The 57,671-nt window shown below is 69.0% G+C and carries 43 protein-coding genes (2 of these 43 only partly in view); 22 read left to right on the forward strand and 21 right to left on the reverse strand.

Annotated elements, in window-relative coordinates; genetic code table 11:
- From NBE95_RS18705 to NBE95_RS18715, 3 genes are all read left to right on the forward strand, one after another.
- Window positions 1-566 carry the 3' portion of an ABC transporter ATP-binding protein gene (locus NBE95_RS18705; RefSeq protein ID WP_289895971.1) on the forward strand. The gene continues 136 nt to the left of window position 1, outside the view, so 566 of the gene's 702 nt are visible here — the last part of the coding sequence; its start codon lies off the left edge, out of view; its stop codon occupies window positions 564-566.
- Between the two features lie 4 nt (window positions 567-570).
- Window positions 571-2,511 carry a 3-hydroxyacyl-CoA dehydrogenase NAD-binding domain-containing protein gene (locus tag NBE95_RS18710; protein WP_289895972.1) on the forward strand — a complete coding sequence of 647 codons (1,941 nt, stop codon included), beginning with the start codon at window positions 571-573 and terminating at the stop codon, window positions 2,509-2,511.
- A 76-nt stretch (window positions 2,512-2,587) separates the two neighbouring features.
- The gene (locus tag NBE95_RS18715; RefSeq protein ID WP_289895973.1) at window positions 2,588-3,667 is read left to right on the forward strand and encodes a pyridoxal-phosphate dependent enzyme; all 1,080 of its coding nucleotides are present in this window, start codon (window positions 2,588-2,590) and stop codon (window positions 3,665-3,667) included.
- Window positions 3,668-3,876: 209 nt separating this feature from the next.
- On the opposite strand, the gene NBE95_RS18720 is transcribed toward NBE95_RS18715, so the two are convergent.
- Window positions 3,877-5,244: a dicarboxylate/amino acid:cation symporter gene (locus NBE95_RS18720; RefSeq protein ID WP_289895974.1), complete on the reverse strand. Its 1,368-nt coding sequence runs from the start codon at window positions 5,242-5,244 to the stop codon at window positions 3,877-3,879.
- Between the two features lie 225 nt (window positions 5,245-5,469).
- On the opposite strand from NBE95_RS18720, the gene NBE95_RS18725 reads away from it, so the two are divergent.
- Together NBE95_RS18725 and NBE95_RS18730 are read left to right on the forward strand one after the other, a co-directional pair.
- Window positions 5,470-7,158: an ATP-binding protein gene (locus tag NBE95_RS18725; RefSeq protein WP_289895975.1), complete on the forward strand. Its 1,689-nt coding sequence runs from the start codon at window positions 5,470-5,472 to the stop codon at window positions 7,156-7,158.
- Entirely contained in the window at window positions 7,155-8,492 is a 1,338-nt protein-coding gene (locus NBE95_RS18730; RefSeq protein ID WP_289895976.1) for a sigma-54 dependent transcriptional regulator, read from the forward strand. The genes NBE95_RS18725 and NBE95_RS18730 overlap by 4 nt, the downstream gene beginning before the upstream one ends.
- Before the next feature lie 27 nt (window positions 8,493-8,519).
- Here the strand turns inward: NBE95_RS18730 and NBE95_RS18735 are convergent, their stop codons facing one another.
- The 9 genes from NBE95_RS18735 to NBE95_RS18775 all read right to left on the reverse strand — a co-directional run bounded on the left by NBE95_RS18735 (window position 8,520) and on the right by NBE95_RS18775 (window position 20,033).
- Entirely contained in the window at window positions 8,520-9,131 is a 612-nt protein-coding gene (locus NBE95_RS18735; protein ID WP_289895977.1) for a response regulator, read from the reverse strand.
- Between the two features lie 79 nt (window positions 9,132-9,210).
- Window positions 9,211-11,541, reverse strand: coding sequence for a cache domain-containing protein (locus NBE95_RS18740; protein WP_289895978.1), 2,331 nt, complete (start codon window positions 11,539-11,541; stop codon window positions 9,211-9,213).
- 441 nt (window positions 11,542-11,982) lie between these two features.
- Entirely contained in the window at window positions 11,983-12,744 is a 762-nt protein-coding gene (locus tag NBE95_RS18745; RefSeq protein WP_289895979.1) for an SDR family oxidoreductase, read from the reverse strand.
- Entirely contained in the window at window positions 12,741-13,568 is an 828-nt protein-coding gene (locus NBE95_RS18750) for a DUF296 domain-containing protein (RefSeq protein ID WP_289895980.1), read from the reverse strand. Before NBE95_RS18750 ends, NBE95_RS18745 begins: the two co-directional genes overlap by 4 nt.
- Entirely contained in the window at window positions 13,565-15,166 is a 1,602-nt protein-coding gene (locus tag NBE95_RS18755; RefSeq protein WP_289895981.1) for an acyl-CoA synthetase, read from the reverse strand. The genes NBE95_RS18750 and NBE95_RS18755 overlap by 4 nt, the downstream gene beginning before the upstream one ends.
- Window positions 15,163-16,332: an acetyl-CoA acetyltransferase gene (locus NBE95_RS18760; RefSeq protein WP_289895982.1), complete on the reverse strand. Its 1,170-nt coding sequence runs from the start codon at window positions 16,330-16,332 to the stop codon at window positions 15,163-15,165. The genes NBE95_RS18755 and NBE95_RS18760 overlap by 4 nt, the downstream gene beginning before the upstream one ends.
- The gene (locus tag NBE95_RS18765) at window positions 16,329-17,165 is read right to left on the reverse strand and encodes a helix-turn-helix domain-containing protein (protein WP_289895983.1); all 837 of its coding nucleotides are present in this window, start codon (window positions 17,163-17,165) and stop codon (window positions 16,329-16,331) included. The genes NBE95_RS18760 and NBE95_RS18765 overlap by 4 nt, the downstream gene beginning before the upstream one ends.
- 1 nt (window position 17,166) lies before the next feature.
- Window positions 17,167-18,183, reverse strand: coding sequence for a TRAP transporter substrate-binding protein (locus NBE95_RS18770; protein ID WP_289895984.1), 1,017 nt, complete (start codon window positions 18,181-18,183; stop codon window positions 17,167-17,169).
- A gap of 29 nt (window positions 18,184-18,212) precedes the next feature.
- Window positions 18,213-20,033 (reverse strand): TRAP transporter large permease subunit, encoded by a 1,821-nt coding sequence (locus NBE95_RS18775; RefSeq protein WP_289896529.1) that lies wholly within the window; start codon window positions 20,031-20,033, stop codon window positions 18,213-18,215.
- A 185-nt stretch (window positions 20,034-20,218) separates the two neighbouring features.
- Here NBE95_RS18775 and NBE95_RS18780 point away from each other — a divergent pair, with 185 nt between their 5' ends.
- From NBE95_RS18780 to NBE95_RS18810, 7 genes are read left to right on the forward strand one after another with little or no spacing between them, the layout of a single operon-like run.
- The gene (locus NBE95_RS18780; RefSeq protein WP_289895985.1) at window positions 20,219-20,392 is read left to right on the forward strand and encodes a hypothetical protein; all 174 of its coding nucleotides are present in this window, start codon (window positions 20,219-20,221) and stop codon (window positions 20,390-20,392) included.
- A 44-nt stretch (window positions 20,393-20,436) separates the two neighbouring features.
- Window positions 20,437-21,078 carry an alpha/beta hydrolase gene (locus NBE95_RS18785; protein ID WP_354670373.1) on the forward strand — a complete coding sequence of 214 codons (642 nt, stop codon included), beginning with the start codon at window positions 20,437-20,439 and terminating at the stop codon, window positions 21,076-21,078.
- A complete protein-coding gene (gene napE / locus NBE95_RS18790) occupies window positions 21,059-21,238 on the forward strand; it encodes a periplasmic nitrate reductase, NapE protein (RefSeq protein ID WP_019353070.1) in 180 nt (59 codons plus the stop codon). Before NBE95_RS18785 ends, napE begins: the two co-directional genes overlap by 20 nt.
- Window positions 21,239-21,246: 8 nt before the next feature.
- Window positions 21,247-21,576 carry a chaperone NapD gene (locus NBE95_RS18795; RefSeq protein ID WP_289895986.1) on the forward strand — a complete coding sequence of 110 codons (330 nt, stop codon included), beginning with the start codon at window positions 21,247-21,249 and terminating at the stop codon, window positions 21,574-21,576.
- Complete coding sequence (gene napA / locus NBE95_RS18800) at window positions 21,573-24,068, forward strand: periplasmic nitrate reductase subunit alpha (protein WP_289895987.1); 2,496 nt, start codon at window positions 21,573-21,575, stop codon at window positions 24,066-24,068. The genes NBE95_RS18795 and napA overlap by 4 nt, the downstream gene beginning before the upstream one ends.
- The gene (locus NBE95_RS18805; protein ID WP_289895988.1) at window positions 24,041-24,526 is read left to right on the forward strand and encodes a nitrate reductase cytochrome c-type subunit; all 486 of its coding nucleotides are present in this window, start codon (window positions 24,041-24,043) and stop codon (window positions 24,524-24,526) included. The genes napA and NBE95_RS18805 overlap by 28 nt, the downstream gene beginning before the upstream one ends.
- 1 nt (window position 24,527) lies before the next feature.
- Complete coding sequence (locus NBE95_RS18810; RefSeq protein WP_289896530.1) at window positions 24,528-25,244, forward strand: cytochrome c3 family protein; 717 nt, start codon at window positions 24,528-24,530, stop codon at window positions 25,242-25,244.
- 11 nt (window positions 25,245-25,255) lie between these two features.
- On the opposite strand, the gene NBE95_RS18815 is transcribed toward NBE95_RS18810, so the two are convergent.
- Window positions 25,256-30,559 carry a CHAT domain-containing protein gene (locus tag NBE95_RS18815; RefSeq protein ID WP_289895989.1) on the reverse strand — a complete coding sequence of 1,768 codons (5,304 nt, stop codon included), beginning with the start codon at window positions 30,557-30,559 and terminating at the stop codon, window positions 25,256-25,258.
- The gene (locus NBE95_RS18820; protein ID WP_289895990.1) at window positions 30,556-33,801 is read right to left on the reverse strand and encodes a hypothetical protein; all 3,246 of its coding nucleotides are present in this window, start codon (window positions 33,799-33,801) and stop codon (window positions 30,556-30,558) included. The genes NBE95_RS18815 and NBE95_RS18820 overlap by 4 nt, the downstream gene beginning before the upstream one ends.
- 914 nt (window positions 33,802-34,715) lie before the next feature.
- On the opposite strand from NBE95_RS18820, the gene NBE95_RS18825 reads away from it, so the two are divergent.
- The 5 genes from NBE95_RS18825 (at window position 34,716) to NBE95_RS18845 (ending at window position 40,307) form a co-directional block, all read left to right on the forward strand.
- A complete protein-coding gene (locus tag NBE95_RS18825) occupies window positions 34,716-35,207 on the forward strand; it encodes a spore coat U domain-containing protein (protein ID WP_289895991.1) in 492 nt (163 codons plus the stop codon).
- 14 nt (window positions 35,208-35,221) lie between these two features.
- On the forward strand, window positions 35,222-35,935 hold the full coding sequence (locus NBE95_RS18830) for a fimbria/pilus periplasmic chaperone (protein WP_289895992.1): 714 nt from the start codon (window positions 35,222-35,224) through the stop codon (window positions 35,933-35,935).
- A 55-nt stretch (window positions 35,936-35,990) separates the two neighbouring features.
- Window positions 35,991-38,321: a fimbria/pilus outer membrane usher protein gene (locus tag NBE95_RS18835; protein WP_289895993.1), complete on the forward strand. Its 2,331-nt coding sequence runs from the start codon at window positions 35,991-35,993 to the stop codon at window positions 38,319-38,321.
- Window positions 38,318-39,304, forward strand: a complete 987-nt coding sequence (locus NBE95_RS18840; protein ID WP_289895994.1) for a spore coat protein U domain-containing protein — start codon at window positions 38,318-38,320, stop codon at window positions 39,302-39,304. The genes NBE95_RS18835 and NBE95_RS18840 overlap by 4 nt, the downstream gene beginning before the upstream one ends.
- Before the next feature lie 220 nt (window positions 39,305-39,524).
- Window positions 39,525-40,307, forward strand: coding sequence for a TIM barrel protein (locus NBE95_RS18845; protein WP_289895995.1), 783 nt, complete (start codon window positions 39,525-39,527; stop codon window positions 40,305-40,307).
- 30 nt (window positions 40,308-40,337) lie between these two features.
- On the opposite strand, the gene NBE95_RS18850 is transcribed toward NBE95_RS18845, so the two are convergent.
- The 6 genes from NBE95_RS18850 to NBE95_RS18875 form a co-directional block, all read right to left on the reverse strand.
- Window positions 40,338-41,561: a GTP-binding protein gene (locus NBE95_RS18850; RefSeq protein WP_289895996.1), complete on the reverse strand. Its 1,224-nt coding sequence runs from the start codon at window positions 41,559-41,561 to the stop codon at window positions 40,338-40,340.
- Between the two features lie 191 nt (window positions 41,562-41,752).
- A complete protein-coding gene (locus tag NBE95_RS18855; protein WP_289895997.1) occupies window positions 41,753-42,184 on the reverse strand; it encodes a cytochrome C-552 in 432 nt (143 codons plus the stop codon).
- A gap of 15 nt (window positions 42,185-42,199) precedes the next feature.
- Entirely contained in the window at window positions 42,200-43,483 is a 1,284-nt protein-coding gene (locus tag NBE95_RS18860) for a sulfite oxidase (protein ID WP_289895998.1), read from the reverse strand.
- Window positions 43,484-43,708: 225 nt separating this feature from the next.
- Window positions 43,709-45,490 (reverse strand): sulfoacetaldehyde acetyltransferase, encoded by a 1,782-nt coding sequence (gene xsc / locus NBE95_RS18865; RefSeq protein WP_289895999.1) that lies wholly within the window; start codon window positions 45,488-45,490, stop codon window positions 43,709-43,711.
- A 17-nt stretch (window positions 45,491-45,507) separates the two neighbouring features.
- A complete protein-coding gene (locus NBE95_RS18870; protein WP_289896000.1) occupies window positions 45,508-47,160 on the reverse strand; it encodes a GMC family oxidoreductase N-terminal domain-containing protein in 1,653 nt (550 codons plus the stop codon).
- A gap of 73 nt (window positions 47,161-47,233) precedes the next feature.
- Window positions 47,234-48,541, reverse strand: coding sequence for an MFS transporter (locus NBE95_RS18875; protein WP_289896001.1), 1,308 nt, complete (start codon window positions 48,539-48,541; stop codon window positions 47,234-47,236).
- Window positions 48,542-48,763: 222 nt separating this feature from the next.
- Between NBE95_RS18875 and NBE95_RS18880 the strand changes: the two genes are divergently transcribed.
- Window positions 48,764-49,528 carry an IclR family transcriptional regulator gene (locus tag NBE95_RS18880; RefSeq protein WP_289896002.1) on the forward strand — a complete coding sequence of 255 codons (765 nt, stop codon included), beginning with the start codon at window positions 48,764-48,766 and terminating at the stop codon, window positions 49,526-49,528.
- Window positions 49,529-49,549: 21 nt separating this feature from the next.
- Here the strand turns inward: NBE95_RS18880 and NBE95_RS18885 are convergent, their stop codons facing one another.
- The gene (locus NBE95_RS18885; protein ID WP_289896531.1) at window positions 49,550-50,512 is read right to left on the reverse strand and encodes a substrate-binding domain-containing protein; all 963 of its coding nucleotides are present in this window, start codon (window positions 50,510-50,512) and stop codon (window positions 49,550-49,552) included.
- Between the two features lie 270 nt (window positions 50,513-50,782).
- Here NBE95_RS18885 and NBE95_RS18890 point away from each other — a divergent pair, with 270 nt between their 5' ends.
- From NBE95_RS18890 to chrA, 4 genes are all read left to right on the forward strand, one after another.
- The gene (locus NBE95_RS18890; RefSeq protein WP_289896003.1) at window positions 50,783-52,192 is read left to right on the forward strand and encodes an aldehyde dehydrogenase family protein; all 1,410 of its coding nucleotides are present in this window, start codon (window positions 50,783-50,785) and stop codon (window positions 52,190-52,192) included.
- Window positions 52,189-53,715, forward strand: a complete 1,527-nt coding sequence (locus tag NBE95_RS18895) for an AMP-binding protein (RefSeq protein WP_289896004.1) — start codon at window positions 52,189-52,191, stop codon at window positions 53,713-53,715. Before NBE95_RS18890 ends, NBE95_RS18895 begins: the two co-directional genes overlap by 4 nt.
- Window positions 53,716-53,872: 157 nt before the next feature.
- On the forward strand, window positions 53,873-55,186 hold the full coding sequence (locus tag NBE95_RS18900; RefSeq protein WP_289896005.1) for an MFS transporter: 1,314 nt from the start codon (window positions 53,873-53,875) through the stop codon (window positions 55,184-55,186).
- Between the two features lie 130 nt (window positions 55,187-55,316).
- Entirely contained in the window at window positions 55,317-56,522 is a 1,206-nt protein-coding gene (chrA, locus tag NBE95_RS18905; RefSeq protein ID WP_289896006.1) for a chromate efflux transporter, read from the forward strand.
- 226 nt (window positions 56,523-56,748) lie between these two features.
- Here the strand turns inward: chrA and NBE95_RS18910 are convergent, their stop codons facing one another.
- Window positions 56,749-57,222: a nucleoside deaminase gene (locus NBE95_RS18910; RefSeq protein WP_289896007.1), complete on the reverse strand. Its 474-nt coding sequence runs from the start codon at window positions 57,220-57,222 to the stop codon at window positions 56,749-56,751.
- Window positions 57,223-57,236: 14 nt separating this feature from the next.
- Window positions 57,237-57,671, reverse strand: partial view of an ankyrin repeat domain-containing protein gene (locus tag NBE95_RS18915; protein ID WP_289896008.1) — the 3' portion only. 255 nt of this gene lie beyond the right edge of the window; only the last 435 of its 690 coding nucleotides appear in the window; its start codon lies off the right edge, out of view — the gene reads right to left on this strand; the stop codon is at window positions 57,237-57,239.

Genomic DNA, 57,671 nt, shown 5'->3' on the forward strand with positions numbered 1-57,671 from the left:
GCCTTTCGGGCGTGCAGCCGGTCTCGGCCGGGCAGATCACCTTCCGGGGCGAGCCGCTGGCCGGGGTGCCGGCGCATCGCCGCCCGGCGCGCGGGCTGACGCAATCGCCCGAGGGCCGGCAGATCTTCACCAATCTCACGGTCGAGGAGAACCTGCGCCTCGGCGCCTTCCTCTACAGCGACGAGCGGGTGGAAAAGGACATGCAGGACGCGTTCCAGATGTTCCCGATCCTGCGCGAAAAGCGCAACCTGGCGGCCGGCGGGCTGTCGGGCGGCCAGCAGCAGATGCTGGCCATGGCGCGGGCGCTGATGGGCCGGCCGTCCTGCCTGCTGTTGGACGAGCCGTCGATGGGTCTGGCGCCGATCATCGTGCAGCAGATCTTCGACGTGGTCAGCGGGCTCAAGGCGCTTGGCGTCACCGTGCTGCTGGTCGAACAGAACGCTTTCGGCGCCCTGAAGATCGCCGACCGGGGCTATGTCATGGAAACCGGCCATATCATCATGCAGGGACCGGCGGCGGAACTGATCGCCGATCCGCGCATCCGCGAAGCCTATCTGGGGATCTGAGGAAATGACCGTCACCATCGCCCGCCAAGGGGAAATCGCCATCGTCACCGTGGACAATCCGCCGGTCAACGCGCTGTCCACGGCGCTGCGGCAGGGGCTGTGGGACGCGGTGGGCGCGCTGGACGCCGACGCCTCGGTCGCGGCGGTGGTGCTGGTCTGCGCCGGCCGCACCTTCATCGCCGGGGCCGACGTGACCGAATTCGGCAAGCCGCCGCAGCCGCCGCACCTGCCCGACCTGGTGGACCGCATCGAAGGCGCCGCGAAGCCCTGGGTCGCGGCCATCCACGGCTCGGCGCTTGGCGGCGGGTTCGAGGTGGCGATGGGCTGCCGCTTCCGGGTGGCCGCGCCTGACGCCTCGGTCGGCCTGCCCGAGGTTGGCCTCGGCATCGTTCCCGGCGCCTCGGGCACGGTGCGCACGCCGCGCCTTGCCGGCGCCGCGCTGGCGGTGGAGCTGGTGACCTCGGGCAGGCCGATGCCTGCGCCGAAGGCCTTCGCCGCCGGGCTGGTCGATGCGGTGATCCAGGGCGACCTGCGCGACGGCGCCGCAGCCTTTGCCCGGCAGGCGCTGACGCGGCCCTTGCCGGCGCCGGTCTCGGCCCGCCCGGTTGCCGCGCCCGCAGCGGGTTTCTGGGCCGAGCAGGAGAAGGCCGTCGCCAAGACCGCCAAGGGCGCCGCCGCGCCGTTGCGGGCGCTCGATTGCCTGCGCAAGGCCGTCGAGGCGCCCTTTGCCGAGGCCATGGCCTTCGAGCGCCAGACCTTCCTGGAACTGCGCGGCTCGGACCAGGCGGCGGCGCTGCGCCATGTCTTCTTCGCCGAGCGCGCCGCGCCGCGCCCCGCCGCCCTGCGCGGGGTGGAACCCCTGCCGCTGCGCCGCGCGGCCGTCATCGGCGGCGGCACCATGGGCGCGGGCATCATCGCCGCCCTGTGCGAGGCCGGCCTGCCCGTCACCCTGATCGAGCGCGACGACGCGGCGGTGGCGCGCGGCCTGGCCAATCTGCGCGGCATCTTCGCGGGCGGCGTCAAGCGCGGCAAGCTGACCGAGGCGCAGGCCGAGGCGCTGACGGCCGGCGTCACCGGGACCACGGATTATGCCAGCATCGCCGATGCCGATCTGGTGATCGAAGCGGTGTTCGAGGAAATCGGTGTCAAGCGCGCCGTGTTCGAGCAACTCGCCCGGGTCTGTCGCCCGGATGCGGTGCTGGCGACCAACACCTCCTATCTCGACCCGCGCGTCATCGCCGAGGTGCTGCCCAATCCCGGGCGTTTCATCGGCCTGCATTTCTTCAGCCCGGCCAATGTGATGAAGCTGCTGGAGATCGTGCCCGCGCCGGACACCTCGGACCGCACGCTGGCCACCGGCTTTGCGCTGGCGCGGATGCTGAAAAAGATCCCGGTCCGCGCCGGCATTTGCGAGGGCTTCATCGGCAACCGCATCCTGAAACGCTATCGCGCCGCGGCCGAGGCGTTGGTCCGCCAGGGCGTGCCGATTGCCGAAATCGACGCCGCCATGCGCGGTTACGGCTTCGCCATGGGGCCGTTCGAGGCGCAGGATCTGGGCGGGCTCGACATCGCCTTCCTGCAGCGCGAGGGCGCGCGGGCGGCGGGGCAGGACGTGCCCGAGACGCTGGGCGACATCCTGGTCCGCGCCGGCCGCAAGGGCCAGAAAACCGGCGGCGGCTGGTATGACTATGCGCCGGGCGAGCGCCGGCCGCAGCCCTCGGCGGTGGCGGCCGAACTGCTGGCGGACCAAATCCGGCCCGGCCCGGCGATGAGCCGCGAGGAGATCGCCCAGGCCCTTGTCAGGGAAATGGCCGCCGAGGGCCAGGCAATCCTGAACGAGGGCGTCGCGCAAACCCCCGCCGACATCGACCTGGTCGAGATCCACGGCTACGGCTTCCCGCGCTGGCGTGGCGGGCCGATGTTCGCCACCGGCCGCAAGGGCTGATACCGCGCCGATTCCGGCTTAAAAGCCGGGCGGATTGCGCTACTCTGCCTCCATCAATGCAGATGGAGGCAGACAGATGGCAGAGCAGGGGATCAGGACCACCCGGGGCCGCGGCCGGCTTTACGACAGCATCCTCGACACGGTGGGCGACACGCCGACCATCCGCATCAACCACCTCGGCCCCGAGGGCGTGCGGCTTTACGTCAAGGCCGAGTTCTTCAACCCCGCCGCCTCGGTCAAGGACCGGCTGGCGCTGAACATCATCGAGGCGGCCGAGCGTTCGGGCGCGCTGAAGCCCGGCCAGACCGTGGTCGAGGCGACCAGCGGCAATACCGGCATCGGTCTGGCCATGGTCTGCGCGCAAAAGGGTTATCCGCTGGTCGTCACCATGGCCGAGACCTTCTCGGTCGAGCGGCGGCGGCTGATGCGCATGCTGGGCGCCAGGGTGGTGCTGACGCCCAAGGCCGAAAAGGGCACCGGCATGTACAACAAGGCCGTCGAACTGGCCGAGAAGCACGGCTGGTTCCTGGCCCATCAATTCGAGACCCCCGCCAATGCCGATATTCACGAGGCGACCACAGCGCAGGAGATCCTGGGCGATTTCGCCGGCGAGCGGCTGGATTACGTCGTCACCGGCTATGGCACCGGCGGCACCGCGACCGGCCTTGCCCGCGTGCTGCGCCGCGAGCGTCCCGAGACGAAGATCGTCCTGACCGAACCGGCCAATGCGGCGCTGGTCAGCAGCGGCATCGCGCAGGAGCGCACCGCGGACGGCTCGCCCGCCGTCAGCCACCCGGCCTTCGAGCCGCATCCGATCCAGGGCTGGACGCCGGATTTCATCCCGCTGGTGCTGCAAGAGGCGCTGGACTCGGACGGTTACGACCAGCTGATCCCGGTGCCGGGGGCCGAAGGCATGGCATGGGCACGAAAACTCGCCGCGCGCGAAGGGATCCTGACCGGCATCTCGGGCGGCGCGACCTTCGCCGTCGCGATGCAGATCGCCGAGCGCGCCGAGCCCGGCTCGGTGATCCTGGCCATGCTGCCCGATACCGGCGAGCGCTACCTTTCGACGCCGCTGTTCCAGGAGATCCCCGAAGGCATGGACGAGGAAGAGACCGCGCTGTCGAATTCGACCCCCGGCTACCGGATGGGCTAGCGCAGCCCGTCGCGCAGCTCGGCTTGCAGCGCCTTCGGCCGGGGTAGGCCGGGCATCCCAAAGACCTTGCCCGAAAGAGACGATCCGATGCGCCGCAGATCGCGGCGATAGAGCGGTGACGCCGGCGGGTAAGGCGGCGCTGGGAACGCAACCGGCCGGCCCGCGGGATCTGCGTGCCGGCCGGTCGGTATCTTCTGCCGCGGCGGGGATCAGTCGGCGCTGGCCTCGTTCAGGCGCAGCCCGGCGGGGGCGCCGTGCAGGCCGCGGACCGGGGCGATCTCGGCCCCGTCATCGCCGGCCAGGGCGCGGTCGAACTGCTCGCGGTCCAGCGCGCCTTCCCAGCGGCTGACGACCACGGTGGCGACCGCATTGCCGATGAAGTTGGTGATCGAGCGGCATTCCGACATGAAGCGGTCCACGCCCAGGATCAGCGCCATGCCGGCGACCGGCACCGTGGGCACCACGGACAGGGTCGCGGCCAGGGTGATGAAGCCCGCGCCGGTGACGCCCGCCGCGCCCTTCGAGGACAGCATGGCGACGAGCAGCAGCAGGATCTGCTGTTGCAGCGTCAGATCGGTATTGGTGGCCTGGGCGATGAACAGCGCCGCCAGGGTCATGTAGATATTGGTGCCGTCCAGGTTGAAGCTGTAGCCGGTCGGCACGACCAGCCCCACGACCGAGCGCTTGCAGCCGGCGCGCTCCATCTTCTCCATCAGCGAGGGCAACGCCGATTCCGATGACGAGGTGCCCAGCACCAGCAGGATCTCGGCCTTGAGATAGGAGATCAGCCGGAAGATCGAGAAGCCGTTGAGCATGCAGACCGTGCCCAGGATCACCACGATGAACAGCGCCGAGGTCAGGTAGAAGGTGCCGACCAGCGTCGCCAGGTTCACCACCGAAGCGATGCCGTATTTGCCGATGGTGAAGGCGAAGGCGCCGAAGGCGCCGATGGGCGCGGCCTTCATCAGGATGTCCACCATGCGGAACACGGCATGGCTGATCGCCTCGAACAGCGCCACGACCGGCTTGCCCTTGTCGCCGATCAGGATCAGGCCGATGCCGAACAGGATGGCGACGAACAGCACCTGCAGGATGTTGCCGTCCACGAAAGCCGATGTGATGGTGGACGGGATGATGTCCATGACAAAGCCGGTCAGGCTGGTCTCATGCGCCTTGGCGGCATAGTCGGTGACCTTGCTGGCATCCAGCGTCGCCGGGTCGATGTTCATGCCGGCGCCGGGCCGGATGACATTGGCGGTGATCAGCCCGACGATCAGCGCCAGCGTCGAGAAGGTCAGGAAATAGCCGAAGGCCTTGCCGACGACCGAGCCCACGCCCCTGAGCGTGCCCATGCCGGCCAGCCCGGTGACGATGGTCAGGAATATGACCGGGGCGATGATCATCTTGACCAGCTTGATGAAGGCGTCGCCCAGGGGTTTCAGCGCCTCGCCGGTCTGGGGATAGAAATGGCCGATCAGCGCGCCGGCGACGATGGCGCAAAGGACCTGGAAATAGAGATGTCTGTAGAAGGGGCGCGGACCGTGGGCGGCCGGCGCTGCCGAGGTGTCGATTTGCATAGAGGCCTCCTCCGACCTGCGAATGACGGGTATGTGACAGCCATGATAAGTCGTCGGGTCTTGACGCCCAAAAGCCGGGCGCATGGCGGCAATGCGTTGTAATCATGTCTTTTTGCTGCGATCCGGGCAGGAAAACCGTGCGGTTTCCCACACAGCGAGGGCGTGCTAGTGTGGAAATCCACACAGGCGGGCGCTGATCCCGCAGCCAGAGGAGAACCGGCGGCAATGGTTGATTCGGCGGCGGGTGCGGTCGGTGGAAAATTGGCGGGTGCGCGCCGCGCCGCGCTGGCCGCCGTCATTCTTGTCGCCTGCCTTGGCCTGCTGGCGCTGACCTTCGGGCTGGTGCGCGAAAGCGCGGTCGCAGAGCTGGCCCAGCGGCTGGAGGTGACGGCGCGCACCCGGGTGCAGGCGCTGGAAAGCGTGCTTGCCAAGCAGCGTGCGGTCGCGGCGGTGCTGTCGGACGACACGGTCATGCGCGAGGCGCTGGCCGATCCCAACCCGGCCCATGTCGCCCGCGCCTCGGTCAAGCTGGACCGGCTGCGCGGTCAGACCGACAGCGCGGTTATCTATCTGCTGGACCGCGACGGGGTCGCGATCGCCGCCTCGAACTGGGACGAGGCGGTCAGCTTCGTCGGCTCGGACTACAGTTTCCGCGACTATTTCAGTCAGGCGCTGCTGCGAGGCGAGGCGACGCAATTCGCCCTTGGCACCGTCAGCAAGCGGGCGGGCCTGTACCTGTCGCATAACGTGCTGCTGGGGGGACAGCCGCGCGGCGTGATCGTGGTGAAGGTCGAATTCGACCAGACCGAGCGCAACTGGGCGCAGGCCGGCGAGCGCATCTTCGTGACCGATGCGGCGGGGCAGGTAATCCTGACCAGCCAGCCGGGGCGGCGCTTCGGCGCCTTGCCCGCCGCCGGCGCGGGCGAGGTGGCGGCGGCGCTGCCGGTTCCCGGTGCCGATTGGCGGCTGGTGATCCGCGCGCCCTCGGCCGGGGCCAGTCAGGCGGCGGCCTTCGCCACCGGGACGGTCGGCTTCCTGCTGTCGCTGATGCTGGGTGCCGGCTTCTGGGCGGCGCGCGCCCGCACCCGCGCCGCCCGTCGCGCCGAGGCCGAACGCCGCTACCGCGCCGATCTGGAGCGCGCGGTCGAGGAGCGCACCCGCGACCTGACCGCCGAGATGCGCGAGCGCCGCGCCGCCGAGCAGCGGCTGGTGCAGATGCAGGGCGAGATGGTGCAGGCCAACAAGCTGGCGACCCTGGGCCAGATCACCGCCGGCGTCGCGCATGAGGTGAACACGCCGCTGGCCACCATCCGGCTTCTGGCCGAGAACGGCCAGCAGTTGATCCCGCCGGGGGCGGCGCCCGAGGTGGCGGAAAACCTGGGCCAGATCCTGCGCATGTCCGACCGCATCGCCCAGTTCACCACCGAACTGCGCAGCTTTGCCCGCAAGGCCACCGGCGACCTGGGGCCGATCCCGCTGAAGGAGGCGCTGGACGCGGCGCTGCTGCTGGTCGCCAGCCGCCGCCGGGCCGAGGGCATCCGCATGGTGCTGCCGCAGATCCCCCCGGGCCTTGCCGTGCGCGGCGAGACGGTGCGGCTGGAACAGATCCTGGTCAACCTGATCCAGAACGCGCAGGAGGCGCTGTCCGGCCGCCCGGATGCCGAGCTCCGCATCGCCCTGACCCAGTGCGACGGCACGGTGCGGCTGACCGTCTCGGATAACGGGCCGGGCCTGACGCCGGAAATCGCCGCCACGCTCTTTACCCCCTTTGCCACCAGCAAGCCGCAGGGGCTGGGGCTGGGCCTGGTGATCTCGCAAGAGATCGCGCGGGATTTTGGCGGCAGCCTGACGGCCGAGCCGCCGCAGCCGGGCCGGGGTGCCACCTTCCATCTCGACCTGCCGGGGATGCCATGACCGAAGCTCCGCTCGTCCGCCTTGTCGATGACGATCCCGACCTGCTGGCCGCGCAGGTGCAATCGCTGAAGATCGCGGGGTTCCGGGCCGAGCCGTTCACCGAACCCGCCGAGGCGCTGCGCGGGCTTGGCCCCGACTGGCCGGGCGTGGTGCTGTCCGACGTGCGCATGCCCGGCATGGACGGGTTCCAGGTCTTCGAGCGCATCCATGCGCTGGACCCGGACCTGCCGGTGATCCTGCTGACCGGCCATGGCGACGTGCCGATGGCGGTGGCGGCGCTGAAGCGGGGGGTCTACGACTTCCTGACCAAGCCCATCGGCGGTGGCCCGCTGGCGGCGGCGCTGGCCCGTGCCGTTTCGTCCCGCGCGCTGGTGCTGGAAAACCGCGCGCTGCGGCAGCAGCAGCAGGCCGGCGCCGCGGCCGAGACCCGGTTGATCGGCCAGAGCCCCGTCATGATGCATCTGCGCGAGACCGTGGGCCGGGTGGCCGAGACGGGGGGCGACGTGCTGATCCTCGGCCCCGGCGGCTCGGGCAAGGAGACGGTGGCGCGCGCCATCCACCGCCAAAGCCCGCGCCGCGCCCGCGCCTTCGTGCATGTCGCCTGCGCTGCGCTGGACGAAACCCGCTTCGAGGCCGAGATGCTGGGCGCCGAGTCGCAGGGGCGCAACCCGCGCCTGCCGGGACGGCTGGAAAGCGCGCATCGCGGCACGCTTTACCTTGACGAGATCGACGCGCTCTCTCCGGCGCTGCAGGCGGCGCTGCTGGCGCTGATCGAGGCGCGCGAGATCCGCCCGCCCGGCGCCGCCGCGCCGCGGGCGCTGGATCTGCGGGTGATCGCCTCGAGCAGCGCCGATCTGGCGCGGCTGATGCGCGAGGGGGCGTTCCGCAGCGACCTCTACTATCGGCTGGCGGGCATCACCCTGACCCTGCCGCCGCTGGCCGAACGCCGCGAGGACATCCCCGAGCTGTTCCGGCATTTCCTGATCGAGGCGGCGGCGCGGCTGGACCTGCCGGCGGCGCCGGTCACCGGCACGGTCAAGGCGCGGCTGGCTGGCTATGGCTGGCCCGGCAACCTGCGCGAGCTGCGTCAGTTCGCCGAAAGCCATGCGCTGGGCCTGTCGCCTTTCGATGCGGCCGGAGGAGGAGAGGACGGGCCGGGCCTGGCCGGGCTGGTGGCGGAATACGAGGCCGAGCTGATCCGCGACGCCCTGCGCCTGGCCGAGGGCAACGCCACCCAGGCGATGGCCCGGCTGCGCCTGCCGCGCAAGACCTTCTACGACAAGCTGAACCGGCACGGCATCAGGCCCGCCGATTTCCGCGTCAACGACGGCTAGCGGGCCGGCCCGCCGGTGATACCGGCTTTATTTCCCTGCCAGCGCGATCAGTTCGGCCACCGATCGCGCGTTCAGCTTTTCCAGGATGCGCGCCCGGTGGTGGTCCACCGTCCGCGGGCTGATGCCCAGGGCGGCGGCGATTTCCTTGCTGGAGATTTCCGAGGGCCGCGCCACCATGCGCTCGACGATCTCCATCTCGCGCGCGGTCAGGCGCTCGAACCGGGCGCGATGGTTGCGGTTCTGCTCCTCGTCGGCAAGGCGGGCGCGGGTGATGGCGAAGGCGGTCTCGATGCGTTCCAGCAGGTCGGTCTGGCGGAAGGGTTTTTCCAGGAAATCGACCGCGCCGGCCTTGATCGCCTGCACCGATTCGGGCACGCCGCCGTGCCCGGTGATGAAGATGATCGGGATCGCCATGCCCATGGCGTTCATGTGCTTTTGCAATTCCAGCCCGTTCATGCCGGGCATGCCGTAATCGAGGACCAGGCAACCGGCGCGGCGCGGGTCGTAGCTGTCCAGAAAGGATTGCGCCGAGGCATGGCTCTCGACCGCGTAGCCGCGCCTTTCCAGCGCGCGCGCCAGGGATCTGCGAATATCGTCGTCGTCGTCGATCACGAAGACCGTCAGGGAAACCTCGGACATGGCAGCCTTGCGTTAAGGATCGCAAAGGGTATCGGTCAGTTTTTGCCGGGCTGCAAGCCGGCCGGCATCCGCGACCGTCTCAGCCATGCGCGTGGACCGGCAGCGTGAACAGGAATCGCGAGCCGCGGCCGGGCAGGGTCTCGTGCCAGAGCGTCCCGCCATTCGCCTCGACGATCGAGCGGCAGATGGACAGGCCCAGCCCCATGCCGTCGGACTTGGTGGTCTCGAATTGCGAGAACAGGTTGATCCCCGGCGCGATTCCCGGGCCGGTATCCTCGACGGCGATGCGGACCATGCCGCCGTCGCGCGCGGCGCGCAGGATGACGCGGCGGTCGGCGGCGGGGTCGGGGGCCAATGCCTCGATGGCGTTGCGCAACAGGTTGACGATCACCTGCGCGACCTGGACGCGGTTGCCGCGCACCGGCGGCAGGTCGGGATCCAGCAGGGTCTGCAGGCCCACCCGCGCCTCGGTCGCCTCGGCCTGGACGAGCCGCAGGGTCTGTTCGATCAGCGGTGCCAGATCAAGCGCGGTGCTGCCGCCTTCGTCCTTGCTGATGAAGCCGCGCAGGGCGCGGATGATCTCGCCCGCACGCAACGACTGGCCCTCGATCTCGGCCAGGATGGTGCGCAGGTCGTGCAGCGCCGGCGGCGGTCCGTCCGGCTGCTCGTTCAGGATCAGCAGCGCCGTGTCGGCATTCTGCGCGATGGCGGTCAGCGGCTGGTTCAGCTCATGCGCAAGCCCGGCCGCCATCTGGCTCATGGTCTTGCCGCGCGCCAGATGCGACAGATCCCGGTTCAGCTGGAGGATCTGCGTCTCGGCTCGCTTGTTCTGGGTGATGTCGTCCATGGTCAGCACCGCGTGCAGGGGCTTGCCGTGCTCGTCCCGGATCAGGATCTCGTTCAGGGTGATCCAGATGGTGCTGCCGTCCTTGCGAATGCAGCGGATCTCGCGGTTGACGGCAAAATCGCTGTCATCGGTGTTGAAAATCGCCCCGACGAAGGTCGGGTCGTCGGGATGGAACAGGTCGCGCAGCCGCATCTGCGACAGGTCCCGGGCGCTGTAGCCGGTCATCTCGCAGATCCGCGCGTTCACGCGGATGAAGCGGCCGCTGTCGGGCTGGATCTGCGCCATCCCGCGCGAGGACATGTTGAAGGTTTGGCCGTATTCGCGCTCGGTCTTGCGGCGCGCGACGATCTGCTGAACCAGCGCGTCATTGGCGCGCCCCAGTTCCTTGTAGGTGCGGGGCAGGGGGGCGTCGGGGTCGAGCTCGCCCTGCGAGATCAGCGCCGTGCGCACTGCGAAGGCCCGCACCGGCCGGTGGATGTAATCGGCCAGTGCCAGTCCGATCAACCCGGTCAGTCCGGCGACCAGTACCGCCAGCCAGATGTTCAGTGTGCGGTTTTTCTTCAGCACGCCGGTGAAGTCGTTCTCGGGGGCATAGACGGCGATGGTCCAGGGCAGCTTGTCGCTGATCACCGGCATGATGGTCGAGACATAGGACGCGCCCTGATAGTCGAATTGCGACGGCGTCTCCTGCTGGACCGGCAGGGCGCCGGCCAGCGCCAGCGGCCCGAAGGCGGCGCGGGCGATCGGGTCGCCAAGCTCGCGGATGTCGGCAAAGCGCAGCGTGCCGTCGGCGCTGCGGGTCTTGATCAGGCTGGCATCGGGATGCGCGATCACATCGCCGTTATGGTTGATGATCAGCGCCCGGCCGTGCTGGCCGATGTTCAGCCGCGACAGGAATTCCGAGATCATGCTGATCTCGATATCCACGCCGACGGCGCCGCGTACGCGGCCATTTTCGTGCAGCACCGGCGCCGCCAGGGTGATGCCGGGCTGCTGGGACGAGAAGAAGATGTAGGGATCGGTCCAGATCGTCCGCCGCTCCTTGCAGGCCTTGACATACCAGGGCCGGTCGCGCGGGTCGTAGGTGTCGGTCGGGTCCAGCTGCCGCCCGACTTCCGCAAAAGTCGCATCGCGCCAGATCAGTTCGACCCGGCGCTTGCCGTTCTCGATCGAGATGATCTTGGAACGGTATTCCGCCCGCCCGTCCGGGCTGCGCATGACCATCACGAAGGTGCCGTCCTCGCGCCCGTAATACAGCCCGGCGAATTGCGGCGCCATCTTCAGCTGCTGGAACAGCAGCTGTTCCAGCACCGGCGTGTCGTGGCTGGCGATGACCCGGTTTTGGGCCAGCTGCGCGGCCAGCTCCGCCGCGCCTTGCGCCGGGCTGAGGAAGCCCTTGGAATGTTCGATGGTGTTAATGCCGACATCGCGCAAGAGGTCGCGGGCGTGCCGGATCAGCGCCCGTTCCGACGTGACGTAAGATGAGAAAACCACCAGCAGGATGGCCAGGAATTGCAGCCCGGCCATGCCCACGGCCAGCGAGGCGCCCAGCGATTTCTTCATCAGCGGGGATCTCCGGGCAGGTTCCGGCTCTCGGCGGCGGAGCCGCGGAGGCATCGCGTCATGGTCATGCGGGCGTCTTTCGGATGCGGGTGGAGGCGGGCGCCGGCCCTGGCGGGGTCGTGTTTAGCATTTTGCAAGGCGCGCCGCATCGGTCCGCCGGCATTTCCCGCGCCGGCGTGTCTTTGGCACATACGCAGAATTGCCTAGGCAATGGCGCGGAATTTATTCTTCCGGGTTGGTGTGGAAGAGAGCGGGCATTGGAAGCGCGGCCCCGCCGCCGCTCGGGTCAGGTTCCGGGCGGTATTTCAGGGGCAAATGGATTTCGGTTGCGACTTGTAACGAGTGGGCAGGGTTATTGCCCGACATGACAAAATGGCCGGCACCATGGACATTGCTGCATGGTGCCGGTCAGTTTGTGTCGTTCTTGCGGCAAGGCCGGGTTCAGGCCGGTTCGGTCTCGCGCCGCAGTGCCGGCAGGCCGACGCCGGTGGCGTCGAAGCCGCCGTCCACCGCCAGCGTCTGGCCCGAGACGAAGCTCGCCTTGTCCGAGCACAGGAAGACGATGGCCTCGGCGATCTCGCGCGCCTCGCCGTAGCGGTTCAGGGGAATGGCGTCATAATAGGCCGCGATGATCTCGGGCGCGTGCACGGCCATGGCCAGCTTGGTCTTGACCGGGCCGGGGGCGACGCAATTGACGCGGATGCCCTGTTCGCCCAGTTCGGCGGCGAATTGCTTGGTCAGGTGGATCACCGCCGCCTTGGAGGTGCCATAGGCCACCCGCAGCGTCGAGGCGCGCAGCCCGGAAATCGAGGCGATGTTGACGATGGCGCCCCGGGTCTTGGCCAGTTCCCCGGTCGCGGCCTGCGTGCACAGGAATACGCCGTCGAGATTCGTCGCCATGACCTCGCGCCATTGCTCGAAACTGGTCCGGCCGACCTGCGAGAACAGCGCGACCCCGGCATTGTTCACCAGCGCATCGACCCGGCCGAAGCGCTCGACCACCTTGCGGATCACCCCGTCGACGGCCTGCGGGTCCGAAATGTCGGCCTCGATGGGCAGGACGTTTTCCAGGGGATCGCAGGCGCGGTGCAGTTCCTCGGTATCGCGGTCCACCACGGCCACGGCCCAGCCCTGTTCCAGGAAGATCTCGGTGGCGGCCAGGCCGATGCCGCGGCATCCGCCGGTGATGATGGCGGTTTTCATGGTGTCTCCTCTTTCGGTTCGATGATCAGTTCCAGCGTCACGCCCACGGGATTGGCGCCCCGTTCCAGCGTGCCGCGCGCGATATGGCCGTGGATGTCCACGACCTCGATCGGGACATGCGCCGCGCCCTGGGCCAGCCGTGCGCCGTCGAAGCGCAGCTCGGTGGCCAGGCAATCCATGCGATGCCCCTCGGCGAAGCGGATATGGTCGATGCTGCCCACGCCATGCAGGCGGGCGTCGCGGATGCCGTGGCGCGCGGCCAGCGTCTCGATGGCTGTGATCACATCCTCGCCGGGCAGGATGCGGGCGAAAAGCCCGGGACCGTCGCCGCCGCCCTGCGGGGTGAACAGGGTGAAGGCGGTCTCCGCGTCGGGCAGCGCCTCGAACCATGTCCCGGCCGCGCCGAGCCCCGAGACCACCACCTCCTCGGCGACGGTCGAGTCGAAGGGCAGCAGGTGGCCCATCCTCCTGGCGCGCCCGTCCGACCAGATGCCGTGGCAGTGCAGGAAGGGCGCGCCCTCTTTCCAGCCCACGGTGGCCGTGGCGCTTTCGATGGTCCAGCGGCCGGCCGGCGCATGGGTGTGGGAATACCAGGCCGCGTGCAGCCCGTCGGTGGACAGCGCCGGCAGCACATAGCGCATCGGCCCGCAAACAAGGCCCGCCAGCGAGAGCACGCCGCCCTTGCAGCCGTGATCGGCGAACAGCTCGCCCACCGCCTGCATGACCGTCTGGCCGGCGCGCAGTCGGCCGCGGATGGGCCGCAGCGTGGCGCGGCGGGCCTGCGCACGTTCGGCCGTTCGGGGGCCGGGATGGACCATGCTCATGCCGGGGCCTGCTCCAGCAAGCCGCGGGCGTCCAGTTCCTCGCGGATCATCTTCTTGGTGATCTTGCCATAGGCCGATTTCGGCAGGCCGTCCCAGAACAGGAAGCGCCTGGGCAGCTTGTAGCGCGACAGTTTCGGCATCAGGAACGCCGCCAGTTCCTCCTCGGTCACCGGGGTGCTGGCGACGCAGATCGCCCAGCCGACCTCGCCCCACAGCAGATCGGGCACGCCCAGCACCGCGACTTCGGAAATGGCGGGATGGGTCAGGATCTTTTCCTCGATCTCGCGCGGGTAGACGTTCGAGCCGCCCGAGATGAACATGTCGCTTTCGCGCCCGGTGATGTAGAGGAACCCCGCCTCGTCCATGTGGCCCAGGTCGCCGGTGCGGAACCAGCCGTGGCGGAAGGCCTTCGCATTGGCCTGCGGGTTCCGGTAGTAGCCGGCGAAGACGGCGGGGCCGATCACGCAGATCTCGCCGGTCTGGCCGGCCGGCAATTCGCGGCCCTGGTCGTCCTGGATCTGGATCTCGATGCCGGTGCGGGCATGGCCGCAGGTGCCGATGCGGACGGCCGGGCCGTCCTCGGCCTCGTGCAGATGTGCGGGCAGCACGGTGATGTTGCCCGTGCATTCGCCCAGGCCGAAATATTGCACCAGCACCTTGCCGAGGGTGCGCAGCGCCTTCTGCTGATCCACCCGATACATCGGCGCGCCGGCATAGATCACATAGCGCAGCGACGAGGTGTCGGCCGTCTCGGTCGCCGGATGCTCGACCAGCAGCTTCAGGATGGTCGGTACGGTGAACATGGTGGACACCCGCCAGTCCCGCACCAGATCCCAGACCTGCGCCACGTCGAAACGCTCGGTCGGCAGCAGCACGGTTTTCACCCCGCGCGCCACCTGGGTCAACTGGTGCACGCCCGCGCCATGCGACAAGGGCGCGATGACCAGCGAGGCGTCGTCTCCGGTCAGGCCCGGCATCAGGTCGGCCAGGTGGTTCGTCACCACGAAGGCCATCTGACCATGGGTCAGCACGCTTGCCTTGGGCCGGCCCGTGGTTCCCGAGGTGAAGAAGAACCAGCAGGGATCGTCGCGGTCCACCGCCGCCACCTGCGGGCGGCTTCCCATGTGCTCGGCGGTGATCGCCTGCACCGAGGCGCCGAAACCGGCCTGCCCGAAGACCAGCGTCGTGACGCCGCAGGCGGCGGCATGATCGGGAAAGGCGGCATTGCAGAACATCAGCGTCGCGCCCGAGGATTCGGTCAGCCAGGCCACTTCCTCGGGCGTCTGGCGAAAGTTCGCGGGCACCCAGACGCCGCCCGCGCGCCAGGTGGCGAACATGGCCTGCATCATCTCCATGCAGTTCTGCGACTGGCACATCACCCGGTCGCCCTTTTGCAACCCAAAGCGGGTCTGAAGCGCGTGGGCCAGGGCGTCGGCGCGGGCCTCGAACTCGGCCCAGCTCCAGCGCGCCTCGCCCATGACCAGCGCGATGCCGTCGGGGTCGCGCCGGGCGGCCTGGGTCAGGAAGGTGGCAAGGTTCATCACCCGGGTCGAGACCGGGATCACGCCGCCGGCCGGGTCGATGGCGGGTCCGGTCATTTCACGCGCTCCAGGATCGAGCAATAGCTGGCGACCGCGGCGCCGCCCATGTTGAAGACGCCGCCCAGGCTGGCGCCGGGCACCTGCATGGCGCCCGCGTCGCCGGCCAGCTGCATCGCCACCATGACATGCTGCGAGACGCCGGTGGCGCCGATCGGATGACCCCGGGACTTCAGCCCGCCCGACGGGTTCACCGGCAGCGCGCCGTCGAACCGGGTCACGCCGTCGCGGATGACGCGCCAGCCCTGGCCGCGCGGGGCCAGGCCCATGGCCTCGTATTCGATCATCTCGGCGGTGGTGAAGCAGTCATGCGTCTCGACCAGCGACAGGTCCGTGACGCCGAGCCCCGCCTGATCCAGCGCCGACGCCCAGGCCCGGTGCGGGCCGTCGAAGGCGATGGGATCGCGCCGCGACAGCGCCAGCAGGTCGCCGGCCTGGGCGCGGGCGCGGAAGCGGATGGCGCGCTGCAGATCGGCCGCCACCTCGGGCGCGGCCAGCACCAAGGCCGCCGCCCCGTCCGAGACCAGCGAGCAATCCGTGCGCCTGAGCGGCCCGGCGACGCGCGGGTTCTTGTCCGAGATGGTGTTGCAGAAGCCGACGTCGAAGGGCCTCTGCATATGCGCATAGGGGTTGCGCATGCCGTTTTCGTGGTTCTTGGCGGCGATCATCGCCAGTTCCTCGGACCGGTCGCCGTGGCGCTGGAAATAGCTTTCGGTGATGCGGCTGAAGACGCCGGCGAAGCCGCCGGGGATCTCGCCCTCCTCGGGGACATAGCTCGCGGACAGCAGGATGTCGCCGACCTGGTCGCCCGGGGTCGCGCTCATCTTTTCGGCGCCGATCACCAACGCCACCTTGCCGCGTCCCGAGGCGATGAAATCGGCCGCCGCATAGAGCGCGGCCGAGCCGGTGGCGCAGGCGTTTTCCGTGCGCATGAACGGCACGCCCGCCAGGTCCGGCGTGCCCATGGCGACCAGCGCGCCCTGGAAATCCTGGCGCGAGAAGCCGTTGTTGTAGACGCCGACGAAGATGCCGTCGACGGCATCGGCGCCAAGGCCGGCGTGGTCCAGCGCCGGCCGCGCCACCTCGGCCATCAGGGCCATTGTGTCGGGCGCCTCGGACCTGCCGAATTTCGTATGCGCCCAGCCGACGATCAGCGGATCGGTCATGCGATGTTCCTTTTCTGTTGCGTCTCAAGCGCCGCGAGCCGGGATTCGACCAGCCGCGCCTCGCGGTGCAGGGCGGCGGCCAATTCGGTCCGGCGTGCCTCGCCCATGCGGTTCTCGATGGCGGCGATGGAAAGCGCGCCGGCCGGGCGGCCGTCGCGCCACAGGATGGCGACGCCCAGGCCCCAGGATCCCGGCACCACCCGGCCGGGATTCAGCGCCTCGCCCGTCGCGCGGGCGCGGGCCAGGTCGTCGGCCAGCGCGGGGGCCAGGCCGGGAGCCAGAAGCTCGATCAGCGGCGCGGCCTTCTGCAAAAGCGCGTCGGCCTCGGGCACCGGCAGGGCGGCAAGCAGCGCCAACGCCCCGGCACCGACGCCCGCGGGCTTGCGGTCGCCGCGCATCAGCGCATGGGTGCGGATCGGGAAATCGCCCTCGATCCGTTCCAGGCACAGCGTATGGTCGCCCTGCGGCACGGTCAGCAGCACGGTGTCGCCGGTCTCGTGCGCCAGCCGCAGCATGGATTCGCGCGCGTGATGCAGGATGCCGTGGCGCTCGGCGGCGAATGTGCCCAGCAGATAGGCCTCGGGGCCCAGGTGATAGCGCCGGGTCCGGCGATCCTGTTCGACCATGCGCGCCGCCGCCAGGGCCAGCAGCAGCCGCCGCACCGTGGGCCTTGTCAGCCCGGCGGCGCCGGCCAGTTCCGTCAGCCCCAGCCCGGCGCTGCCGCCCCTGCCGACCAGCGACAGAAGCGACAGCGCCCGCGCCACCGCCTGCGCGCCGCCGCCGGCGGGCTCGGGGACGGGGGCGGCGGGGGATGGGGCCGGCGCCTGGGTCATGTCAGACCAGCTTCCGGCCGATGGCGGTTTCCAGGATCTCCCAGGCCTCGTCGCCATAGGTCTTTTTCCACTCGGCATAGAAGCCCGCCTCGCGCAGCTTGTCCGCGAAGGGCTGCGGGTCCACGTCGTTGAACACGAAGCCCTGGCCCTCCAGGTCGCCGCGCAGCGAGGTGTTCAGCGCCATCACGTCGGCGCGCTGCTTCTCGGCGCCGGCGTTGAAATGCTTGGCGACGATCTGCTGCGCGTCCTCGGGCAGGGCGCCCCAGGCGCGACGGTTGCCCAGCAGCCAGAACCCGTCCCACATGTGGTTGGTCATCGAGAGATATTTCTGCACCTCCCACAGCTTGGCGACCTTCATGATGGCGAGGGGGTTTTCCTGCCCGTCCACGATGCCGGTCTGCAGCGCGGTGTAGACCTCGGCGAAGTTGATCGAGGCGGGCGCCGCGCCGAAGGCCGAGAACAGCGAGGTCCAGAGCGGGCTGACCGGCACGCGGATCTTGAAGCCCTCGAAATCGGCGGGCGTGGTGATCGGCTTGGTCGAGGAGGTGGTCTGGCGGAAGCCGTTGTCCCAGATCTTTTCCATCACCACCAGGCCGGCGCCCTCGATCTGCGCGCGCTCATAGGCGCCCAGCTCGCCGTCCATCGCCTTCCAGACGGTGTCGTAATCCGGGAAGGCGAATCCCACGCCGTTGATCGAGGCGTTGGGCACCAGCGTCGACAGGATGATCGGCGAAAGCTGGAAGAACTCGACCCCGCCCGAGCGCAGCTGGCCCAGCACGTCGGTATCGGCGCCGAGCTGGTTCGAGGGGAAGATCTGGATGTCCACCGCGCCCGAGGTTTCCTCGAGGATCGCCTTGACCGCCTCGGTCAGCCGGACGTTGCTGGGATGCTCGAGCGGCTGGTTGTTGGCGATCTTGTAGCTGAACTCGGCGGCGCGGGCGGCGCCCGGCCGGATGAAGGGCGCGGCCAGCGCGCCGGCGGCGGCACCCATCAGGACGCTGCGGCGGGTGATTGTCATGTTTTCCTCCTCCCCGAAGGTTGTTGACGTCAAAGCAAGGCGGTCGAGAACCAAGGCACGGCGGCGATGGCCAGCAGGCCGATCAGCAGCGCCGCCAGATAGGGCCAGATGCGGCGCATGACCTGGTCGGCGGGCACATTGGCGATCTTGCAGGCGATGTAGAAGCCGATGCCGATGGGCGGCGCCATCAGGCCGATGTTCATGGCGGTGACGATGACCATGGCGTAATGGATGTCGTGGATGCCGAGGCCGCGGGCGATGGGGAACATGATCGGCGCCAGCAGCACGATGGCCGGCAGCCCCTCCAGCACGCAGCCCAGCACCAGGAAGATCACGATGCTGGCCAGCATGAACACCACCCAGCCGCCCGGCAGGCCGGTGACGAAACCCATCAGGTCGCGGGCAAAGCCGGATTGCGTCAGGGCCCAGGCCATCGCCGAGGCCGCACCCAGGATCAGCAGGATCGCGCCGGACATGGCGGCGGTCTCGACCAGCATGGTGCCCAGCTTGTGCAGCGGGATGCCGCCATAGAGCACGACGCCGATGAGGAAGGCGTAGACCACGGCGATGGCCGAAACCTCGGTCGCGGTGGCGACGCCGCCGCCGACCAGGCTGCGGATCATGAAGGGCAGCACCAGCGCCGGGGCGGCGATCACCCCCGCCTTCAGGATCAGCGCGGGCGTGACGCGGGTGACGCCCGACATGTCCTCCTTGCGGGCCTTCCAGCGCGCCAGGACGGCCAGCACCACCAGCAGCACCATGGCGATGGCGAAGCCCGAGGTGAACAGCCCGGCGATGGACACCCCCGCGACCGAGCCCAGCACGATCAGCACGATCGAGGGCGGCACGGTATCGGCCATGGCCGCGCCGGTCGCCAGCAGCGCCGTCATCTCGGACGGCGAATGGCCGCGCCGGCGCATTTCCGGAAACAGCGCGGGCGCCACCGTCGCCATGTCCGAGACCTTGGAGCCGGAAATCCCCGAGACGAGGAACATCGAGCCCAGCAGCACATAGCTCATCCCCGCCTTGACGTGGCCCAGCAGCGAGGCGAGGAAATTGACGATGGCCTTGCCCATGCCCGTCGCGTCCAGGATGCAGCCCAGAAGCACGAAGACCGGAACCGACAGCAGGATCAGCGAGGACATGCCCTCGTCGATGCGGCCCATCATCACGAAGATCGGCGCATGGCTGGCAAAGGTCAGATAGGCCAGCGTTCCCAGCGCGAAACAGAAGGCGATGGGCACGCCGCCGCAAAGCAGCACCGCGACCAGCAGGCCCAGCCAGATCGGCAGGTTCCAGTTGCCGATGGAGAGCAGCGTCGGCCGCGCGAACCACAGCAGCGCGATCAGGGCGCCGGCCAGGACCACCGTGCCGGCGATGATCCGCCATTCCCGTGTGCGCAGCACCGAAAGCAGCGACAGCGCCGCCATCAGCCCGATACCTGCCGGCAGGGCCGAGGCGCGCCAGGACATCGGCAGGCCCAGGGCCGGCGAGGTCACATAGCTTTCCTCATAGGCGTATTCGACCGCCACCGGCAGCAGCCGCAGCAGCAGCACGCAGACCAGCACCTGGCCCGCCACCTCCACCACGCGGGCCAGCCGTTCGGGCAGCAGCGGCAGGAACACGGTCAGCTTCATGTGTTCGTGGCGGTCCACCGCCAGCGTCGCGCCCAGCATCGCCATCCAGATGAAGCTGATCGAGGCGACCTCGTCGCCCCAGATCAGCGGCTTGCTCAGCACGTAGCGGAAGAACACATTCGCCAGCACCGTGACCATCATCACCACCAGCAGACCGGCGGCGGCGATCTCGACCGGGCGCATCCAGCGCTCGGCGCGCTTCGGTTCGGTCATGGCCTCGATGCCGCCAAGCGCCAGCTCGCCCTCCGGCTGGGTGTCGGTGAGTTGCATTGTCTTCCTCCCTGCGCGGCGGGCTCTCCCTTCCCCTGTCTGCATCCATCATGTGGACAGCTTGACAGCCGCGTCTTAGGGGATTTCTGCGGAACTCATGCCCAATTGCAAGAAATAAATTCCACATCATGCCAATTTTGGCGGTGGGCAAGCCGGCGATGCATATCCATGTTCCATATGGTGGAATAAATGCTGCGCGTTTTGCAGCTGCAACAATCCCATGTTCAGCCCCGGCTGGAATGATTTCCCAGTTCCTGGCCGAATTTGGAACAAAAAACTCGGTTAATATGATGGATATTTGACGAAAGAAGAAAGGCCATGATTCGCACCTTGCTTCTCCCCGGCCTTGACGGGGCACCGGCGCCGCATTGGCAGCATTGGTGGGCGCGGTCCGAATGCCGGCATCGTCGAACAGCCCACGTGGACGCGGCCCTGCCCGGACCGATGGCTGACCGAGATCGCCGGCGCCCTGCTGATGCATCCGGGTTCGGTTCTGGTCGGGCATTCGCTTGGCGCCGTCGCCGCGGGTGAAGCTGTTGCTGCAATGGTCGCAGTTCAGGGTGGGCGGTGTGCTGCTGGTGGCGGGGCAGGCGCTGCGCCGCCAGATCAGTCCGGCAGCCTTTCGGCGGCTGGTCCTGTTCTGCCTGCTGCTGCTTGGAACCTGCTGCTTGGGACTGAAATGCTGCTGTGGCCGCTGCTTCGCCCGGGCCCGGGCGGATCACCGCGCCAGGCGCGAAAGCCCCGCTTGCCCCTCCGGACGGCGGGTGCGGCGTGTTGTCGCATAACAGCAAGTCTATGCAAATACGTGATTATTTCGCTCTCGACGGCCTGTCTTTCAAGTCCGGGCATTTTGCCTGTCCTGCCGCGCTTCTCGGGAACGCCTGAGATTCGTGCAGGAACTTTCTTGACCCCTCACGGTTTTGTGGGAAGATTGAACCAGAGCGTCTACACGCAAGGGTTGCTCGAAAATGGTCGATTCCGCGAATGAAACCGATCACCCCAAGCATCGCAAGCGGGATGAAATCATCGCTTTCCTGATCCTCGCCGTGGTGATCTGGCCGATCCTCTCGGTCGGGATCGTCGGCGGTTACGGCTTCCTGGTGTGGATGTGGCAGATCATCTTCGGCCCCCCCGGACCCATGCATTAGGAACAGCCATGCGCGAGCCAGACAGGAAACCGATCCAGCGACGCGACATTCTGACCGGCAAACTGAAACAGGCAGAGCCGCGTTTTCTCCACATTTCCAGCGCCATCGTCACCGCCCGGCCGGAACGGGCCGATGCCGTCGCCGGCCGCCTTGCCACCCTGCCGGGGACCGAGGTGCATGCGGTCCGGGGTGCCAAGATCGTGCTGGTGCTGGAGGGCGGTTCGGTGGGCGAGATCGGCGGCCGGCTGGCCGAGATTTCGATCATGGAGGACGTGTTCTCGGCCAATCTGGTCTTCGAGCAGGTGTTGGCCGCCGATGAGCAGGAGGCGCCGGCATGAGCATTTCCAGACGCGATCTGCTCAAGGCGCAGGCGGCGGGGGTTGCCGCGCTGGCCGCCAATATCCCGCTGGCGGCGCCGGCCCAGCCGGTGCCCGGCGGCGTCGAATCCCTGCAGATCACCTGGTCCAAGGCGCCCTGCCGGTTTTGCGGCACCGGCTGCGGCGTCATGGTGGGCGTCAAGGAGGGGCGGGTCATCGCCACCCATGGCGACCTGCTGGCCGAGGTGAACCGGGGCCTGAACTGCGTCAAGGGCTATTTCCTGTCCAAGATCATGTATGGCGCGGACCGGCTGACCCAGCCGCTGCTGCGCAAGAAGGACGGGGTCTATGCCAAGGACGGCGAATTCACCCCGGTCAGCTGGGAGGAAGCCTTCGACATCATGGCGGCCCAGGCCAAGCGGGTGCTGGCGGACAAGGGGCCCACGGCGCTTGGCATGTTCGGTTCGGGGCAATGGACCATCTTCGAGGGCTATGCCGCGACCAAGCTGATGCGCGCGGGCTTCCGGTCGAACAATCTGGACCCCAATGCCCGGCATTGCATGGCCTCGGCCGCCTATGGCTTCATGCGCACCTTCGGCATGGACGAGCCGATGGGCTGCTACGATGATTTCGAGGCGGCGGATGCCTTCGTGCTCTGGGGCTCGAACATGGCCGAGATGCATCCCATCCTGTGGACGCGGGTCACCGACCGCCGGCTGGGCCATCCGCATGTCAAGGTGGCGGTGCTGTCGACCTTTACCCATCGCAGCTCGGATCTCGCGGACATTCCCATCGTCTTCAAGCCCGGCACCGACCTGGCGATCCTGAACTACATCGCCAATCACATCATCCAGACCGGCCGGGTGAACCGCGATTTCGTCGATCGCCACACCACTTTCGTCAAGGGCGCGACCGGCATCGGCTACGGGCTGCGCGACGACGATCCGCGCGAGATGGCCGCCCGCACGGCGGAAGATCCGGCGGCGACCACGCCCTCGACATTCGAGGAATTCGCCGAACTGGTCAGCGAATACACGCTGGAGAAAGTGTCCGAACTGACCGGGGTCGAGCCGGGCTTTCTGGAGCAGCTGGCCGAGCTTTACGCCGATCCCGAGCGCAAGGTCATGTCGCTGTGGACCATGGGCTTCAACCAGCATGTGCGCGGGGTCTGGGCCAACCAGATGGTCTATAACATCCACCTGCTGACCGGGAAGATTTCCGAACCGGGCAACAGCCCGTTCTCGCTGACCGGCCAGCCCTCGGCCTGCGGCACGGCGCGCGAGGTGGGCACCTTCGCCCATCGCCTGCCCGCCGACATGACGGTGACCAATCCCGAACACCGCAAGCATGCCGAGGAGATCTGGCGCATCCCCGAAGGCCTGATCCCCGAACAGCCGGGCCTGCATGCGGTGGCGCAGGACCGGGCATTGCATGACGGCAGGCTGAATTTCTACTGGATCCAGGTGAACAACAACCTGCAGGCCTCGCCCAACAACAGCAACGAGGCCTGGCCGGGCTATCGCAACCCGGAAAACTTCATCGTCGTCTCGGACGCCTATCCGACGGTGACGGCGCTGGCCGCCGACCTGATCCTGCCCGCCGCCATGTGGGTCGAGAAGGAGGGCGCCTATGGCAATGCCGAGCGGCGCACCCATGTCTGGCACCAGCTGGTCGAGGCGCCCGGCGAGGCGCGCTCGGACCTGTGGCAGATGATGGAGTTCTCGAAACGCTTCACCACCGACGAGGTCTGGCCCGAGGAAATCCTGGCCGCCAACCCCAATTATCGCGGTCAGAGCCTGTTCGACGTGCTGTTCCGCAATGGCAGCGTCGACAGATTCCCGCTTTCCGACCTGGATCCCGATTACGCCAACCGGGAATCCCAGGAGTTCGGCTTCTACGTCCAGAAGGGCCTGTTCGAGGAATATGCCAGCTTCGGCCGCGGTCATGGCCATGACCTGGCCCCCTATGACACCTATCACCAGGTCCGCGGCCTGCGCTGGCCGGTGGTGGACGGCAAGGAAACCCGCTGGCGCTATCGCGAGGGGCTCGACCCCTATGTCGAGCCGGGCGCGGGCGTGCAGTTCTACGGCAATCCCGACGGCAAGGCCCGCTTCCTCGCCGTGCCCTACGAGCCGCCGGCCGAACCGCCGGACGAGGAATACAACATCTGGCTGGTGACCGGCCGGGTGCTGGAACACTGGCATTCCGGGTCGATGACCATGCGCGTGCCGGAACTGTACCGGGCCTTCCCCGGCGCCCGCTGCTTCATGCATCCCGAGGATGCCCGCGAGATGGGCTTCAACCAGGGGGCCGAGGTGCGCGTCGTCTCGCGCCGGGGCGAGATCCGCACCCGCATCGACACCCGCGGGCGCAACCGGATGCCCCGCGGCGTGGTCTTCGTGCCGTGGTTCGATGCCAGCCAGCTGATCAACAAGGTGACGCTGGACGCCACGGATCCCATTTCCAAGCAGACGGATTTCAAGAAATGCGCGGTCAAGATCCTCTCCGTCTGATCCGGCCCGCCGCCATGGCCGGACTGGCGCTGTTCGCCCTGGTCGGCACCGCCCTGTCGCAGGCCGAGCCGGCGGTGCAGATCGTCCCGCCGCTGACCGGCTGGCCCGACCCGATGGCGGGCGAGGAGATCCCGCCGCTGGGCCGCCCGATCACCGACGACGTGCGCCGGATGCGCAACTATCCCGAACAGCCGCCGGTGATCCCGCATTCCATCGACGGCTACCAGCTGACGGTGAACACCAACCGCTGCATGGATTGCCACAAGCCGCAATTCACCGAGGGCTCGGGCGCGCCGATGATCAGCGTCACGCATTTCCAGGACCGCGACGGGCAGGTGCTGACCGACGTGACGCCGCGGCGCTATTTCTGCACCGCCTGCCATGTCCAGCAGACCGATGTGAAGCCGCTGGTGCCGAACGGCTTCCGCGACGGCTACCAGCATGCCGGGGGCCCGTGACATGGGCTGGATCAAGGCGAGCATCCGCTGGGTCTGGGGCCGGTTCATCTGGTTCTGGCGCGTCATCAGCCGGCCCAGCAGCTTTCTCAGCATCGGCTTCCTGACGCTGGGCGGGTTCATCTGCGGGGTGATCTTCTGGGGCGGCTTCAACACGGCGCTGGAAATCACCAATACCGAGAAATTCTGCACCAGCTGCCACGAGATGCGCGAGAATGTCTTTCAGGAGTTGATGCCGACGGTGCATTTCTCGAACCGCTCGGGCGTCAGGGCCAGCTGCCCCGACTGCCATGTCCCGCATCAATGGACCGACAAGATCGCCCGCAAGATGCAAGCCTCGAAAGAGGTCTGGGGCAAGATCTTCGGCACCATCAGCACGCGCGAGAAATTCCTGGAGAAACGGCTGGAACTGGCCAAGCACGAATGGGCGCGGCTCAAGGCCAATGACTCGCTGGAATGCCGCAACTGCCATGCCGCGGTGGCGATGGACTTCACCAAGCAGACCCGCCGCGCCGCCGAGATCCACGAGCGCTATCTGATCCCGGGCGAAAAGACCTGCATCGACTGCCACAAGGGCATCGCGCATCAGTTGCCCGACATGACCGGCATCGAGCCCGGCTGGCAAGAGCCGCCCGAACTGCGCGGCGACGGGCAGGCGTCGCTGGACGGCGGCGGGGATGAGGCGCTGCGGCGCTATCTCGCCACCGCGGACGCGCATTAGCGTCCGCGGGCTCAGCCCTCCCCGGGCCGGTCCCGCAGCCGTTCCAGCGCCTCGCGCAGCGGTGAGCGCATCGGCAGGGCGGCGAGCGCCAGCGCCACGGCGGGCAGGAGAGAGTCCGGCGCCGCCGAGGGCAGGGCGCCGGGATCGCCGGTGACCACCGCACCGACCAGCGCCAGCAGCGGCTCCGCCCGGTCCTGGATGTCCATTCGCGCCGAAAGCTGCCGGAAATCGCTTTCCAGCGCCTTGGGCGGCTGCGACAGAAGCGCCTGCGCCAGCAGGCGGTGCAGCCGCAGCCTGTCGGTCTCGGCCCGGGCGCCGGGTTGCTGCGCCGTCCCGGCCAAGGCCAGCGCCCGGTCCAGCGCCTGCTCCAGCCGTTTCAGCGCCTCTTGCCGGGTCTTGGCGGCGGGGGCCAGGATGGCGCGCTGCCGGTGCAGGTCGGCCAGCAGGACATGCCGGCGCAGGCTGGCGCCGCAGCTCGCGTTCAGCGTTTCCAGCAGGGCGATGGCGGTGCGCAGCTTGCCGTCGTCGCTGCGGTTCAGCAGCGGCGCCGATTCCTGCAGGGCGGTCAGCGGCAGGGTCGGGATCTCGGCGCTGGCGGCCCGGCCATAGCATTCCGCGGCCAGGTCCAGCTTGCCGCAGGCGGCATAGGCATCGCCCAGGGCGGCCGCCAGGTCCGAGCAACCCTGCCAGCCGTTCTCGCGGATCCGGGCGCTTAGCGCCGACAGTTGTGCGACCACCGCCCCGCTGCCCAGAATGTCCAGCCGCGAGCCATGGGCCCGCACCTCGGCCAGCGCCTCGGCCGGCGAGGCGGGGTCGCTTTGCGGCGCCCCGCGCTCCTGCCTGCCGTCGATCAGGCCGAAGCCGGGATGGCCATAGCATTGATAGGCCCCCCAGGTGTTGTCGAGCGAGCCCATGGCGGCGCTGGCGGCATGGGTGGCGCTGCGCGCCTGCCGGACCGCGGTGCCGAAATCGGCCCCGGCGCAAAGCTCGGTGAACAGACCCTGGGCGAAACGCATGGCCGCATCGTCCTGCACCGCCCAGCCGCAGGCCACCACGGCCGGGCAGCCGCGTTCGATCAGCTCCACGGCAAGGCTGGAGGCGAAGCCCGGCCGATCCTGGCGCAGCGCGCCCGAGAAGGGGCCGTCGGCCGAGATCCGGCCCAGGTGGCAGCAGTTCAGGAACACCAGGTCCGGCGGCTCGGGCAGTTGCGCCAGCAGCGGCGCCTCGAGCACGTCGAGCGGCGGCGCGCCCAGCACGATGCCGGTCATCGGCGGATCCTCCGGGCGCGGCTGCCAGCCGGCGACGCCGTGGCTGGCGACATGCACCACGCTCCAGCTGCGCGAGAACAGCGCCGCGACCACCTGCGCCGGGCTGGCGGCATCGCCGATCAGCCGGGTGACGGTAAAGCCGCTGTCCTCAAGCAGGCTTGCCACCGCCGCGGCCTCCTGCTGGGCGCCGGGCAGCGGGCTCAGCGGGCTGCCGCCGCCGCGCGGATCGCCGATCACCAGCGCCGTGCGCCGGCCGCCGCGCCGCGGCAGCGCCGGGCGGTCGCGCTGCGAGACCAGCTGGCGCAGCACGCCATAGCGCACCGCCGGCGGGTTCAGCAGGCTGGGCCAGGCGCCCTCCTCGTCGGGGCGGCGGTCGTCCAGCATCTCCCAGGGGATCGAGGCGCTTTCGCGGTCCAGGATCAGCCGCAGGTTGCGATCTTCCAGGCTGTGCTGCTTCAGCCGCGCCGGCCAGAGCAGCTCGAACAGCGTGCGGCCCGGCGACAGGCCGGTCTCGTCCGCCGTGCCGGGGTCCGAGGGGATCTGGGTGATATAGTGCCGCACCAGGCGGCGGTTGGTGGCGACGGTTTCCGCCTCGACCCGGGCGCGGCCGTCGACCAGCAGGTAATGCAGGGGGCCGTTGGCCGAAGGCGGTGCGCCCGCCCGGCCCTGCGGGTCGGGCGCGGTGATGGTGACCTCCATCCACGAGGCCGGGTCGGCCTCGGGACCGGTGCGGCGGAAGCCGCCCCTGCCCTGGATCAGCCGCTCGGGATGCCGGAAGCGGTCGCGCATCTTCGGGATGCGGTTGCCGACCGCGTGCCAGGCGGTGACCGCGACCTGCTCCACCGCCTCGATGATCTCGACCTCGGCCAGGCGCGGGGCCTCGCCCGCGGGGTCCTGCTGGCCGGCCAGGATGCGGTTGGCCTGCTCGACCGCGTTGAGCAGCGCCGAGACGCTGTCCGAGACCGAAACCACGCCCGCGCCACTGCCCACCAGCACCGCCGAGACGCCGATCCGCGGTGGCGCATCCGGCGCGCCCGTGGGTGCTGCGGCAGGCAGGTCGCGCAGCGCATCGACATAGGCCAGCAGGCCCGAGCGGATGGTGGCGGTCAGCGCGCCGGTGGTCAGGTCCGACATGACGCCCAGGCCCACGACGATGCCGCCCCGGACGCCGCTGTCGCAGCGATCGCCGGCGCAGCCTTGCAGGTGCACGTCCCAGTTGCCGATCAGGCCGGGATGCAGGCCAAGCGCCTCGCGCCGGGCCAGCCGGCCGTGCAGCTGACGGTCCAGCGCCTGCTCGGCGCCCCGGATCGGATCCCCCAGGTTGTGGCCGACCAGGATCGGATGGCTGGCATGGCTCAGATCGCCATGCACCACCCGCACCCGGACCTCGGCCGGCGCCGCCTCGGCCGGGGCGGGGCTGGGCATGCGGCCGCCCATCGCCATGGCCAGAAGCTGCGGCGCCGCGGGGATCAGCGGCAGTTCCGCCTCGGCCGGGACGGCCTTGCGCGGGATGTCGGGGGCTTCCAGGCCGCGCAGGCCGGTGTCGCGCGTCACCTGCGGCGCGTCGGTCCTGCCGTCCAGCAGCAGGCCGGCGATGACCGGATGCAGGGAGCTGTCCTTGCACAGGTCGCCATGCTGGGACGGCGCGTACCAGGCCGGCACGCCCGGCGGAATGCCCGAGGACCACAGCACGGTGCCGTCGCCGCGCGGCGTGGTGGTCATGTGCAGGACCGGACCGTCCGGGCCGGTGCCGACCGCATAGAGCCGGTCGCAGGTCTGGCCCATGCCGGCCAGATAGAGACAGCGGCCGGCGGGCAGGCCGGCATCGCCCTGCATCAGGCGCCAGAACTCCCGCGCGGCCTTGACCGCCGCCGGATCAAGGCCGCGGTTCCCGGCCAGCGCGGCCCAAGCCGCGGCATCCAGCAGCTCGGGCGGCAGCAGCTGCAGCGCGCCGGGCCAGCGGCGCATGATCGCGGCGATGGCGGCGCGGTCCTCGCCCAGGCTCAGGGCCGCCAGCGCCTTGATGGTGCGGGAATGGCCCAGCAGCGCCAGCGCCATCGCCAGCGAGCCGCCATTGGGCGTGCCGAGCATCAGCAGCCGCGACTCGCCGCTGGCGGCGAAGGCGCGTTGCAGCTGCGGATCGCAAAGCGCCGCGCGCGCCACCAGCCCGCCCATGGAATGGCCGATGAAATGGATCGGCCGAGGTCCGCCCTGGCCCAGGCGCTGCAGCACCACCCGGGCCACGGCCGCGCCGGCGACCTGGATCGGCAGCCGCCAGTCATAGGCCAGCGGCAGCGGCTGATGCGTTCGCGACAGATGGGCGCGCAGCCCGCCGTAATAGGTCTCGATGATGCCGGTCGGGCCGACCGAGGGGCTGTCGATGGCCAGCCGGCCCACGCCGCCCAGGCAGATGCCGGCGGGGTTCAACCAGACCCATCGGCCGTTGGCCGACAGATGGCTGCCGGTGATGCCGGGCAGGATGACCGCCAGCGGCGGGGCCGGCCCGCGCAGCAGGGCGGGGGCCGACAGATCCTCGATCACCGCCAGCGCGGTATGGCCCTCCTGTTCGACCAGGCTGACGCCGCGGCGCGGGTCGGCTTCCTCGGCCCGGCGCAGCCGCTCCTCGGGCGAATCGGCGCGGCTCTGGAAGCGCCGGGGGTCCAGCAGCGCGTCCCGCACCTGCCCGGCGGTGGTGTCGTTGGCGAAATAGTTGAAATGCGTGACCCGCGCACCGCGGTCCAGCAGCACCGGCACCGGGCCGCGCGGAATGCCGCCATCCATCGCGGCGGTGTTGACCACCAGGTCGTGGTCGCCGTCGAAGAAATTGTCGGCGAACCACATCGCCAGCTTGCGCAGCGCGCCGGAGGGCTGGATGTCGCCGGCGATGACCACCAGCGCATCCGTCGCCCCCTCGGCCAGCGTTCGACGGCGGTTCAGCAGCGCCAGCAGCGGCGAATGCTCCGGCGCCATGGCGGCGATGCCCGGCAGCGCTTCGGGGCTGTCGCGCGAGGCGGTGGCGGCGCGGGCGAGCCGGCCCAGATCCTCGACCCGTTCCTCGGCTGCCTCGCCCAGCAGCCGGGCGCTTTGCCGTAAGGCGCAGAAGACCAGGTTCAGCCAGCGGTCGAGCCGCCCGCCGGCCAGGCTGGTGCCGCGCGCCGGGCAGGCGACGCGCACGAAGCGGCCGATCTTCACGCCGCGGTCGACCAGCGTCTTGCCCAGCGATTCCAGCCGCGCCCGGGCCTCGGCCGGGCAGGCGGCCAGGTCGGTCTGATCGAAGACCGAGCCGTCGTGGCGCCGGGCGATCTGCCCCAGCGCCAGCAACTCGCCCACCAGCCCGCCGCGGCTGTGGCTGACCAGATGCAGTTCGATCCCTTCGGGCAGCAGGTCCAGCAACGCCTGGGCGTTCTGCACCGGATCCTCGGTCAGGCTGCGATGATCATGGGCGATGATCCGGCCCTGATAGGCCCTGTGCAGCCCCTGCCAGATCGCCGGCTGGCGGGCGACGAGCTTGCCGAAGCTGCCCAGGGTGGACGAGGCGGTGCCATGCAGGAACAGCAGCCAGGGCTTGTCCTGCTGCCCGGCGAAATCGACCGGCTCCAGCCGGCCCTCGGGCGTCCAGCGATGCAGGCCCAGATCCGGGTTTGCATCCTCGATCTGCCGGGCCACCTCGACCGCGGGGGCCGAAACGTCCAGCACGGCCACGCGGTCGATCGCCCAGGTCAGCGCGTCGCGCGTTCCCGGCGGATCGTCTGGGCCGGGCGGCAGCACAAGATCGCGCAGGATCAGCACCTGCTCGCCCGTCGCGGCCGAGCGGCCCAGCACGCCGCCGGCGCCCAGCCGTTCGGCCGCCTCGTCGCCGCGGATCCACAGCAGGTCGCCGTCCTCGGTCTCGATCTCCAGCAATTGCTGCGGGGCCAGGTCCAGCTCGACCGGCTGCGCCTCGGTGCGGGTCACGGCCAGCCGCACGTTCTGCTGCACCGTGGTGCCGGGGCTGGCTGGCGCCGTGGCGGCGGCAGGCATGTGCCTGCCCTGGACCTGGATCTTCATCGCCCTTCTCCGCCGCTGGATGGCTGCTCGTTCTCGCCGGCGATCATCCCGGCCTCGTCCACCACCGCGTTCAGCAGGAACAGATAGGCCAGCGCCGGGGACATCTCGCGGCCCTTGAAGCTGCTGGAAAAGCGGCTGTTCATGTCCGCCCGATGCGAGAAGATCTCGTAGATGCGCCGCTGGACGAACTGGATCAGCGCCGGCCGGCGCATCGAGATCGGGAAGGCGTAGGGCTCATAGGACAGGTATTCGGCGCCGTCGGGCCTTTCGACCAGGCAGGGACCATGCGCGGCGTTCCAGTTCTGCAGCCGGTCGAGGATCAGCTCGCGGTCGCCCATGTAGATGCGACGCTGATTGCTGGGGCCGGCGCAGAACCATTCGATCAGCTCGGCATGGCTGGACAGCGGACAGAAATGATAGTCGGGCCAGGGCATCTGCTCGATGGGCTTGCGCTTGCCGGTCTTTTCCGGGGTCTCGGGCCTGGCCGCGCAGGCCGTATCCTGCAGGTCCAGGAAAGCGCGGGCGCAGGCGGCGTTGCGGTCCTTGCCATCGGCGAGCTTCAGGCAGCGCGCGACCTGCGAATCCATCTGCTTGGCATCGACCTCGACCTTGTCCCGCACCGCGGAAAGCAGCCTGGCGGTGCCGGGGTCGAGCGACTGGATCTCGGCCTCGCGCCTGGCCTCGTCCAGCCGCTGCGCCGCAAGGTCCAGCGCCGCCAGTGCCGCGAGCAGCCGCGGACTGGTGGCGAAGACCTTGGGCGCCGTGGGATCGTCGCCCGCGCGCCGCAACTCCTCGTGCGCGGTGGCCGCGCTCCAGCGCAGCTTGCAGCGTTGGTAGAGCAGCGGGCGCTGAAAGGGCAGCAGCGCGTTGAAGCGGTCGATCTCGCAGGTCTTGAAGGCCACGTCGCGGGCGGTGCTGTTGCCGATATAACCGATCAGCACGTCATGGCGCGGCGCACGCGCCACCTGATCCAGATAGGACACGCCCGAGGCGAAGACGATCGGCGAGAACACGCTGTTCAGCGTGCGCTCGGGGTCCGAGAAGCGCATGGTCACCGTGTCGCAAAGCAGGTCGATCCGCTGCGCCGCGTCCGCAGTCGGGCTCAGCCCGTCGAAGCGGTTCGCTGCGGTGACAGGACGGACCACCAGGTCGTAGCGGGCGCTGCCGGCGAAGATGTCAAAGCAGAGATCGGCCAGGAAGCCCCGGTAGGAGCCGGGCCGGTCCGGCTCGGCCCCCGGCAGGGCATAGGAAAACGGCGGCGCGTCGATGCGCACCCCAAGCACCACGGTTTCGCGCCCGTCCAGCAGGATGCTTCCATCCGGCGCCAGCGTCTGGGCCTTGCCCGCCATCGGCATCAGCAGCAGCGCCAGCACCGTGGCGGTGGCGCCATGCGCCGGCCAGCGCGGCCGGGTCCGGCGCACGCGCTGCGGCAGCTCGCCGAATACCCCGGCCGACAGGAAGGCCAGCACCGCCAGAACCAGATGCCCGGTCAGATCGAAGCGTTTCGCGCAATTGGCCGAGGCGAGCATGCCGAGACCCGGACAATCCTCGGCCAGGGTCGGATTCCAGTATTTCAGATGCTCCATCGACAGCAGCGCCACGCCGATCGCGCAGGCGACGCCATACCACAGGCGCATCGCCTGGCTTTTGCGCAGGTCGGCCGACAGCAGCGCCATGGGAATCAGCACCAGCAGGATGATCGCCTGGCTGGGATAATAGATGACAAAGGGCGCCACGCTGCCAACATAGAGGCTGAAGAAATAGGCCGAGGTCGGGGCGACGAAGAAGGCTCGCAACGCCGCCACCGCGGCCAGCGCGATCACCGAAACCGTCACCCCCAGGCACAGGCAGCCGAAGATCTGCGCCGCATAGCCCGAGCGGCGCTGCGATTTCGCCGAACCCGCCCAGTCGCCATTGTCCCACAGATATTGCCGCAGCGAGAAGGCCGCCAGCAGCGGCAGCCAGGTCAGCGCGGCGATGCGCAGCGTCTCGACCAGCGCGGTGGCCAGCACGCCATAGACGTTGCTGGTTTCGACGAAGGCGCCGATGGGCTCCAGGATGCCGCGCCAGGCTGCTGCGGCATAGAACAGGAAGACCGCGATCAGCGCCAGGAACAGCCCGGCCTCGGGGCCGGTGCCGGCGGTGTCGGGCCGTTCGGTGCGGGTCAGCAGGTCGTGCAGCGCCGGGTCGATGCGCGCCGGCGTCTCGGCCCCGGCTGCGGCCGGTTCGGCGGCATGCTCGGCCGCATCGGCGCTGTCGGCGGGGCTGTCCGGGTCGCGCTCCAGAAAAATCGCCAGGATCCCCACCAGATCGAAGCGCAGCGCCTCGGCCCGGGTGGCGCCGGCGGCCAGGAATTCGGCGAAGCGGGCGCGGCGGGCGCGAAGGTCCTTGTCGAGCGGCTCGGGCGGTTCCTCGAACATGCGACCATGGATCTCGTCCAGCAGCGCCACGGCGTCGGCGACATATTTCCGTTCCATCTCGCGGACTAAGGCCGATACCTCGTGCCCGGGCCAGTTGCCGCGGGCCGATTTGGCCCAGAATACCAGGATCTCCAACTGCGCCAGCAGCAGGACCATCTCGTCATGGCGGGACTGGCGCTGGGTGTCGGGCTGGTTGGTCCAGGCATGGCGGGCCAGCGTGGCCGACCAACGGTCGCGATAGATCTGCAGCCGCCGCGACAGCGCATCGGACGGCCGGTCCGTCGAGCAGGCGGCGTCCAGCGACACGATCAGGTTGCGCATGGTCTGTTCCAGACGCACCGGGATGCCGACGGCGCGATAGGCGCGGTTGCGCAGCCAGCCCTCGGTCACCTTGACCGGCGGCAGCATCTCGGCCAGCCCGGCGAAGGCGAAGGCCAGCATCAGCGGCCATTGCAGGCTGTCGAACTGCAGCTTGTCCAGGTCCATCTGGATGCCGGCCACCGGGATCATCTGCGTGGATTGCAGGATCAGCCGGCCGAAGAAGGTCAGCGAGACGTAAAGCAGCAGGATGGCGCCGGCATAGATGAAATAGGCCCGGATCAGCGCGCCATGGCCGCCGATGTCGCTGGGGCTGAGATCCGAAAGCGCACGCGAGACGGATCGGACATCCGAGCGGACCTGAAAGCGTTTCCAGGCGAAGACGGCGATGAAGATGCAGCCGAAGGCGAAGGCATAAAGAAAGCCCGGCGCGAATTTGATGCCCATCATCGGGATCTGGGCCAGCGCATCGGGACGCAAACCGTTATACGTCCACAGTGACAAGGGAACCCCGGCGGGCCATGGGTTTTCCATGAGGCCTCCGATACCGTTGAATATGGATCAGGCCCGGCGCCGTGGGCCGGGGCCCAGGCTGCGGGTCAGCAGCGCTGCAGGTTGGGATCGCAGGGTCCGGCTTCGGCCGAGGTGATGGTCAGGGCGGGACCCGCGGCAAAGGCCAGGCACAGGCAAAGGACAAGGAACCGCATGTCGAATCTCCATTCGCACCAGTTGAAATTAGCACGGATCATGCAATCCGGTAAGGAATTGTCGGATCAAGGCGTTAAATCCGCGTGAATTTTATTCCCGGGAATTGCGGCCGGGCATATTCTGTGGAGCGGCGGGAATCTCTCCAAGATCTTGTTTGTGACAAACCGGCGGAAGGAATATCGGCGGCAGTTAATCCGCCGCAGGCGGTCTGGAATACCTGTTTCGATGCCTTCCGGCACGGGCTGGAAAACCCCGGGTCCGGGCTTCGGGATGGCCGGACGCCACGGTCGGCAAGAACAGAGCGCGCCGATGGATGCTTATGGTCCCCTGCCTGTGTTCGTCAGCCCGATCCTCGGGCTGGGCGTCGCCCGCGTGCCGGCCGGGCTGTCGCGGCGCATCCAATCGCGCAGATAGGCAGCCTGCAGCGACCGGGGGGGGGTGGACAGGCCAGGCGCGCGGGCCGACATCCGACCGCCTTCCCTTTTGACCAATTCAGTCAGAGGATGGCCCCCCGCCGGCAAGGCCGGCGCGTTCGGCGGCTCCCGGCGGGGATCCTTGGAAATCGCGCGTATGGCTCGGCGATCCCCGTTGACGGCATGATTGTTTGTTAATAATGATTAACAACTTTAAGTTTTACCGTTTCCCAGTGCATATGTCCAAATCCCCCTGATCCACGCCGCACTGGTCGGCGACAGCCGGACGAACAACACATGATCCAAGCGACCCTTCGCCCAGCACTGGCGGGATGTATCATCCTGATGCCATTGGTGGTTTCCGCCCAGACCGCCACCGACAGCTTCAATGTCCGCATCACGATCGCCGAGGAATGCCAGATCATCTCGACCGAGACGCTGGATTTCGGCAATGCCGGCGTGCTGACCAGCGATGTCGATGCCAGCGCCACATTGCAGGTCGCCTGCACCAATTCCACCCCCTATGACATCGGCCTGGACCAAGGCAGCGGGGCAGGGGCGACCACCACCACCCGGCTGATGAGCGCGGGCGCCGACACCATCGGCTATCAACTGTTCCGCGACAGCGGCCGCACCGCCAACTGGGGCGATACCGTCGGCACCGACACCCTGGCCGCGACCGGCACCGGGGCGGCGGAATCCTTCACGGTCTATGGCCGGGTGATCGCCCAGACCACCCCGGCACCGGGAACCTATACCGATACCGTGACCGTGACCGTCACCTACTAAGCGGGATACCCATGATGTTCGACTTGCTTCGCCGCGGCCTTCTGGCCGCTTCGATGGCGCTTGCGCTGTCGGGTCTTGCCGCGGCCGAAGGGCTGCGGGTCTCGCCGGTCCTGCTCGAGGTGCCCGCCCCCGGCGCGGCCGCCACCCTGACCCTGCGCAACGAGGGGCGCGAGACGATCACCGTGCAGGCCCGCGCCTTCCGCTGGACGCAAGCCGGCGGGCAGGAGCAGTTGCGCCGCAGCGGCGAGGTGGTGGTCAGCCCGCCCGCGACCCGGCTGCCGCCCGGCGCCACCCAGACCATCCGCGTGGTGCGCACCGCCAAATCTGCGGTCAGGGGCGAGGAAGCCTGGCGCGTTGTCCTCAACGAGGTGCCTGATCAAGGCCGTAGGCGCAGCGGCGCCGTCGCCTTTGCCACCGAATTGCGCATCCCGGTCTTCTTCATCGGTGGCGGTGCCCGCAATCCCGATGTCGCCTGGGCGCTGCGCAGCAGCCGCGGCGCCACCTTTCTGGTGGCGCAGAACCGCGGCGACACCCGGCTGCGGCTGGCCGATTTGCGGCTCAGCGGTGCCAGCGGCGCCTCGGTTTCGCGGCCCGGGCTGATGGGCTATGTGCTGGGCGGCTCGACCATGCAATGGCCGGTGGCGCCGGCCGGCCGGCTGGGCGGCGGCGCCCGGCTGACGGCGGCGACCAACCTCGGGACGCTGGATGCCCAGGTTCCGGCGCGCTAGCCGGGGCAGGGCATACCCGCCGATCCGAAACCTGCTTGCCCTGGCGCTTCTCGTCGTGCTTGCCGGCCCGCTTTACGCGCAGCAGGCGCCGCCGGCCGGACGCGAGCTGTATCTGGAGGTCTTCGTCAACGGCCGGCCGATGAACCTGATCACCCGTTTCACCGACCTGGGCGGCGGGGTGCTGTCCGCCGATGCCGGCGAGCTGCGCAACAGCGGCATCCTGCCCGACGGAACCGCCACCCGAGGCGAAGTGCGGCTGGACAGCATCCCCGGCCTTGGCTGGCGGCTGATCGAACCCGAGCAGACCATCCGCTTCATTGTGCCCGACGCGTTGCTGGCGCCGCATGTGTTAAGCGCCGCGGCCGATGCCGAACCCCTGCCGGCGGCGGCGGAGGAGGAGGACGCTGCCCCCGCCGTCGATCATGGCTATGGGCTGGTGCTGAATTACGGGCTGGCCTTCGACAGCTGGCAGGGCCAGGCGGGCGGCTGGGATCATGACGTCTCGGGCAGTTTCGACGCCCGGCTGTTCATGCCGCTGGGCACGCTGACCCATGGTTTCGTCACGGCCGAGGACGAGCACGGCGCGCTGCGCCATCGTCGGCTCGACAGCTATTGGCGCAGTGCCTTTCCCGGCCGCGCCGTGCAGGTGCAACTGGGCGACATCGCCACCCGCGGCCCCGGCTGGTCGCGGCCGGTGCGGTTGGGCGGGTTGATGGTCGAACGCAATTTCGGCCTGCGTCCCGACCTGGTCACCCTGCCGCTGCCGGGATTCGAGGGCAGCGCCGCGCTGCCCTCGACCGTCGAGGTCTTTGCCGAGTCGATCCGCACCTATGCCGCCGATGTCCCCGCCGGCCCGTTCCGCATCGACGACCTGCCGCTCTCGGGCGGCTCGGGCATGGCGCGGGTGGTGGTGCGCGATGTCACCGGGCGCGAGACGCAGCTCGACCTGCCCTTCCTGGTTTCCGGCGAGCTGCTGCGCCGGGGCATGGCGGATTTCGCGCTGGCGGCCGGGCGGCCGCGGCTGGGCATCGGCTCGGACAGCGACCGCTATGCCGGGGGGACGTTCGGCGTGGCGACGCTGCGCTACGGGCTGACCGACGGGCTGACGCTGCTGGCCCATGCCGAGGGCGGCGAGGCTCTGGCCATGGCCGGGCTGGGCGTCACCTTCCGCATCGCGCATCTGGGCACCGCCAGCCTGAGCCTGGCCCATAGCCGCGCCGAGCGGGGCCAGGGGTACCTGCTCGACCTTTCGACCCAGCTGAGTCTGGGGCGCGCGCAGCTTTCGGGCCGCATCACCCGCACCGGCGGCCTGTTCACCGATATCGCGGCGCTGACCGCCGATCCCGATCTGGTCGAGCCCGGCCTGGCCGAGTTTCCCCGGCATGCGGCGCAACTGGCGCTTTCCCTGCCGCTCGCGGAGCGGGGCAGCGCCGCCAGCCTGTTCCTGTCCGACCTGCGCCATGCGGATGCGCGGGACGAGGCCAGCATCGGCATCTCCTACAACCGGCAGGTTCTGGGCGATGCCAGCCTGACCCTGACCGCACTGGCGCAGCGCGGCCCGCAAGAGGACCGGGTGATCGGCGCACAGCTGCACATGCCGCTGGGCGGGCGGCGCGATGCCGGGATAATGGTCGAACGTCGCCGCGAGGGCTGGCGCCAATACGCCACCGCCAGCGGGCGCAGCAAGCACCGCGTGCCGGGCTGGAGCTGGCGCCTGCAGGCCGACCGGGGCGAGCGGCTTGCCCTGCAGGGCAGCGCCGCGCGCGAAGGCCGACTGGGGCGCGCGGAAGTCGCCGCCCGCGTTTCGCGGGGCAATCGCGGCCTGGGGCTGCGGCTGGACGGCTCGGTGGTTGCGGCCGGCGGCGGCGTCTTCCTGTCGCGGCGCATCGACGACGCCTTCGCCGTGGTCGATGCCGGCGCGCCGGGGGTCGAGGTCAGCGCCGAGAACCGCCCCGTCGGCCGCACCGGCCGCTCGGGCAAGATCCTGGTGCCCGACCTGCGCGCCTACGAGGCGAACAGCGTCTCGATCGGACCGGCCGGCCTGCCGCTGGATGCCGCGGTGGGGGTGACGAAACAGACCGTGCGTCCCGCCCATCACGCCGGCGCCCGCGTGGATTTCGCCGTCGAGGCCAGCGCACGCGAGGCGCTGGTCGCACTGGTCGGCGCCGATGGCGCCCCGCTGCAGGTCGGCGGCAAGGTGGTGGTGAACGGCACCGACGACGGCGCATTGCTGGTCGGCTTCGACGGCGAGGTCTTCGCGCTGAACCTGCGCGACCGCAACCAGATCCTGGTTTCCTATCCCGACGGCCGCGGCTGCGCGGCGCAGTTCGACTATGCCGACCAGCCCGGAACCCTGACCGAAATCCGAGGAGTGCCCTGCCTGTGACCGCCTTGCGACTGGCGCCCCTGTTGCGCCCGGCCATCATCGCCCTGTCGCTGCTGCTGGCCTCGGCCGGGCTGGCGCGGGCGCAGAGCTGCAGTTTTACCGCCAGCGACATGGTGCTGGGTCCGGTCGACGTGCTGGGCGGCAGCCCGACCGACGCGGTGGGCAATATCGCCATCAGCTGCTCGGCCTTCCTGGGGCTTCTGTCCTCGATCGACATGCGCATCCACCTGGGCGAGGGGATGGGCGGGCTTGGCGGCGGTTTGCGGCGGATGACCAGCGCCGGCACGTCGACCGGGCTCGGGTTCGAGCTGTATCAGGATGCCGCCCGCAGCGTGGTCTTCGGCGGCAGCTATGGCAGCCATGGCGGCCAGAGCCTGCGGCTGGCCGGGGCCAGCATCCTGACCCTGCTGACCGGCTCGGGCATGAACGTGCCCGTCTATGCCCGGGTGCCTACCGGGCAGAACACGGTCGTGCCGGGCAACTATGCCTCGGCCTTCTCGCGCAATCCCCTGGACGTGCGGGTGGATTACCGGACCTGCAACATCCTGCTGCTCTGCGTTGACCGGACGGCCACCTTCAGCTTCACCGTGCGGGGGCAGGTGGTGCCGGATTGCCGGGTCGAGGCGGATGATCTGGATTTCGGCACGGTCGGCCTGCTGGACCAGCCGGTCGATGCCAGCAGCCAGATCCGCGTCACCTGCACCGCGGGGTCCAGCTACGACCTGGGCCTGGGCTACGGGCTGCATGGCGGCGGCGTGAACGACCGCCACATGCAGGATCTGGCGGGCAACCGGATCGGCTATCAGCTTTACCGCGACAGCGGCCGGACGCTGGGCTGGGGGCAGCCCGCTGACGGGCTGGCGACGACCGCCGCGGGTTCGGGCGCGATGCAGAGCTTTACCGTCCATGGCCGGGTTCCGGCCCAGCCCACGCCGCCACCCGGCGCCTATGCCGATACGGTGGTGGTGACCGTGACCTATTGAGCGCCGCCCGCTCGGCCTCGGCCTCGGCCTTGTCGAGGCGTGCCGTGCTATCGTTGCGAAAGCCGTGACTGGTGTCCGTCGCCCCGCATTTGCCGGTGCCCGGGATCGGGTCGTTCTGCGCGGTGGCCGTCTTGGTCGCGGGCGCGGTCCCGGATGCGCGGGCGGTTGACACCGGCCCGGGTCGGTGACTTGGTGCCGGCACGAGGGTGCGGGGGGATGCATGACGCGGTTTTCGGCCAATCTGGGCTTTCTCTGGGCTGACCTGCCCTTGCCGCAGGCGATCCGCGCCGCCCATCGCGCCGGCTTCCATGCCGTCGAATGTCATTGGCCCTACGCGGTGCCGCCCGAGCAAACCGCTGCCGCGCTGGCCGAGACCGGCTTGGCCATGCTGGGCCTGAACACCGCCCGCGGCCGGCCGGGCGAGAACGGCCTGGCCGCGCTGCCGGGACGCGAGGCCGAGGCTCGGGCCGGGATCGAGCAGGCGCTGGACTATGCCCGCGCCATCGGCTGCCCGGCGGTGCATGTCATGGCCGGTTTCGCCGAGGGCGACGCGGCCGGGCGCGTCTTTCGCGCCAATCTCGACCATGCCTGCCGGTTGGCGCGGCCGCATGGCATCGCCATCCTGATCGAACCGCTGAACCGCCACGACGCGCCGGGCTATTTCCTGACCGGCTCGGATCAGGCGGCGCGGATCATCAAGGCGGCCGGGCATGACAATCTGCGGCTGATGTTCGATTGCTACCACCTGCAGATCATGGAGGGCGGCATCTCGCGCCGGCTGCGCCAGCACCGCGAGATCCTCGGCCATGTCCAGATCGCCGCGGTTCCCGACCGCGGCGCGCCCGATCATGGCGAGCTGGACTACCGCCATGTCTACGGCGTGCTTCAGGATCTGGGCTGGACGCGGCCGCTGGGCGCCGAATACCGCCCCGGCCGCCCCACCGACGAGACCTTGGGCTGGCTGGCGGCGTTTCGTGGCCCCGCCGCTCGGGAAACGTCCTGAGCCCTTGCGCCGCCGGGCCTCGGGCCGGTTTCAGGCCACGCGCTGCCCGGTCCATTGCGGGAAGGGATCGGGCAAGTCCTGCCAGTCCTGCGGGGTGAAGCCCGCCGCCATGACCAGCGCATCGTCCAGTGCCCGGCTGATCGCCTCGCGGTCCATGCCGGTGCCGATGAAGACCAGTTCCTGCCGGCGGTCGCCCCAGGGCTCGACCCAGTTGCGGCGCATCTCGGCCAGCGCCTCGGGATGGCTGGGCCAGCGCTCCTGCGGGACATTGGCCCACCAGCCGCCCAGCGGCCGGACGCTGGACAGGGCCCCGGCCAGCGAAAACTCTGCCGCCCAGCCGGGGCGCGAGGCGATCCAGAAATGCCCCTTGGCGCGGATCACCCCCGGCAGTTCGCCGGTCAGAACCTCATGGATCCGCTGCGGATGGAACGGCCGGCGGGCACGATAGACAAAGGACGAGATGCCGTATTCCTCGGTTTCCGGCACATGCTCGGCGAAGCCGTAAAGCTCTTTCGCCCACATCGGATGCATATGGGCGCGGTCGAAGTCGAACAATCCGGTGTCGAAGATCGCATCCGGCTCGACGTGACCGAAATCCGTCTCGATCAGCCTTGCATCCGGGTTCAGCGCCCGGACGATCTTGCGGGCCTGGTCCAGCCGGGCCGGCCCCGCGGCGCTGGCCTTGTTCAGCACCACCACATCGGCGAATTCCATCTGCTCGGTCAGCAGGTCCACCAACCGGCGCTCATCCGCCTCGCCCAGGGATTCGCCACGCTCGGCGATGAAGTCGTGGCTCGAGAAGTCGCGGGTCAGGTTCACCGCGTCGACCACGGTGACCATGGTGTCGAGCCGGGCGATATCCGAGAGGCTGTCGCCGTTCGCATCGCGGAAATCGAAGGTGGCGGCGACCGGCAGCGGCTCGGCGATGCCGGTGGATTCGATCAGCAGGTGGTCGAAGCGCCGCAGCTGCGCCAGCCGGCGCACCTCGGCCAGCAGGTCGTCGCGCAAGGTGCAGCAGATGCAGCCATTGGTCATCTCGACGAGCTTTTCCTCGGCCCGCGACAGTTCGGTGCCTTCGCGGACCAGATCGGCGTCGATGTTCACTTCGGACATGTCGTTGACGATGACGGCGACCCGGCGGCCCTGGCGATTGTTCAGGACATGGTTCAGGAGCGTGGTCTTGCCCGCGCCGAGAAAGCCAGACAGGACGGTGACGGGCAGGCGCGGATCGTCGGCAAGGCGGCTGGCGGACATGGGTATCCTCGATATGAAATGTTATTACATTACATATCTAAACCCCGCGCACCCCGGATTGCAAGCCCGCAGCGGGCGCCGCTTGCGGGACAGCCCGATCGGCCGGGCGGTCGATGACACCGCCCGGCGCCGGCCGAAAAGCCGGCCAAGGCGGCGCCCTTTTTGCGGGCGCCCCCCGTTGCGGCGGCGGCCTATCTCTCTGACGAGAAGTTCGTCTTGAGATAGGTGAGGATCAGCGCCTTGGTTTCCGGCTCGGGTTCGACCATGCCTTGCGCCTCGACCATCCAGGTCCACAGTTCGTCCCAGCGATGGTCAGTGACCCGCTGCTGCTTGATGATCTCGGTCGAATGGCAGGCGACGCATTGGTAATAGGTGTCCTCGGCGCCCTCGCCATCGGGCAGGCCGCCGAATTCCTCGTTCCCCGCCCGCGCCGCGCCGGCATCGACCTTGGCACGGATCGCCGTCGTCGGGTCAAGCGGGTTCGAGCCGGCGGGCCGGCCCGCCAGCGCCTGCATCGGGTCGAGCCTCGCCTCGGCCGCGGCCAGGCCGGCCCCCAGCAGCAGCACCGCCAGGCCGGCGGCAGACGCCAGGCCGGCGGCAGACTTCGTGACGATATCGAACATCGCGTCCTCCCCGGCTCAGGCGACCGCGACCAGCGCGATGCGGTGCTGGATGTTGTTGCCATAGCCGCGCGGGTTCCAGACCGGCGACAGCGGTGGCTGGCCGATGCCGTCCTGGTCGGTGGCCCGCGCCCAGACCTCGTAATAGCCATGCTGCGGCAGGGTCAGGTTCGCGCGCCAGCGCTGCCAGGCGAAGCGGTTCGGCGCCGGTTCCAGCGCGGCCTCCTGCCAGGTCTGGCCGAAATCCAGCGAGACATGCACCGCAGCCACGTCGCCCTTGCCGCACCAGGCATGGCCGCGGACCTCGATCGCCTCGCCGGCCTTCACCTCGGTGCCGGTTTCGGGGAAGGTGACGATGGATTTCACCGGCATCTCGGTCAGCACCACCATGTCCTCCTCGGGCACCTCGGTGCCGGGCGCGACCGGATAGGCCGGGATGCGATAGGAATCGCCGGTCATCTTGGCACCGTCATGCTCCTTGTCGCGGATCCAGATGCGGTTGAGGTATTTCTGCGAGGCCGAGGCCGGATAGCCCGGCACGATCAGCCGCAGCGGGAAACCGTGCAGCGCGGACAGAGGTTCCCCGTTCATCGCCCAAGCGATGATCGCATCCTCCTCCAGCGCCTTTTCGATCGGCACCCCGCGCGAGATCACCTCTTTCTCCTCGTCGCCGCTCAGATGCACGTCGTTGCTGTAATGCCCGGTATAGACGGCGCTGTCCTTGACGCCCGCCGCCTTCAACACCTCGGCCAGCCGCACGCCGGTCCATTCCGGACAGCCGACCGCGCCGACGGTCCACTGGTTGCCCGAGGTGCCGGGCTGGAAGAAGGCCCGGCCGTTGCCGCCGCATTCGATCACCAGCCGCCGGGTGACGGTCTCGAAGCGGGATTTCAACTCGTCGATGGTCAGGGTCAGCGGGGTCTCGACCTCGCCGTCCACGGTCAGCGTCCAGCCCTCGGCGTCCTGGTCCAGCGCCGTTTGCGGAACCAGGCCGTTCATGCGCACGAACAGCCGTTCATAGGGGGTGATGTCGTCGTCCAGCAGATGCGCCGGGGTTTCGGCATTCAGCGGCCGGTCGCCCAGCACCACCAGCCCCTGCTTGCCTGCCATCAGGTCGAGCCCGGTGTCCTGGGCCAACGCCGCCGGCACGAAGCCCGCGGGCAGATTGCGTTCGAACGGCACGGCCATGCCCAGTATTGTCCCCAGCGCCGTCAGGCCGGTGGTCCTGAGAAAGCCGCGCCGCGACCCGTCGATGGCACCCGCGTCGCGGACCGGTTCGGTGTTTCCAGATTGTTCGGACATGGTTCTTTCTCCGTGGCTGGGCAGGCGCCGGGTGTCGGGACGCTGCCGGCTGCTTCTGGTTGCGGGACCGCTCGCGCCGCGAGGGTCCGGGTTGAACGATAGCCTGCGCGGCATCGAAAAGCACGCGGTCAAGGGCGGGCCGTTTCGGATTGCCGAGGGGTTTTGTTCCCCTCGGCGTATTATCCGAAGGCGGCGGGCCGGGCTGCGGTCGGCCCGCCGCTTCCGTCAGGCGGCGCCCTTTTGCGGACGCATGTCGGCCGGGTCGATCCCCGCCACCACCACCGGCTTCTTCATCGCGTCGCGGCGGAAGGGCTCGCCCAGCTCCTGGTTCAAGAGCACCTCGATGAAGGTGGTCTCGCGCTTCTGCATCTGCCGCTCGACCGGCTCGTGCAGCGCCGCCGTCAGCTCCTCCTGCGACTTCACCTGCACGCCGTTCAAGCCGCAGGCCCGGGCGATGCCGGCATAGGAGGTGTCGCGGTCTAGCTCGGTGCCGACGAAGTTGTTGGCATACCACAGCGTCGTGTTGCGCTTTTCCGCGCCCCACTGGTAGTTGCGGAAGATCACCATGGTGATCGCCGGCCAGTCCTCGCGCCCGCAGGCGGTCATCTCGTTCATCGAGATGCCGAAGGCGCCGTCGCCGGCAAAGCCGATCACCGGCACGTCCGGATTGCCGACCTTGGCGCCCAGGATCGCCGGGAAGCCGTAGCCGCAGGGGCCGAACAGGCCCGGCGCCAGGTATTTCCGCCCCGCCTCGAAGCTCGGATAGGCGTTGCCGATGGCGCAGTTGTTGCCGATGTCCGAGCTGACGATGGCCTCTTTCGGCACCGCCTGCATGATCGCCCGCCAGGCCTGGCGCGGCGACATCAGACCGGCGTCGCGGACCCGCGCCTGCTGGTTCCATTCGGTGCCGGGATCGTCATCCTCGTGGTCGAGGCTCGACAGCTCCTGCGCCCAGCGGGACTTGGTCTGCGCCACCAGGTCGCGGCGCTCGGCCCGGCCGGCATCGCCCGCCGTGGCGGCGAGCTGCGCCAGGATGCCGCGCGCCACCTTGGCCGCGTCGCCCTGGATGCCCACCGTGACCTTCTTGGTCAGGCCGATGCGGTCGGCGTTGATGTCGACCTGGATGATCTTGGCCTGCTTCGGCCAGTAGTCGATGCCGTAGCCCGGCAGGGTCGAGAACGGGTTCAGCCGCGTCCCCAGCGCCAGCACCACATCGGCCTTGGCGATCAGCTCCATCGCCGCCTTCGAGCCGTTGTAGCCCAGGGGCCCCACCGCCAGCGGATGGCTGCCCGGGAAGCTGTCGTTGTGCTGGTAGTTCGAGGCCACCGGCGCATCCAGCCGCTCGGCCAGCTTGGCCAGTTCCGGGATCGCGCCCGACAGCACCACCCCGGCGCCCGACAGGATCACCGGGAACTGCGCCTCCGACAGCAGCCGCGCCGCCTCGGCCACCGCATCCTCGCCGCCCGAGGGCCGCTCGAAGGCCACCACCTGCGGCAGCTCGACGTCGATCACCTGGGTCCAGAAGTCGCGCGGGATGTTGATCTGCGCCGGGGCCGAGTTGCGCCAGGCCTGCATGATCACCCGGTTCAGGACCTCGGGGATGCGCGAGGCGTCGCGCACCTCCTCCTGGTAGCAGACGCAATCGGCGAACAGCCGCATCTGCTCCATCTCCTGGAAGCCGCCCTGGCCGATGGTGCGGTTCGCCGCCTGCGGCGTCACCAGCAGCAGCGGCGTGTGGTTCCAGTAGGCGGTCTTCACCGGCGTCACGAACCCGGTCACCCCGGGGCCGTTCTGCGCGATCGCCATCGACATCTTGCCGGTCGAGCGCGTGAACCCGTCCGCCATAAGCCCGGCATTCGTCTCATGCGCGCAGTCCCAGAACGTGATCCCCGCCTTCGGGAACAGATCCGAAACCGGCATCATCGCAGAACCGATGATCCCGAAAGCATGCTCGATACCGTGCAGTTGCAAAACCTTAACAAAGGCTTCCTCGGTGGTCATTCTCATGGCTGTTTCCTCGTCCTTCAGGCAGCTTTGTCGATACCGGCGCGGGGTCCCGGGCCGGCTTCGGCGCGACGGTCCTCAAGGACCATGCGCGCCAGCTTGGCGCCGATCATCATCGCGGGCGCATTGGTGTTGCCCGAGACGATCTCGGGCATGATCGAGCAATCGGCCACCCGCAGGCCGCGGATGCCGCGCACCCGCAGCCGCGGGTCCACCACGGCGCGCTCGTCCGCGCCCATGCGGCAGGTGCCGGTCGGGTGGTAGATCGTGGTCGAGTTCATCCGCGCCCAGGCCAGCACCTCGTCATGGCCCTGCACATCGGCGGTCGGGCGGAACTCCTCGGAGATGGCGGATTTTAGCGGTTCGGTGCGCGCCAGCCGGCGGGCGATCTCGACGCCGGCGACCAGCGTGTCGCGGTCGGTCTGGGTGGCAAGGTAGTTCGGCTCGATCAGCGGTGCGACCCGCGGATCGGCCGAGCGCAGCGTGATGGTGCCGCGGCTTTCCGGCCGCAACTGGCAGACCGATTGCGTGAAGGCCGAGAAGGGATGCACCCCCTCGCCGGGGCTGTCGGCGGACCAGGGCTGGATGTGGAACTGGATGTCGGGCGTCGCCAGCCCCGGCCGGCTGCGCAGGAAGCCGAAGACCAGGCTGGCCGCCATGGTCATCGGCCCGCTGCGGAACAGCGCGTATTCCAGCCCGATCCGCGCCTTGTTGACCAGACTGCGCACCTCGTCGTTCAGCGTCGCCTCGCGGCATTTGAACACCAGCCGGGCCTGCAGATGGTCTTGCAGGTTGTGGCCGACCTCGGGCGCGTCATGGGCGACCGCGATGCCGTGGCTGCGCAGGTGCCCGGCGTCGCCCACGCCCGAAAGCATCAGGATCTGCGGCGATCCGATGGCGCCGGCGCAAAGGATCACCTCGCGCGCGGCGCGGATCACCTGCCGGCTGCCGTCGGGGCGCCGGATCTCGACCCCGGTGGCGCGGCCGTCCTCGATCACCACGCGGTGCACCTGGGCGTTGGTGACCACCTGCAGGTTCTGCCGGTGGCGGATCGGCTTCAGGAAGGCCACCGCCGCGGAACAGCGCCGGCCCTTGTTCACCGTCAGCTGGAAATGGCCGACGCCGTCCTGCACCGGGCCGTTGTAATCGGGATTGTAGGGGATGCCGTTGGCCTTGGCGGCCTCGATCCACAATTCGCAGATCCGGCGGCGCAGGCGCGGGTCCGAGACCTGCAGGGGGCCATGCGTGCCGCGCCCCTCGCCCTCGCCGCGCTGGAAGGTCTCGAGTTCCTCGAAGATCGGCCCGACCTCGCGCCAGGACCAGCCCTCGTTGCCCATCTGTGTCCAGCGGTCGTAATCCTCGCGCTGGCCGCGCACGTAGAGCAGTCCGTTCAGCGACGAGGAACCGCCCAGCACCTTGCCGCGCGGCCAGTGCAGCGCGCGGCCGTTCAGGCCGGGATCAGGCTCGGTCTCGTAGCACCAGTCGAAGTCCGGATTGTGCATGGTGCGGAAATAACCGACCGGGATATGGATCCAGGGGCTCGAGTCGCGGTTGCCGGCTTCCAGCAGGGTGACGCGGATCGCGGGATCGGCGGAAAGCCGGTTCGCGACCACGCAGCCGGCCGATCCGGCGCCGACGATGACGTAATCCGCGAGGTCTGATGCTTGGCTCATGTTGGCATCCTTTGCGGGCTTGCGCCCATGGTTCGGAAAGGGTGGGCCGGGCGGGGCTGCCGCCCGGCAAGGCTCAGCGACGCTCGCGGCGGCCGATCAGCACGGCGCAGACGAACGAGATCAGCGCGGCGAAGACCACATAGGCGCAAAGCCAGAACGGGTCGTTGTCGTTCGCGGCCATCAGCGCCGTCGCGATCATCGGCGTGATCCCCGAGGCGAAGATGCCCGAGAACTGATAGACGAAGGACACGCCGGTATAGCGCACGCTGGGGTCGAAAAGGTCGGCGAACAGCGCCGCCTCGGGGCCGTAGCACATCGGGTAGACGATGCCGAAAGGCAGCGCGATGCCCAGGATCACCAGCAGCGGATCGCCGGTGGACATCAGCGCGAAGGCCGGGAAGACGCTCAGCGCCAGCAGCAGCGAGCCGATGGCATAGGTGCGCGGCCGCCCCACCCGGTCCGACAGCCGGCCGAAGAACGGGATGCAGACCACCATGACGACGGCCGCGCCGCAGACCGTCCACAGCGCGAAGGTCCGCTCCAGCCCGACGTATTTCGTCAGGTAGAGGATCGAGAACACCGCGAAGACGTTGAAGAACACGCCGTCGATATAGCGCGCGCCCATGCCCAGCATGACATTGCCCGGATAGCGCTTGAGCATGTCGACGAAGGGCAGGCCCTGGTCGCGGGCCCGCGATTCCTCTTTGGCCTTCTTGAACTCCGGGCTTTCGCCGATGTTGCTGCGGATCCAGGTGCCCAGCACGACCAGGATGATCGAGGCGACGAAGGCCGCGCGCCAGCCCCAGGCCATGAACGCCTCGTCCGGCATCATGGTCAGCAGCGCCATCACGCCCGAGGCCATGAACAGCCCCAGCGACAGGCCGATCTGCGGGATCGAGGCGTAGAAGCCGCGCTTGTTCTCGGGCGCGAATTCATAGGCCATCAGCACGGCCCCGCCCCATTCGCCGCCGATGCCGATGCCCTGCGCCACCCGCAGCACCAAAAGCAGGATCGGCGCCAGGATGCCGATCTGGTCATAGGTCGGCAAAAGGCCGATCAGCACGGTTGCGCCGCCCATCAGCAGCAGGGTGATGACCAGCATGGTCTTGCGGCCGATGCGGTCGCCGAAATGGCCGAAGATCAGACCGCCGAGCGGCCGGGCGACGAAACCGACGGCGAAGGTCGCATAGGCGAGCAGCACCGAGATCGTCGGGTCGTCCGCCGGAAAATACAGCTTGTTGAAGACGATACCGGCGACGACGCCGTAAAGAAAGAAATCGTACCATTCGATGGTCGATCCCACGAGGCTTGCGAAGACGACCTTTTTGACATCGTGCTCCCGGTCGCCAAATGCGTTGGCGCCAGCGGTTATGACCGCCATGACATCCTCCCTGATGCTGCGACGTTGTTCGATTGTTCAGCTGTTCCCCGGCAAATCCTCCTTTTGCCGGCGAGCCGACGTTGCCTCAGGCGGCCGAGTCATGTCAAAGCATTTTTGGTAGTTGTGCTCTCATTTTTATAAAAGCATGTTTTGCTCCTGGTGGTTGGAGCGGCACCGGCAACCATGTAGAGTTGGGCCGAGAAACGACGGAAACTGCCGATCATGACGAGTATTCAGGACAAGTCTTCCTTGCCGCCGAGCTTTCGGAATCTGCAGATTCTCGAGGTTCTTGCCAGCGAGGGCCGGCCCCTGACCGCGACCGAGATCAACGCCTCGCTGAACCTGCCGGTGCCGACCATCCACCGGCTGGTCGGCAATCTCGAGGCCGAGGGCTTCCTGACCCGCGACATCGACGGGCGCAGCTATCAGCCGGGACCGAAGCTGCGGCAGATGATGCAGGGCATCGTCCGTTTCTGGCACCAGAACCTGCCGCAGCGCGACGTGTTGATTCGGCTGAACCAGCGCCTGGGCGAGACCTGCAACCTGTCGATCCCCGACGGCGATGCGATGCTCTACATCGACCGGGTCGAGACGCATTGGCCGCTGCGCATCCAGCTTCACGTCGGCTCGCGCGTGCCGCTGCACGCCACGGCGGCGGGCAAGCTGTGCCTGTCGCAGATCAACGACGGCAAGCTGGAACGCTATCTGAAACGCGCCGAGCTGCGGGCCTATACGGCGCAGACGCTCACCGATCCCGAACGGTTGCGCGAGGCGCTGCACCAGATCCGCGAGCAGGGCTATTCCTCCGATTCCGAGGAATTCGTGCCCGGCATGATCGCCCTGGCCGTGCCGGTCCTGGATCGTTCGGGGCAACTGGTCGCCACGGTGTCCTTCCACGCCCCGGTGCAGCGGCTGACCCTGGCCGAGGGGTTGAAGCACCTGCCCGACCTGCGCGCGGCGGCCGAGGAACTGACAGAGCTGATGTGACCCGGCCCCGCCTCTGGCGCGTCAGCGCCGGATCATTTCGGCGGCGATGCCGGTGCTGGTGCGCATGATCAGTTCCAGTTCGACGCGGCTGCGGATCATGAAATCGGCATCCGGCTGCCCGATCGCCGCAACGATGGCCTGCCCGGCCGAGATGCCGATCTGTCGCGCCGGGATCCGCACCGTGGTCAGCGCCGGCTCCATCTGCGCCGAGCCGGCGAAATCGCCGATGCCGATCACCGACAGGTTGGCGGGAATCGCGATCCCCAGCCGCGCCGCGGCATAGATCGCCCCCTGCGCGATCACGTCATTGGCGCAAAGCAGGGCGCTCGGCCGGTCCTCGCCGGCCAGCAGCTCCAGGCAGGCGGCCTTGGCCTGGGCGATGCTGTAGGGCACCTCGACCTGCCAGCGGTCCTGCAAGGCGATCCCGGCGGCGCGGAACACCGCCGTCGCCGCCGCCTTGCGGTCCCGCGCCCGGTCATTGTCGAAGGTGACGGGAAAGACCATGCCGATGCGGCGATGCCCCAGGGCCACCAGATGCTCGGCTGCCAGCCGCCCCGCCTCGCGGTTGTCGACGCCGATGCAGGGCAGCGTCGAATCCGCCAGGTAGTTCCACAGCGCCAGCAGCGGCACGCGCTGTTCCGCGATCAGCCGGAAGGTGCCGGCGCTGTGGTCCAGCCCGACCACCGCCAGCGCATCGACGCGATGCTCCAAGAGCTTGCGGACCAGCCGGTATTCGCCGTCCAGGTCGTAGCCATGCGAGGCCAGCAGCAGGGTGAAGCCCTGCGCGCTGACCGTGTCGTTGAAGGCCTGCACCACCTCGGCGAAGATGGTGTTGGCGACGGTCGGCACCACCAGCCCGATGGTGGCGCTGCGCTTGCCATGCATGGCCTGCGCGGCGCGGTTGCGGATATAGCCGGATTTCTCGACCGCCAGTTCGACCTTCTTGCGGGTCGCCGGATGCACCAGGTCGGGGTGATTCATCACCCGCGACACCGTGGCCGGTGAAACGCCTGCAAGCTTGGCAACGAAAACAATATCGGGCTTAATCATCGGACTTTCCAGATATAATCTAATCAATCATGAGAGTTCATGAAAACATTTGCAAGACTGTTTTCATCGCCTAAGGTCGAAGATCACGGCAAGAGGAGGCCGTGCCAGACCAACATTGCAGACATGGTGAGACCCGGCTTCCCGGGCCGCTGATCCATTCACCTTCCCGGCGGCAGCCTGCCGGGAACCGGAGCAAGTACAGGTATGAACATCTCGAATGACATTCTCTCGGTCGACGCGGCGATGGCGCGGGCGCGCGGCGCGCAGGCCGGATACGAGGCGGGGGGCAGCCAGCGCCGCTATGACCGCGCAGCCCTTGCCGCCGGCTGGGCCATCATGCAGCCCGAGCGCAACCGGCAACTGGCCGAGCTGGCGGTCCGCAGCACCGGGCTTGGCAATGTCGCCGACAAGATCGTCAAGAACCACCGCAAGACCCTGGGCCTCTTGCGCGACATCCGCGGCGTGACCACGCATGGCATCCTGTCCGACGACCCCGAGACCGGCATCACCGAGATCGCCCGGCCCATCGGCGTGATCGGCGCGGTGGTGCCCTCGACCAACCCGGCGGCGACGCCCGCGAACAACATCATCAACGCGCTGAAATGCGGCAATGCCATCCTGCTGTCGCCCTCGCCCAAGGGCGTGGCCTGTTGCGAGATGCTGCTGGGCTTCATCCATGCCGAATTCGACCGCATCGGCCAGGATCGCGACCTGGTGCAGATGCTGCCCGGCCAGGGCAGCAAGGCCAAGACCCAGCGCCTGCTGGAGACCGCCGACCTGGTGGTGGTGACCGGCAGCCAGGACAACGTGCGCCGCGCCTATGAAAGCGGCACCCCCGCCATCGGCGTCGGCGCCGGCAATGTCGCGGTGATCGTGGACGAGACCGCCGACCTGGCGGCGGCGGCCGGCAAGATCGCCGCTTCGAAGACCTTCGACAACGCCACCTCCTGCTCGTCGGAAAACGCGCTGATCGTGGTCGATGCGGTCTATGACGCCTTCCTGGCCGCGCTGGCGGCCGAGGGCGGCGCGGTGCTGCCGCCGTCCGAGGCGCCGGGCATCATCGCCCGGCTCTGGCAGGACGGGCACATGAACCGCGAGATCATCGCCCAGGATGCCGAGGTGATGATCGACAAGCTGGGGCTGGCCGGCAAGGTGCCGCCCGGCACCCGGCTGATCGCGGTCGAGACCGAGGGCATCGGCCCCGACCATCCGCTGTCGGGCGAAAAGCTCAGCCGCATCGCCGCGCTCTACCGCGCCCGCGATTTCGGCCATGCGGCGGAACTGGCGCGGCGCATCCTGCTGCATCAGGGCGCGGGCCATTCGGTCGGGCTGCATTCGCGGGACGCGGATCGCCCGCTGGCGCTGGGGCGCGCGTTGCCGGTCTGCCGGGTCATCGTCAACCAGGCGCATTGCTTTGCCACCGGCGGCGCCTTCGACAACGGCCTGCCCTTCTCGCTGTCGATGGGCTGTGGCAGCTGGGGCGGCAATTCCATCGACGCCAACCTGAACTGGCGGCATTTCATGCAGCGCACCCGTGTCGTGCGCCCGATCCCGGCGCGCGAGCCGGCGCTGGACGAGATCTTCGGCGACTACTGGCAGGAGGTCGGGCAATGAGGCTGGACCCGCACCACCCGCCGCAAGGCACCGTCCGCGACTGGCTCGACATCCGCGCCGCCGAGCGGGGCGATACCATCAGCCACATCTTCCCCGGCGACGGCGGCGCGCTGACCTGGCGCGAGTTGCAGGGCGAGGCCGCCCGCATCGCCGGGCACCTGGCCGGGCTGGGCCTGTCCTGCGGCGACAGCGTGGCGCTGATGATGCCCAATGGCCGCAATGCGGTGCTGGGCCTGTTCGGCACGCTTTACGGCGGCTTTCGCGCCACGATGATCAACCTGGTCGCCGGGGCCGAGGCCGTCGGCTATGCGCTGTCGCATTCCGGCGCCCGGGCGCTGCTGCTGGATCCCGGCCAGCGCGGTCTGCTCGACAGCGCGCTGGCCGCCCATCCCGCCGAACCCATGGTCATCGAAGCCGGGGACGGCTTCCGCTGGCCCGCCGGCTGCGAACCGGCGGTGCCGCATCCGCATGGCGCCGGGCACGACGCGCTGCTGATGTATACCTCGGGCACCACCGGCCGGCCCAAGGGCGTGTTGCACAGCCATGCCAGCCTGCTGGCCGGCGGCTGGACCACCGCGCTGGCGCATGAGCTGTGCCCCGAGGACCGGGCGATCTGCGTGCTGCCGATCTATCACATCAACGGGCTTTGCGTGACCATCCTGGCGCCGCTGCTGTCGGGCGGCTCGGTGGTGGTCTGCGAGCGCTTCTCGGCCAGCCAGTTCTGGAGCAGTTGCGAGCGGCACGGGGCCAGCTGGTTCTCGGTCGTGCCGACGATCATCTCGCATTTGCTGCATGGCGAGGGCGACCCGTCGCCCGAGGCCCGGGCGCGGCTGCGCTTCGGCCGCTCGGCCTCGGCGGCGCTGGCGCCCGAGGTGCAGACGGGCTTCGAGCGCCGCTTCGGCATTCCCATCGTCGAGACCATGGGCCTGACCGAGACGGCGGCGCAGATCCTGTCGAACCCGCTGCCGCCGGGTCCGCGCAAGATCGGCTCGCCCGGCCGGGCGGTGGGCAACCAGGTGGCGATCCTGTCGCCCGAGCTGCGCCCGCTGCCGCCCGGAGCCGAGGGCGAGATCGCCGTGTACGGCGCCAATGTCATGCGCGGCTATCTGGGCGACCCGGCCGCGACTGCCGCGGCGCTGACCGCGGACGGCTGGCTGCGCACCGGCGACCTGGGCCGCATGGACGACGAGGGTTATGTCTTCGTCACCGGCCGCCTGAAGGAGCTGATCATCAAGGGCGGCGAGAACATCGCCCCGCGCGAGATCGACGAGGCGCTTTACACCCATCCCGACGTGATCGAGGCCGCGGCGTTCGCCCGCAAATGCGCCCGCTACGGCGAGCGGGTCGAGGCGGCCGTCACCCTGCGCCCCGGCTCGGCGCTGCAGCCGCCCGAGCTGATCTCGATCTGCGAGGAGCGGCTGGGGAAGTTCAAGTCGCCCGAAGTGATTCACCTGATGGCCGAGCTGCCCAAGGGCCCCTCGGGCAAGATCCAGCGCCTGAAGCTGGCGCAACTGACGCAATAGCGCCCAAGCGGCAGGAAGGAGGCTCCATTTCCCAAGAACCCGGCCCGGCGTCAAAAGCCCGAAGACCCGTCGGAGGAGGGCGGGGCTTCAACAGGGGACCGCGCGACGGGCCGCAAACGGACGTGCCAACACATCCAGCATAATCCAGGGAGGAGACATGCTAAGGCTTACCCGATTCAGGACGACGGACCGCGTTCTGTTCGTCATCTGCCTGATGTATCTGGTCACCTATATCGACCGGGTGAACATCAGCACCGCCGCCCCCGCCATGCAGGCCGAACTGGGCCTGACGAATTTCGAGCTGGGGCTGGCGTTTTCCGCTTTCGCCTATCCCTATGCGCTGTTCCAGATCCTCGGCGGCCGCCTGGGCGACCGGCTGGGGCCGCACAAGACGCTGATCATCTGCGGCACCGTCTGGTCGGCCGCGACGGTGATGATCGGCTTCGTCGAGGGCGCGGTCTCGCTGATCATCGCGCGCGTGCTTCTGGGCATGGGCGAGGGCTCGGCCTTTCCGACCGCCACCCGGGCGCTGTCGAACTGGATGCCGGCCGAGAAGCGCGGCTTCGCGCAGGGCATCACCCATGCCTTCGCCCGCTTCGGCAACGCGCTGACCCCGCCGCTGATCGCCTTTCTGGTCATCGCGCTGTCCTGGCGGCATGCCTTCATCATCGTCGGCGTGATCAGCTTCCTGTGGGTGGCGCTGTGGTGGTGGTATTTCCGCGACGATCCCCGCGATCACAAGGGCATCACCCCCGAGGAACTGGAGACCCTGCCCGACCAGCGGATCGTGGGCGAGCGCAAGACCCTGCCCTGGGGCCGGCTTCTGCGGCGCATGCTGCCGGTGACGATCACCGATTTCTGCTATGGCTGGACGCTGTGGCTGTTCCTGAACTGGATCCCGTCCTATTTCCTGCACCAGCATGAGCTGGACCTGAAGAAATCCGCCATCTTCGCGGCCGGCGTCTTCCTGGCCGGGGTGGTGGGCGACCTGGCGGGCGGCTGGCTCAGCGACGGCATCCTGCGCCGCACCGGCAATGTGGCGCTGGCACGGATCAGCGTCATCATCCTGGGCTTCCTGGGCGCCTTCGCCTGCATGCTGCCGGTGATGTTCTCGACCGATCTGGTGACGGTGGCGATCAGCCTCAGCGCGGCCTTCTTCTTTGCCGAGCTGATCGTGGCGCCGATCTGGGCCACGCCGATGGACATCGCGCCGCAATATTCCGGCACCGCCAGCGGCTTCATGAACTTCGGCTTCGGGCTGGCCGGGATGATCTCGCCCATCGTCTTCGGGCTGATCATCGACCTGACCGGGCGCTGGGATCTGCCCTTCGCGGCCTCGCTGGTCCTGCTGCTGGTGGGCGCGGCCTGCGCGCTGCTGATCCGCCCCGACCGCCCGTTCCGCGACGATCCCGCCGATGACGACGAGGATCTGGACTGCGACCCGCAACTGGCCGGAGCGGTGTCGAAATGACGACGGCGCCCGCCCATCCGGGCGGGCGCCTTCTCGCCTCGCCGCCTCGCCGCCTGCGCTCTGGAGCCCGCGCGCGGTTCGCGTATGCTGGCCGCCAAGAACGGGACGGTGCGATGCGGGGGCAGGACGAATGGAGAGAGCCATGGCGAGGCAGGGGCAGGGCACCCCCGGCGAGGTCTTCGCCGCCTTTCTGAAACTGGGCCTGACCTCGTTCGGCGGGCCCATCGCGCATCTGGGGTTCTTCCGCGACGAGCTGGTGATCCGGCGGAAATGGCTCTCCGATCCCGCCTATGCCGATCTGGTGGCGCTGTGCCAGTTCCTGCCCGGCCCGGCCTCCAGCCAGGCGGGCTTCGCGCTGGGGCTGATGCGGGCCGGCTGGCTTGGGGCGCTGGCCGCCTTTGCCGGCTTCACGCTGCCCTCTGCCCTGATCATGGTGGTTTTCGCCATGACCGCCGCCTCGCTCTCGGGTCCGGTGGCCGAGGGGGCGCTGCACGGGCTGAAGCTCGTCGCGGTCGCCATCGTGGCGCAGGCGGTCTGGGGCATGGCCCGGACGCTCTGCCCGGACCCGGCCCGGGCCGGTATCGCGGTAGGCGCCGTCGCCGTGCTGGCCTTTCTTCCCGGCAGTTTCGGCATGGTCGGCGCCATCGCGCTTGGCGCCCTGGCCGGGCTGGCGCTGTGCCGCGGCGCGGCGCCGCCGGCGGGCGGGCATGTGCCGATGCCGGTCGGCTATGGCGCGGCCGCGGCCGGGCTGGCCGCCTTCGCGGCGCTACTGCTTGTGCTGCCGCTGGTCGCCGGCGCTTCCGGCATCTTGGCGGTGTTCGACGGCTTCTATCGCGCCGGGGCGCTGGTCTTCGGCGGCGGCCATGTCGTTCTGCCGCTGCTGCAGGCCGAGGTGGCCGCCGCCGGACGGGTTTCGGCGGATGCCTTTCTGGCCGGCTATGGCGCGGCGCAGGCGGTGCCGGGGCCGCTTTTCACCTTCGCCGCCTATCTGGGCGCGGTGCCCGAGACCGGTCCGAACGGCCTGGCCGGGGGCGCCATCGCCCTGGTCGCGGTGTTCCTGCCCGGTTTCCTGATCCTGATCGCGGTCCTGCCCTTCTGGGACCGCTTCCGGGCGATGGCCGCGGTGCAATCGCTGATGCGCGGCGCCAATGCGGCGGTGGTCGGCATCCTGGGCGCCGCGCTTTATTCGCCGGTCTTCACCGGCGCGGTGGGCGACATGCGGGACTTCTGCCTGGCGCTGCTGTGTTTCGTGGCGCTGGTCGCATGGAAGGCGCCGCCCTGGCTGGCGGTGCTGCTGGCGGCGGCGGGCGGGATCGGGCTTGGCCTTGCCGGCTGAACCGGCGGCTGAACCGGCGGCGGAGCGGGGCGGCAGGCTGGGCCGCCCCTACCCCCACCACAGGAGATGGCGCACCATGTCCGACAACCACAGCGAGAATCAACCCGTGCGATCCTGTCCGTCCGCCAGGTTGCGGGATTTCGCCGACCCGTCCCGAAAGTGCAGAAGAATCCAGCGCTTGGCCGTGGACAAGCCGCAACCGGCACCCGGATCAGGCGGTCTTTGATCAGGTCCGGGCGTCGCGTGCCTGGGCCCATTCCTCGTACAGGCTGCGGCCCGAGTCCGGCTTGACCGGCACATGGCTGATCGTCATCGACTGCTCGGCGAAGGGCCGGCGCAGATCGGCATAGATCTCGGCCGTGGACAGGGTGAAGGGGGCGCCATCCTCGTTGGAATAGGCATAGGCCACCGTCGCGACCCCGGCCAGCCGCATGGCCGCCAGGCACATCGGGCAGGGATGGCCGCTGGCATAGACCGCGCTGCCCTGCAGCGCCTCGGGCCCCGCGGCGCGGGCGGCGGCGCGCAGGGCCAGCAGCTCGGCATGGTCGGTCGCGTCATGGCTCAGATGCATCTCGTTCACGGCGGTGGCGATCACCGCGCCGCCGCTGACCACCACCGCGCCGAAAGGCCGGCCGCCTTCGGCGATATTGGCTTTTGCCAACGCGATTGCCTGGCGCAGGTAATGTGTTGCATCATGCATCGAAGTCTCCTTCTTCATCGGGCGCCGGCGGCGGTGAGGATGCGCTGGATGTCGCGATAGCCGGCCCGGCGCGCATGGTGAAGGGGCGTCACGCCCTCGCCATCGGCCAGATTGACATTCGCCCCGGCCCGGATCAGCAGTTCGACGATCTGCCGGTGCCGGAAACCACCGTCGCCCAGAATGATTGCCTCCAGAAGTGCCGTCCAGCCCAGGTCGTTGACGTGATCGACGGCGACGCCGGCCTCGATCAGCGTCCGCACCGTCTCGACATGGCCGCGCTCCGCCGCTGGGATCAGGGCGGTGCCGCCGAAACGGTTGAGACTGCGCAGGTCGGCGCCATGCTGCAGCGTCAGCTTCAGGATCTCCAGATGCCCGCGCGCCCCGGCATAGAGATAGGGGCTGTCGGCGATCCGGTCCCGGGCATTCACGTCCGCGCCCGCCGCGATCAG

The sequence above is a fragment of the Paracoccus sp. TOH genome (genome assembly GCF_030388245.1).
GTDB classification, from domain to species: Bacteria; Pseudomonadota; Alphaproteobacteria; order Rhodobacterales; family Rhodobacteraceae; genus Paracoccus; species Paracoccus simplex.

Coding starts and splice junctions, on each gene's coding strand:
- NBE95_RS18710 (WP_289895972.1), top strand. CDS start 571: ATGACCGTCACCATCGCCCGCCAAGGGGAAATCGCCATCGTCACCGTG.
- NBE95_RS18715 (WP_289895973.1), top strand. CDS start 2,588: ATGGCAGAGCAGGGGATCAGGACCACCCGGGGCCGCGGCCGGCTTTAC.
- NBE95_RS18720 (WP_289895974.1), bottom strand. CDS start 5,244: ATGCAAATCGACACCTCGGCAGCGCCGGCCGCCCACGGTCCGCGCCCC.
- NBE95_RS18725 (WP_289895975.1), top strand. CDS start 5,470: ATGGTTGATTCGGCGGCGGGTGCGGTCGGTGGAAAATTGGCGGGTGCG.
- NBE95_RS18730 (WP_289895976.1), top strand. CDS start 7,155: ATGACCGAAGCTCCGCTCGTCCGCCTTGTCGATGACGATCCCGACCTG.
- NBE95_RS18735 (WP_289895977.1), bottom strand. CDS start 9,131: ATGTCCGAGGTTTCCCTGACGGTCTTCGTGATCGACGACGACGACGAT.
- NBE95_RS18740 (WP_289895978.1), bottom strand. CDS start 11,541: ATGAAGAAATCGCTGGGCGCCTCGCTGGCCGTGGGCATGGCCGGGCTG.
- NBE95_RS18745 (WP_289895979.1), bottom strand. CDS start 12,744: ATGAAAACCGCCATCATCACCGGCGGATGCCGCGGCATCGGCCTGGCC.
- NBE95_RS18750 (WP_289895980.1), bottom strand. CDS start 13,568: ATGAGCATGGTCCATCCCGGCCCCCGAACGGCCGAACGTGCGCAGGCC.
- NBE95_RS18755 (WP_289895981.1), bottom strand. CDS start 15,166: ATGACCGGACCCGCCATCGACCCGGCCGGCGGCGTGATCCCGGTCTCG.
- NBE95_RS18760 (WP_289895982.1), bottom strand. CDS start 16,332: ATGACCGATCCGCTGATCGTCGGCTGGGCGCATACGAAATTCGGCAGG.
- NBE95_RS18765 (WP_289895983.1), bottom strand. CDS start 17,165: ATGACCCAGGCGCCGGCCCCATCCCCCGCCGCCCCCGTCCCCGAGCCC.
- NBE95_RS18770 (WP_289895984.1), bottom strand. CDS start 18,183: ATGACAATCACCCGCCGCAGCGTCCTGATGGGTGCCGCCGCCGGCGCG.
- NBE95_RS18775 (WP_289896529.1), bottom strand. CDS start 20,033: ATGACCGAACCGAAGCGCGCCGAGCGCTGGATGCGCCCGGTCGAGATC.
- NBE95_RS18780 (WP_289895985.1), top strand. CDS start 20,219: ATGCCAATTTTGGCGGTGGGCAAGCCGGCGATGCATATCCATGTTCCA.
- napE (WP_019353070.1), top strand. CDS start 21,059: ATGGTCGATTCCGCGAATGAAACCGATCACCCCAAGCATCGCAAGCGG.
- NBE95_RS18795 (WP_289895986.1), top strand. CDS start 21,247: ATGCGCGAGCCAGACAGGAAACCGATCCAGCGACGCGACATTCTGACC.
- napA (WP_289895987.1), top strand. CDS start 21,573: ATGAGCATTTCCAGACGCGATCTGCTCAAGGCGCAGGCGGCGGGGGTT.
- NBE95_RS18805 (WP_289895988.1), top strand. CDS start 24,041: ATGCGCGGTCAAGATCCTCTCCGTCTGATCCGGCCCGCCGCCATGGCC.
- NBE95_RS18810 (WP_289896530.1), top strand. CDS start 24,528: ATGGGCTGGATCAAGGCGAGCATCCGCTGGGTCTGGGGCCGGTTCATC.
- NBE95_RS18815 (WP_289895989.1), bottom strand. CDS start 30,559: ATGAAGATCCAGGTCCAGGGCAGGCACATGCCTGCCGCCGCCACGGCG.
- NBE95_RS18825 (WP_289895991.1), top strand. CDS start 34,716: ATGATCCAAGCGACCCTTCGCCCAGCACTGGCGGGATGTATCATCCTG.
- NBE95_RS18830 (WP_289895992.1), top strand. CDS start 35,222: ATGTTCGACTTGCTTCGCCGCGGCCTTCTGGCCGCTTCGATGGCGCTT.
- NBE95_RS18845 (WP_289895995.1), top strand. CDS start 39,525: ATGACGCGGTTTTCGGCCAATCTGGGCTTTCTCTGGGCTGACCTGCCC.
- NBE95_RS18850 (WP_289895996.1), bottom strand. CDS start 41,561: ATGTCCGCCAGCCGCCTTGCCGACGATCCGCGCCTGCCCGTCACCGTC.
- NBE95_RS18855 (WP_289895997.1), bottom strand. CDS start 42,184: ATGTTCGATATCGTCACGAAGTCTGCCGCCGGCCTGGCGTCTGCCGCC.
- NBE95_RS18860 (WP_289895998.1), bottom strand. CDS start 43,483: ATGTCCGAACAATCTGGAAACACCGAACCGGTCCGCGACGCGGGTGCC.
- xsc (WP_289895999.1), bottom strand. CDS start 45,490: ATGAGAATGACCACCGAGGAAGCCTTTGTTAAGGTTTTGCAACTGCAC.
- NBE95_RS18870 (WP_289896000.1), bottom strand. CDS start 47,160: ATGAGCCAAGCATCAGACCTCGCGGATTACGTCATCGTCGGCGCCGGA.
- NBE95_RS18875 (WP_289896001.1), bottom strand. CDS start 48,541: ATGGCGGTCATAACCGCTGGCGCCAACGCATTTGGCGACCGGGAGCAC.
- NBE95_RS18880 (WP_289896002.1), top strand. CDS start 48,764: ATGACGAGTATTCAGGACAAGTCTTCCTTGCCGCCGAGCTTTCGGAAT.
- NBE95_RS18890 (WP_289896003.1), top strand. CDS start 50,783: ATGAACATCTCGAATGACATTCTCTCGGTCGACGCGGCGATGGCGCGG.
- NBE95_RS18895 (WP_289896004.1), top strand. CDS start 52,189: ATGAGGCTGGACCCGCACCACCCGCCGCAAGGCACCGTCCGCGACTGG.
- NBE95_RS18900 (WP_289896005.1), top strand. CDS start 53,873: ATGCTAAGGCTTACCCGATTCAGGACGACGGACCGCGTTCTGTTCGTC.
- chrA (WP_289896006.1), top strand. CDS start 55,317: ATGGAGAGAGCCATGGCGAGGCAGGGGCAGGGCACCCCCGGCGAGGTC.
- NBE95_RS18910 (WP_289896007.1), bottom strand. CDS start 57,222: ATGCATGATGCAACACATTACCTGCGCCAGGCAATCGCGTTGGCAAAA.